Raw genomic sequence first — 55,866 nt, forward strand, 5'->3', positions numbered from 1 at the left:
TGGTGCGCCCGCGTAGCGCCGGCGGCACCACGGTCATCAGCGTGGTCATCAGGAGCGGCATCATCATCGCGGTACCGCTGGCCTGGACGACGCGGCCCATGATCAGAAGCCCGAAGGTCGGCGAGATGGCAGCGATCAGGGTGCCCGCACTGAACAGAGTCATCGCGGCCAGGAAGATCGGGCGCGTGTTGAACCGCTGCATCAGATAGCCGGTGATCGGGATGACGACGGCCATGGTGAGCAGGAACGAGGTCGACAGCCACTGGCCGGTCGAGGCCTCGATGTGCAGATCCTCCATGATGTTCGGGATCGCCACCGACATGATCGTCTCGTTCAGGATGACGACGAACGAGGAGACGAGCAGCAGCGTGATCACCAGGCGGGTGGATGGTGCGAGCCGTTCCGGTGCCCCGGGCGGAGCGTGCAGTGGGGGAGTCTGGGCAGTTTCAGGCATGGCGAATCCAGTCGATCGACGTGTCCGGGGCGGGAGTTGAGTCTGCGTCATCAACACCGCTCAATCCAAGAACATTTCCGGACCGATGAACTTTATTTTCGGACCTCGACCGCTCCCGCCGGACGCCGACACCCGACCTTCGGACGGTGACTTTGGTCCGGTACGAACAACAGACGCAACCGTGCCCGGGCTGCAGTCAACGAAGGTGCTCGTCGGGTCTTCCGTCGGGACCGACGGCGAAGGTCAGCGACACCGTGGCCGGGCGCAACCATGGGTCATTGGTTCCGGCGGACTCGCGCGCGCCACGGACATTCTCGGCGCGATGGTGCAACAATCCGGACACCGGAGGGAGGACCGGATGCCGGAGGCACGCGACAGGGCCCAGGAGCCGTTGCAGGCGGATGCGTACGAGCTGTACGGCCTCCTGCCGGGCGAGTTCACGGCAGCGCGCAACACGCTCGCGGCCACGCTCAAGGCAGACGGCGACACGGCTCGCGCGGCTGCGGTCAAGGCGCTCCGTAAACCCGGGATGGCGGCGTGGGTCGTGAACACCATGGTGCGGAGCATGGACGAACGGCTCGGGCAGCTCTTCGACCTCGGCGCGCAGTTGCGGGAGGCCCAGGACGAGCTGGACGGCGCTCAGCTGCGAGCCTTGGCGACGAGTCGCCGCCGCCTCGTCGGGGCCGTGGTCCAGGAGGGCCGGTCGCTGTGCCGCTCGCTCGGTCAGCCGGTCAGCGAGGCGGTGGCCACCCAGGTCGAGAGCACGTTGCAGGCGGCCATGGCGGACGCGGACGCGGAGGCCGCCGTGCTCGGCGGGCTGCTCGTGGAGCCGCTGCTGGTGATCGGGATGGGCCCGGTGGACCTGTCCGGTGCCGTCGCCATCGAGGGCGCCGTGGGGACCCGGCGCGGCACGAAGCATCGCGCCGCGCCGCTGTCGGCCGTCGTCGAGCCCACGGGGTCAGCCGAGCAGGTCTCCGCCCGTCTGCTCGCCGAGGCACGGGAGGAGGCGGCCGAGGCCGAACGGAAACTGCGCCGGGCCACCGAGGCACACGCCAAGGCGAGCAAGCGCGCCGGCACGTTGCAGGCACAGGCCCTGCGGGTGCGCTCCCAGGTGGAGGAGCTCCGCCGGCAGGCGTTCGAGCTCGAGCACGACCTCGAACAGGTGGAGCGGGCGCTGGTCACCGCCGAGTCGGAGCAGGACGACGCGGAGGCCGAGCGGGAGCGGGCCGATGAGGAGGCGACAACGGCGCGCGCCGAAGTGGAGCGGTTGCGGCGTCAACGTCGGAACTGACGGCCCGACGATGCCGCCGGTGTGACCTGCGCGGCGGGGCACCGACTCGGTGCTGGTGACCTCCCGGACGGACACCGCCCACCAGGTTGCTCCCGCCTCGACGAGGGCTGAGTGCCGCCGTCCCCGCGAGCGGGCGAGAGAACGGCGGCGTCGCGCGGGGCAGATGTCCCCTGGGAGCACCCAGGCTCGCCCATTACCGTGGGGACAGCCGCCGGCGGCCGCGGCGGCAGCGGAGCGGACGGAGTGCAGCATGGGGATCCTCGACCGGTTGTTCGGGCGCGACGAGAACCCGCCCAGCCCGCCAACGCAGCCCGGCCCCATGGCGGCCGGCGGTCGCCAGTGGACCGTCCCTGTGTTCCGCAGTTCCAAGAACCCGGACAGCCGCCTCACCGATCCGCAGTACCAGCAGCCGGGCACCGGACAGCACAGCACCACCGGCAGCGCCGAGGACCGGCGCGCCATCGAGCGGTACGAGTACCTGCTCCGGACCGCGCCGCCCGGTCAGATCGAGCAGGCACACGCCGAGGCGTTCGCTTCGCTGACGCACTCGCAGCGGGAGGAGATCCAGGCGCGCCTGTTCGACGTGGCACCGGCCGCGGACCGGCCGGAGGACGGTTCGCCGGAGACGCTGGCGCGCTCGGCCACCCGCACGGAACTACGCCGGCCGGGTGCGCTGAGGCGCGCGTTCGACGACCGCGGCCAGGGCCACGGGTCATCGTTGCTGAGTTCGATCGCCGGTGCGTACGTCGGCACGGCGCTGGCGCAGGCCATGTTCGGTGTGGTGCTCGACGGCGGAACACCGGTAGGCGGTGACGGTCCGGGGGCGCATGGGCATGGCCCAGTGGGCGCGCATGAGCCCGATGGTGCCGACGACGGGTTCGAGGCCGGTCTGGTGAACACGGGTCCCGGTGGGGGCGAGGTCGGTGGCGAGGGCGCGAATCGCAATCCGGGCGTTGTGGACGACGAAGGCGCTGTCGGCGGCACACTCGACGACCAGGGCGTGGTCGGTCACGAGGGCGCGGTCGACGAAGCGACGCAGGAAGCCTTGGACACCGAGCCCGGGCCGGACCTCGGTCTTGGCGGCGGGTTGGACTTCGGGAGCGGCTCCTGAGGGGGGCGCCGACGCGCATTCCGATGCTGATCCGGGACTGATCGGCACTCCCGCTGCCCGGTCGCCGCGGCCTATGATCGCTGACGTGTCCACCGACGCTGCTGAGGCGGCACCCTCCGATCCACTGAACGATGCGCTCGACGTCTTCATGGCCGTCCGGCCACGGCTCTTCGGCATCGCCTACCGGATGCTCGGTAGCGCGAGCGAGGCCGAGGACATCGTCCAGGAGGCCTGGGTGCGCTGGCAGCGCTATGACCGGGACTCGGTGGAGAACCCGGCAGCGTTCCTCGCCACCACGACGACGCGCCTCGCGATCAACTCGGCCACCTCGGCCCACGCGCGCCGCGAGTCCTACATCGGACCGTGGCTGCCGGAGCCCGTGGACACCAGCGCGGACCCGGCCCTCGGTGCTGAGAAGGGGGAGGCACTGGAGTTCGCGATCCTGATGCTGATGGAGCGCCTGACTCCGATGGAGCGCGCCGCCTACGTGCTCCGGCAGGCGTTCGACTACCCGTACGAGACCATCGGAGGAATCCTCGAGCAGTCCCAGGCGAACGTCCGCCAACACGTCAGCCGGGCCCGCAAGCATCTCGCCGGCGAGCGGCGCGAGCGGGTCGACGCCGACGAGCAACGGCGACTCCTGGCGGCGTTCCTCGCCGCTGCACAGGCGGGGGAGATGACCGCGCTGGAGGAACTCTTCGCCGGAGAGGTGGTCAGCACCACCGACGGCAACGGCGTGAAGAACGCGGCGCGCAAGCTGGTGGCCGGACGCGAGTGGGTGGCGAAGTTCATCGCCGCGTTCGCGCATCACTTCTGGGTGGACACCGAGCAGGAGTGGGTCGAGGCCAACGGTGAGCCGGCGATCCTGGTCCGGCGCGACGGTGAGCCGTTGGTGCTCGTGTCGCTGAGCACCGGACCGGACGGCATCGAGCAGATCCGCTGGATGATGGCGCCCGCGAAGCTCGAGCGGATCGCCCAGGCAGGCTGAACTCGCTCCACCCACTGCCCGGTCTTCCGCTGCACTGTGCGCGACGTCACACCGCCGCGCACCTGAAACCCGTCACGCCAGGCAACGCTGCCCGGTCATAACTAGTGACACCCCGGGAGCGGCGGGCGATCGGCGTCCACCGGCGAGGGTGTGGGAGGCGCGAGAGACAGATGCGCAGAATCGTGATCGTCGGCGGCGGATACGCGGGCTTCTACACCGCGTGGACCTTGGAGCGCACGCTCCGCCCGGGCGAGGCCGAACTGACCGTGATCGACCCCCGGCCGTACATGACCTACCAACCGTTCCTGCCAGAGGTGGCGGCCGGCTCGATCGAGCCTCGGCACGCGGTGATCTCCGTCCGCAAGCGACTCCACCGCACGCGGGTGGTGGCCGGCAGCGTGACCCGGGTCGATCACGCGACCAGGACGGTGCAGGTGCACCCCGCCGCCGGTCCCGACCTGGAGCTCGGCTACGACGTCATCGCCATCACGGCCGGCGCCGTGACCCGGACGTTCCCGATCCCGGGCCTGGCCGAGCACGCCATCGGGCTCAAGCACGTCGAGGAGGCCATCGCCATCCGCGACCGACTGCTCGTCGCGTTCGACCAGGCGTCCGTGCTGCCACCGGGACCGGAACGCCGCGCCCTGCTCACCGTCGTATTCGTCGGCGCCGGCCTCGCCGGGGTGGAGGGCTTCGGCGAACTGCTCTCCCTGTCGACGGCGTTGCTCGCCGACTATCCCGAACTCACCGTCGCGGACCTGGACTTCCGCCTCGTCGAGGCGCAGGGCCGGATCCTGCCCGAGTTCACGGCCACGACCGCCGAGAAGGTGGCGCAGAGCCTGCGCGACCGCGGCGCGACGCTGCACCTGAACGCCCAGCTGACCTCCGCCGTCGACTCCCGTGTGGAACTGTCCGACGGCACGACCTTCGACGCGAACCTGATCGTATGGACCGCCGGCAACGGCGCGAACCCGGTCGTCGCGAACCACACCGACCTGCCCGTGGACGCCCGCGGCCGCCTCGTCGTCGGTGCCGATCTGCGCGTGGCAACGCCGGACGGCCCGGTCCCGGACGCCTGGGCGGCAGGTGACGCCGCGGCCGTGCCGGACCTCGCGGTCGACCGGCCGGACACCTACACCGTGCCGAACGCCCAGCACGCGGTCCGGCAGGGCCGGCGCCTCGGCCGCAACATCGCAGCGGTGCTGCGCGGACGAGCCCCCAAGGACTACGAACACCGCAGCCTCGGCGTGATCGCCACCCTCGGGATCGGGCGCGGGGTGTTCCAGTCCGGGCCGATCACGCTCACCGGATGGCCGGCCTGGCTCATCCACCGCGGCTACCACGTGCTCGCCGTGCCCACCTGGCACCGCAAGTTCCAGGTGCTCGCGATCTGGACCAGCGCGCACCTGTTCGGCCGGGACATCGTGTCCCTGCAGTCCGCCATGGATCCGCGGGCGGCGTTCGTCGGCGCGAGCGGTGGCTCCGGGAAGCGTACGGAGGGCGCCACCGTCGCCAGGATCGACCCGGAGGGCAAACCAAGGCAAGGAATGGCCGCCTGAGACCACCGAGGCGAGACTGACGGGACGGACGGATCCATCCCGTCAGTCCTCGCTTCGGAAAGGGCCAGCCGCCATGTCAGCTCCTCATCCCCAGCCCGCCCTCGGTTCTCGGTCGGCCCGGATCCTCGACGTCGACGGCCTCGAGTTCAAGGACTTGAACGGCAACGGCCGCCTCGACCCGTACGAGGACTGGCGCCTTCCCGTCGCGGACCGGATCGCGGATCTGATCGATCGGATGTCCACCGAGGACAAGGTCGCTCTGATGCTGATCACGTCCCACTACATGGGTGCCTCGAGGATCATCGCGGACCCGGAGCAGGGCCTGCTGAACACCCATGAGAAGTGGTCCGACACCAACTTCTGGGCGGCGGAGAGCTCCTCCACCTACCGCTTCGACCCGCCGGTCCTGGACTATGTGGGCTCGGCCAAGGCGATCACCGAGCTCGGGTTGCGGTACCTGATCATCCGGGACAACCCCACCTCCTACGACCTCGCCACCTGGGTGAACGCCCTCCAGGAACTCGCCGAGGGCACACCGCTCGGGATTCCCGTGGTCATGGTCTCCAACCCGCGCAACCACGTCTCGGACACCAAGCTGTTCGGGATCGTCGAGGCCAGTGACCAGATGTCGCAGTGGCCCGGGGAGCTGGGCCTGGCGGCCATCGGGGACCCGGACCTCGTCGAGGAGTTCGGGCGGCTCGCCGGCCGGCAGTGGCGTGCCGCGGGTATCACCAAGGGATACCAGTACATGGCCGACATCGTCACCGAGCCCCGCTGGTCCCGCGCCAGCGGCACGTTCGGGGAGAACCCGGAGCTGGCCGCGAAGCTGATCGCCGCCGTCACCCGCGGGTTCCAGGGCGCCGGCCTCGGTCCCGACTCGGTGTCGATGACCACGAAGCACTTCCCGGGCGGTGGCCCTCGCGACAAGGGCCACGACCCGCACTTCGAGCACGGGAGGTTCCAGCCGTACCCGACCGAGGGCAGTCTGTACCGCTATCACCTGCCGGTGTTCCGGGCCGCCATCGAGGCCGGGACCACGTCGATCATGCCGTACTACGCCAAGACCACGAACGCGATGTCCGCCCCGCAACTGCACGACGGCCGCTCGTTCGAGGAGGTCGGCTTCGCCTACGACAAGTACCTCATCACCGACGTGCTGCGCGGCGAGCTGGGCTTCACCGGGTACGTGAACTCCGACACCGGCATCTCCACGGGCATGCCCTGGGGGGTGGAGTCGCTGAGCCGCCCTGAGCGGTTCGCCAAGGCGATCGACGCGGGCGTCAACACATTCGCGGGTGACGGGAACCCGCAGCCGCTCCTGGACGCCGTCGCCCAGGGCCTGGTGACCACAGAGCAGCTGGACCACAACGTCGCGTATCTGCTCGACGAGATGTTCCGCCTCGGCCTGTTCGAGAACCCGTACGTGGACCCGGACGCGGCCCAGGCGATCGCCGAGGACCGGGAGATCCAGGCCCTCGCGGACTCCGCGCAGCGACGCTCCCTGGTGTTGCTGCGCAACGAGCAGGGCATGCTGCCCCTCACGCCCGACGGCGGCGCACCGGTCCGCCTCTACGTCGAGGTGTTCACCGGAACCGATCGCGCGGCCGAGCAGTCGCGCATCGCCGCCGAGGTGGCCGCCGCGGTGGGCGACGGCATCGAGGTGGTCGGTTCCCTCGAGGACGCCACGCATGCCCTCGCCTGGATCCGACCGGCGATGTCGCTGCTCAGCGACAAGCCGGACACCGAGCTCTCGATCGCGCTGGACGCCGAGACCGGCGTCGACGCCGACCGGGTTCTCGAGGTCGAGGCGACCGTGCCGACCATCCTGGCCGTCTCCTTCGCCAGCCCGTGGCTGCTCGACACGCTCGCCCCGGGCGCTGCCGCCGTCGTCGGGACGTTCGGCGTGCTCACCGACGCCCTGACCGACCTGCTCACCGGCGCCGTGACGCCGTCCGGGAGGCTTCCCTACACGATCCCGGCGAGCCGGGAGAAGGTCCTCGGCAAGGCCTCCGACATCCCCGGGGCGGACGAGCCGAACGGCTACGCCTATGTGGACGGAACCGGCGCGGAGTACGTGTTCGGATACGGGCGCACGTCCTTCTGACGGCGAATCGTCCCGGGCTGTCACACCGCGGGGCGCCGCTCGGTCCTAGTTGTCGACCGGGCGGGACGGCCCGCCCGGCGGACCCAGGAAGGCCTTCATCATGAAGATCGTCGTCATCGGCGGGACCGGACTCATCGGCTCCCAGGTGGTCACGCGCCTCACCGAGCACGGCCACGAGGCGGTGCCGGCAGCGCCGAACACGGGCGTCAACAGCATCACCGGCGAAGGCGTCAAGGAGGCCCTGGCGGGTGCGGACGTGGTGGTTGACGTGTCGAACTCGCCGTCGTTCGCCGACCAGGACGTGCTCGACTTCTTCACCACCTCGACCAACACCCTCATCGCCGCCGCCAAGGAGGCCGGGGTGGGCCACTACGTCGCGCTCTCGGTCGTGGGTGCCGACGAGCTGCCGGACAGCGGCTACCTGCGTGCGAAGGTGGCCCAGGAGTCACTCATCGAGAACTCCGGGCTGCCCTACTCGATCGTGCGGGCGACCCAGTTCTTCGAGTTCCTCGCGCGGATCACCGATGAGGCGACCGAGGGCAACCAGGTTCACCTGCCGACCGCCTACTTCCAGCCGATGGCGGCCGCGGACGTCGCCGCAGTCGTGGGCCGGACCGCGGCCGGCGCGCCGCTGAACGGGCGGCACGAGGTCGGTGGCCCGGAGCGGTTCCGGATGGCGGACCTGGTCCGCGGCGCCCTGGCCGCGAAGGACGACCCGCGCGAGGTGATCTCGGACCCGGAGGCGCAGTACTTCGGCACCGTGCTCGGCGAGAGCTCCCTGGCCGCGACCGCCGAGGACGCCGAGATCGCACCTACCCACCTGGCGGACTGGTCCGCGGCCCGAGCATCAGCGGGCGCCACGCCGCGCTGACGCCCTGCTCGCCAAGGCTGCCGGCACCGGAGCACGAGTGTTTCGGGGCCGACTCGCCCGTCCCGGCCGAGCACAGGCGATCGGAGGGGGTCGCCGACGTGGCAGGGCCTGGGGGTAGTGGCAGGTTCCGGGTCAGGTAGCGACGTCGGCCGTCCCGCTCGCTTCGCCGAGCCGGACGCGGGTGCCGAAGGGATCCGCAACGAGCGAGACCCGCTCGCCCCATGGTTGGTCCGCCGGAGGTTCCAGTACCGGGGCACCGCGGGCCGCCAGGGCCCCGGTCACTGCGTCGACATCGTCGACGTAGAACCAGAGCGCGAACGGTGCCTGCGCGGCGTGGCCGCGCGGACCGTCGGCGAGGCCGATCCCGAGTTCGGAGCGGCCGACCTGGAGGGACACATACACCGGCTCGCCCTGCCCCTCCGGCGGGAACCGGTAGGTGAGCCGGCCACCGAGCCCGTCGCGGTAGAAACCGAGCGCAACACCGATGTCCTCGACCTCGAGGATCGCGAACGCGGACTCGATCATGCGCGGGCTCCGATCGGTGAGAGGGCCGCCTCCGTCACGAGGTTACCGCCGTGAGCCGCACCCGGCGAGGGTGGCCGGCCCGTCACGGCCGGGTCGCAACTGTCCCGAGCGCCGGACCCGCCGGCCGTGCAGACGCGTCGACGATGCGGATGAACACCATGATCCAGCCGAAGATGATCACGAACGCGGTCAGCTCGAAGGCCGTGAACACGATGGTGCCGAGGAAGAAGGCCACCGCCGTCCCGGCGAGCACCGCGACCATCACGGCGGTCACGAGGAAGAACTGGGTCGGCAGCCCGCGAAGCAGGATCGGGGACCCGAGCAGCAGCACCCCGAACGCGAGCACCAGGCCCCAGGCGAAGACGTCGTGCAGGTCCTGGCTCACCGGGATCGACACGATCCCGACGCAGGACAGCATCAAGCCCATCACGACGAAGGCCGCCGCGATCACCCGTGGCGCGAACGCGTAGACGAGCACCCCCGCGCGGCACAGCGCCCGCAGGTTCCGGTGCAGCGACAGCGCGAAGCTCGTGACCAGCAGCCCGGCGATCGCCAGGGTCATGTTGAACAGCCCGCTGGAACCGTCGCCGAAGCTGCCGAGCTGACTGAAGTGGTACTCCCACCAGCGCGGATCCTGCGCGGTCGCCATCGAGGTGAAGGTCCCGATCGTCAGGAACATCACGAGCAGGCTCGCCAGGCGCACGGTCGAGGTGGACAGCACCGACAGGTACACCCAGTACGCGACCAGCCCGGCCGCCAGCGCGAGCGCGCCGGCCGCAAGGACGGAACCGAGCGCGAGCCCGCGGAAGCTCTGCTGCAGCAGTGCGAACGCGCCGATGGTGAGCAGGCCGGCGATCGCCGTGTGCACCAGCACCACGCCGAGCACGTCGAGGACCTTCAACCACGGCCGCAGGGTGTGCCGCCACTGCCGCCCGGGTAGGTTCCAGGAGCGCAGGTACCCGGTGACACCCGCGGCGGCGGCCACGAATGCGCACACCGCCAGCGCGACGATGCCGATCGAGAACTCGCCCCAGAGCGGCGTCGCCCTGCCGTGGAAGACGATCAGCCCGGCTATCGCCGCGACCGCAGCGGCGACGACCGCCGCGATCAGGGCCTCGGTCTCGCCCCGTACGTACCGGACGTGGTCGGGGTCGATGCCCGACGGCGTCGGCTCGCTCGCCGGGGTCGACTCGTCGTGCGACGGCCGTCCGGGCGCGGAGGTGCTCACCCGAGCATCATGTCAAACGCCTCCGACGGGACGCGGACCCGGTCAGTCCCGGCGGAGCTCGACCAGGACCTCGTAGTGGTCGGTCTGCGGGAACATGTCGAGCAGTCGCGCACGCCGCGGGCGAAGCGAGGGCATCGCGGCGAGGTCACGGGCGAGGGACTCGGCACGACAGCTCGAATAGAGCACGCTCCGGACTCCTGACGACTCGAGCCAGCCGGCAAGCTCGGGTCCGATCCCGCGGCGGGGCGGGTTCACCACGACCAGATCGGGGACCCCACGAGTGGAGTCGGCGGACCCTTGCCCGAACGCGAACTCGCCGGCGTCCCCGACGACGAACTCCACGCCGGTCAGACCCGCCTCGGCCGCGCTACGCCGGGCGCTGGCGACGGCCTCCGCGGAGGTCTCCACCCCGATCACGGACCGACCGGGACCGGCGGCGTGCAGGGCGAAGCCACCGACGCCGCAGTACAGGTCCCACACCGACTCCGGCGCGATCTGCTCCAGCCACTGCGTGGCCTGGCGATACAGCGCGGCGGCCACATCGGTGTTCGTCTGGAAGAAGCTGCGCGGGCGCAGGTGCAGCCCGAACCCGTTGACGACCATCGGCAGGGACTCCTGCTCGGTCAGGATGATCTCCTCGGCGCCCTCGAGCACGGCCTTGTGCTCGGGGTGGATGTTCGCCGACACCACCGCCAGTGTCGGCAGCTGCTCCTGCAACCAAGGCAGTTGGGCGCGGATGCGCCGAAGTACCTCAGCGGTGCGGACCACGAAGCGGACCATGAGTTCGCCGTCGGGCGAGGCGGTGACGATCACGTACTTGAGCTGGCCGCGCCGGTGCGGCACGTCGTACGGCTCCAGCGCGGCCCGGGTGATGAACCCCGCGAGCGGCGCGAACGTGGCGGCCAGGTTAGCCGGATAGAGGCCGCAGTCCGAGAGGTCAACGCCGTGCCCGGCGCGGTCCAGGATGCCCAGCGTCGGCGCCGCGACGGTGCCGCCGACCACCATCTTCGCCTTGTTCCGGAAGCCCGACTCGGCGCTTCGCACAGGATCGGTCCAGGCCATCGGGAAGTCCGCGAGCACGTCCCGGCAGTGGGCCTGCTTGTCCGCGAGCTGGGTGCCGTAGTCCTGGCCCATGAGGGTGCAGGAGCGGCACCGGCCGGCGTCGAAGTAGGAGCACTGCATCAGGTGGTCAAGCGTACGGCCGCGCGGACCTGTGCCGCGCAATGCCGCCGGAACTAGGCGAGCCCGCCCACGTACACCCCGGCGGCGCGCAGCTCGGCGATCCCGGGCAGGCTCGGCCCCGCGCCCGTCACGTCGACGCCGGTCAGCACCGGGAGGGTGGTCAGCGGCCCGACGTCCGTGAGCGGGTTCTCGCCCAGCCACAGCTCGGTCAGGGTCGGGAACACGGGGATCGACGTCAGGTCCGCGATCTGGTTCCCGGAAACGTCCAGCGTCCACAGCTGGGGGAGCGGTCCCAACGCTCCGAGGTCCGTGACCGCGTTCCCGGACAGGTCGACGTTGGTGAGGTGATCGTGACCCGCGAGCGGGCCGACGTCGGTGATCGCGTTGTCGCCGAGGTCCACCTCGTTCAGGTTGCCCATCGACGCGAGCGGCCCGATGTCGTTGATGCCGGTGCCGCGCAGGCCGAGGTAGGCGAGCGTGTTCTGCCCCGCCAGCGGTGAGAGGTCGACCACTCGGGTCCCGGAGGCGCCGAGGTTCGTCAAAGTCGCAAGTGCCGCCAGCGGCGAGAGGTCACTGACCGGGTTGTCGGTGATCACGACGCCCCAGAGGTCCAGACCCGCCAGCGGGGTCAGGTCCGTGACGGCGTTGCCGGTGACGTCCAGGCTGGACAGCTCGGTCAGCCTGTCGAGCCCGGACAGGTCGCTGATCGCGGCCGGGGCCGAGGTCGCGTCCGGCGTCGCGGTGTCTGGCGCGGTGGGATCTGCCGTCGTGGTGTCTGGCCCGGCGGAACCGGGGAGCCCGGGTCCGGGGCATTCCAGCGAGAGGACGTCGGCCAGGTCCGCGGCACTGACTTTGGCGCCGGTGTCGCTCACTCCCATGGTCTGCGCCACGCATCCCGCCAGCGCCGGGTCGGGGAACACCTCGGCGACGACGAGCCGGTCCCCGCGGTCGGTCCAGAGCGCGACGGCGCCCCCGACGACGAGCACGACGGCCACCCCGGCGGCGACGATCCGCGCGCGCGGATGCGGCTGCGTATCGACCCAGCCGGACTCCGCGACAGGTTCGACAGGTCCCGGTTCGTCGACGTCGGCACCGGTGACCGGTGCCTGGGCACCACTGGTCCCTGTGACCCCCGCCACCCAGGGCACGCCGAGCGCGAGCAACCCGGCGACGGCGATCACGACCGCCGTGACCAGGCCGGTGGCGTCCGTGAGCCATGCGGTGCCGGCCCTGACCCGCCAGATCGATGCCGCGGCGAAGGAGGCGGCGAACCACAGCGTGGTCAGCGCCAGCACCCCGGTGGACGAGCGCACCCAGACCCGTTCCCGGCGGGCCACACCAACCGCCGTGACCGCCCACGCCGCGGCCACCCCGACCAGGCCGAGGGGCGCCGTCGCCGTCGTGGCCCGGGCCAACTGCCGCCAGTCCCCGGATGCGAGCCGGAGCCCGAGGAATCCGTCCGTCGCCGCGAACAGCAGCCCGGTCCCGGCCAGCACGATGCCGGCCGCGAGAAGCAGCGACGTCGAAGCGCCCGGCGCCCGCCCGCGTGACACGGTGCGTGCCGCGATCGCCAGGACGAGCGGGGACAGGCCGACCGCGGCGATCAGGAGCAACTCGGGGAGGCCGGCGGCGATCGGCGCGATGGCGGCGAGGCGGAGCACGGACAGGATCACGGCGAGAGCGGCCACCAGGCCGGCTGCCACCCACCAGATGGTCTTCAGGGGCACGCCGACACGCTAGCCGTTGGATGTGGTGGTCCGGTGTGCGGCCGGGCACGGACCCGGGAGTGTTCCGGAGCATTCAGGAAGGGTTCGGACGATGGTCCTATGGCGTTCCGGGTGCAGCCTGGGAAACTGGCCCAGGAACGGTTGCGGCCCGAGCGAGGGGAAACACCATGCAGGCGGAGCGTCCGAGCCAGGCCGACGCGGGGCGAGCGACTGGTCCGGGGCAGCGGGTTCCCGGCCCGGATCCGACGGTCACCGATGCGGTCGCGGTCGCTGCGACGCTGGACGTGGACCCCGCCCTCGGGCTCACCAGCGCCGAAGCCGCACGCCGGCTCGCGGCGGACGGGCCGAACGAACTGCGATCGGCGCCGGCTGTCCCGTTGTGGCGGAAGATCCTGGCCCAGTTCCAGGACCCGCTGATCTACCTGCTGCTCGTCGCGGTCGTCATCTCGCTGGTGGCGTGGCTGGTGGAGGGCGCTCACGGCCTGCCGATCGACTCGATCGTGATCACCGCCGTCGTGGCCCTGAACGCGGTCCTCGGCTTCGTCCAGGAGAACAAGGCCGAGAACGCCGTCGCCGCCCTGGCGCAGATGACCGCGGTGGCCTCGACCGTGCTCCGGGACGGGGAGCTCAAGTCCGTGCCGTCCGCCGATCTGGTCCGCGGGGACGTGCTTGTGCTCGGCGAGGGCGACGCCGTCGGCGCCGACGCCAGACTGCTCCGGGCCAGCGCGCTGCGGATCGCGGAGGCGTCGCTGACCGGGGAGAGCGAGGCGGTCCTGAAGGATCCGGCCGTGCTCGCGGAGCCCGCGCCGCTCGGGGACCGGCTGAACATGGTGTTCAAGGGCACGGCCGTCGCTCAGGGGACCGGCCGTGCCATCGTGACCGGAACCGCGATGGACACCGAGATGGGCTCCATCGCGGACATGCTCGACGCGACGGTCGAGGAGGACAGCCCGCTCGAGAAGGACCTGGACGGGGTGTCCCGGCTGCTCGGTCTCACGGTGATCATCATCGCGATCGTGGTCATGGTGGTCACGGCCCTCGTGAACCAGGTCAGCACCCCCAGCGAGTTCGTGACCGTGCTGCTGCTCGGTGTCTCGCTGGCAGTGGCCGCCGTTCCCGAAGGACTACCGGCGATCCTGTCCGTGGTGCTCGCCATCGGCGTGCAGCGGATGGCGCGAGAGAACGCCGTCGTGAAGCGGCTGCACTCGGTGGAGACCCTGGGATCCGCCTCCGTGATCGCCTCGGACAAGACCGGCACGCTCACGAAGAACGAGATGACGGTCGAGCGGGTGGTCACCGCCTCGGGTCGGGTCGAACTGACCGGCGTGGGCTACGCGCCCGACGGCGAGGCCCTCACCGAGGGCCTGCCGGTCACCGACACCGCGCTGCTGCACGAGGCGCGCATGGTGCTGGGCGGCGGGTCGCTGTCGAACGACGCGCAGCTGACCGAGACCGGTGGCACCTGGCAGATCCAGGGCGATCCGACCGAGGCCGCGTTCCTCGTGGCCGCCTACAAGCTCGAGGGCACCAGGGACGCCGTCGCCGAGTTCCAGCGCGAGGCCGAGGTGCCGTTCACCTCCGAGCGCAAGCGGATGACCACCCAACAGTTCCGTGCCTCGGAGGACGCGCACGGCATCGTCACCAAGGGAGCCCCGGACGTGCTCCTGGGCCTGTGCAACCGGGTCCAGGTGGGCGAGGAGGTCGTCGAACTGACGGCGCAGCGCCGGGCCCAGGCCCTTGCCGACGTCGAGGACCTCTCCGCCGCGGCCCTGCGCACCCTGGGTGTCGCCTACCGGCGGCTCGACGAGAAGGACGACGACGTCCTCGACGAGAGCGACGAGCGGGACCTGATCTACCTCGGCGTGGTCGGCATCATCGACCCACCGCGACCGGAGGCCGCGGTGGCGGTGCGCGAGGCGCAGCGCGCCGGGATCCGGACGATCATGATCACCGGGGACCACCCGAGCACCGCGGCCCGGATCGCCGCGGACCTCGGCATCGTGGAGAGCGGTGCGCGCGCCGTCACCGGGGCCGAGCTGGACGAGCTCGACGGCGAAGGACTGCGGGACGTCACCCGCGAGGTCAGCGTGTACGCGCGGGTCGCGCCGAAGAACAAGAACGACATCGTCGACGCGCTCCAGGCCGACGGCCAGGTGGTCGCCATGACCGGCGACGGGGTCAACGACGCGCCCGCTCTGAAGTCCGCGGACATCGGCGTCGCCATGGGGATCACCGGGACGGAGGTCACCAAGGAGGCGAGCAAGATGATCCTCGGCGACGACAACTTCGCCACGATCGTCTCCGCGGTGCGCCAGGGCCGGGTCATCTTCGAGAACATCAAGAAGTTCCTGCGCTACCTGCTCTCGTCCAACATGGGGGAGGTCTTCACCGTCTTCCTCGGCGTGGTGTTCGCCGGTGCCATCGGTCTGACGGACGCCTCCACCGACGCCGTCGTGGTGCCGCTGCTCGCCACCCAGATCCTTTGGATCAACCTGGTCACCGACTCCGGGCCGGCGCTGGCGATGGGGGTGGATCCCGAGGTGGACGACGTGATGGCGCGGCGGCCCCGGCCGCTCACCGAGAAGATCATCGACTCGCGGATGTGGATCGGCATCCTCAGCGTCGGGCTCGTGATGGGTCTGATCACGCTGCTCACGATCGACATCTTCCTGCCCGGGGGTTTGATCGCGGGCGGCGACGATACGCTCGACGTGGCCAGGACCGCCGGGTTCACCACGCTGGTGCTCGCCCAGTTGTTCAACGCGTTCAACTCCCGGTCGGAGACCACGAGCGCGTTCTCCCACGCGTTCACGAACAAGTGGCTGTGGGGGGCGGTCGCGTTGGCGTTCGTGCTGCAGCTGGCGATCGTGGAGATCCCGTTCCTGCAGGTGGCCTTCGGGACCGCGTCGCTCGACCTCGCGCACTGGTTGGTCTGCCTCGCGATGGCCTCGTCGGTGCTCTGGTTCGACGAGATCCGCAAGGTGGTGCTGCGGGCGAAGGACGCACGCAAGGGCTGACGCGGTCGACGGCGGACGGCTGGGTACCGCGGACGGCGGTGGGCGGTCGTGGGTTGCGCGGTCCCGGCTGGCAGACTGCGGGACGTGCCCCCCGAACCGATCGCCCGGCTGCTGGCCACGCCACCGGACTACCCGGTCGTGGCCGGGCTGCCCGACGTCGTCGCTGCCGCCCGCCACCGAGGCGTCGCCGTCGTGCAGGCGCCGCCCGGGACGGGCAAGACCACGCTCGTGCCGCCCGCGTTGGCGGCAGCCGTCCCGGGCCGGATCGTGGTCACCCAGCCCCGTCGGATCGCGGCGCGGGCGGCGGCGCGACGGTTGGCCGGGCTGCTCGGCGAGGGTCTCGGCCAGACCGTCGGGTACAGCGTGCGGGGCGATCGGCACGTCGGCCCAGGCACCCGGATCGAGTTCGTCACCACCGGTCTGCTGTTGCGCCGCCTGCAGGCCGACCCCGACCTACCAGGCGTCGGCGCCGTCATCCTCGACGAGGTTCACGAACGGCAGCTCGACGCGGACCTGACCCTGGCCCTGTGCGTGGACGTGCGCACGAACCTGCGCGAGGACCTGCCCGTGATCGCCATGTCCGCCACGGTGGCCGCCGAACTGACGGCGCAAGCCCTCGGCGGGACCGACCCCGCCGGCCCGGCGCCCGTGATCACCGTGCCCGGCATCCTGCACCCGGTCAGGGAGCACTGGAAGCCGCCACCCACCCGGGTGGCCCGCACGGACGAGCGGGGCATCACCAGGCCCTTCCTCGAGCATGTGGCCGCCACCGCCCGCATGGCACTGGCGGACACCGACGGCGACATCCTGGTGTTCGTCCCCGGCGCCTACGAAGTGGACACGGTCTGCCGGTCGCTCGCCGGTGCCGGCGGCGTCGGAGCCGACGTGCGGCCGCTGCACGGCCGCCTCTCGGGCGAGCAGCAGGACCTCGCCCTCAACCCGGGTCCGCGGCGGCGGGTCGTCGTGTCGACGGCGGTGGCCGAGTCCTCGTTGACCGTGCCCGGGGTGCGGGTGGTCGTCGACGCGGGCTTCGCCCGCCGGCCGCGCACCGATCACCGGCGCGGCCTGGCTGGGCTGGTCACCACCTGGGCGAGCCGTGCGGAGACCGAGCAGCGCGCCGGCCGCGCCGGGCGGGAGGGACCGGGGGCGGTCTACCGGTGCTGGTCCCAGGGCGATCACGCCCGGCTGGATGCGCACCCGGTGCCGGAGATCCAGACCGCCGACCTGACCGCGTTCGCCCTGGAGCTCGCCTGCTGGGGCAGCCCCGACGGCGCGGGCCTGGCCCTCCTCGACGAACCACCGCCGACGGCGCTGGCGGCCGCCCGCGAGACGCTCACCGGACTCGGCGCGCTCGACACCGACGGGCGGCTCACCGAGCGCGGGCGGGCCATCTCGGCGGTCGGCACCGATCCACGGCTGGCGCGGGCGCTCCTCGATGCGAGTGCCGCTGTCGGCGCTCGGCGCGCTGCGGAGGTGGTGGCCATGCTGGCCGAGGACACCCGCGCCCCCGGCGGTGACCTCGTCGCCGCGCTACGTGCCCTTCGGCGCGGCGGTCCCGCCACGCGTGCCTGGCGGGACCAGGCAGACCGGTTGGCGCGGCGGGTCGGAAGGCGGCCGGGCAAGCCAGCCCTGCGGTCGACCGCGGCCGGCGAGACGCATGAGCCCACTGCCCGCGAGGCGCGTGAGCCCGCTGCGGCCGGCGAGACGCATGAGCCCGCCGCGGCCGGCGAGACCTCCAAGGCGGCTGGCCGCGGCTCCCCGGGTGCACGCGCAACCACGACCGGGGCCGCGCAGTCGGCCGGCCTCGGTGGCACGGGTGCGGGCGACAGGCGAGGTAGCGGCGTCGAGCCGCCCGGGCTCGCCTTCGGTGGTGACCTCGCCCTCGGTGACGACCTCGCCGTCGGGCTCGTGGTCGCCTTGGCCCACCCCGACCGGATCGCCCGACGTCGCCCGAACTCGACCGCCTACCTGATGGCGTCCGGCACCGGCGCGAGCCTCCCGGACGGTGCCCTGGCCGGCCTCGAGTGGCTGGCGGTGGCCGACGCGGACCGGACACCCGGGCGACGGGACGCGACCATCCGATCCGCAGCGCCGCTGGACGCGGACCTGGCTCGCCTGGCGGCGCCGGCGCTGCTCCGGTCGCAGACGCGGGTGACCTGGGAGCGCGGCCGCGTCGTCGCCCGGCGCGGTGAGTGGCTCGGCGCCATCGAGCTCTCCTCGGCCCCGGTGCCCGACCCTGCCCCCGAGCTCGTACGCGCCGCCGTGCGGGAGGGCATCGCGGCCGAAGGGCTCGGCGTGCTGCGCTGGACGGACGCGGGCCGCGCCCTGCGGGCAAGACTCCGGTTCCTCCGTGCCGCGATGGGGGAGCCGTGGCCGGACGTCTCCGACGAGGCACTGCTGCGTGGCCTGGACTCCTGGCTGGGCCCCGACCTGGCCCGGGTCCGTGGCACCGGTGCACTGGCCCGGATCGACACCCTCGCCGCGCTGCGGCGGCTGCTCCCGTGGCCGGAGGCGACGCACCTTGAGGAGTGGGCGCCCGAGCGGGTCAAGGTACCGAGCGGCTCATCGATCCGGGTCGACTACTCGGCCGATCAACCGGTCGTCGCGGTGAAGCTGCAGGAGGCCTTCGGCTGGCACCCGCCGCTGCTCGCCCGCGGACGGGTCGGACTCCTGGTGCACCTGCTTTCGCCGGCCGGCCGGCCGGCCGCCATCACCGGGGACCTGGACTCGTTCTGGGACACGGGGTACCCGCAGGTGCGCGCGGACCTGCGCGGCCGCTACCCCAAGCACGCGTGGCCCGAGGACCCGCGTACGGCAACGGCACACCGGGGCACCTCCCGGCGGTCCTAGCGGCGCGGATGCCGGCACCGGCACCGGCAGCGGCAGCGGCGCCGGCATCCGTCCGGGCGGCCCAGTGGACGATCGGTACGGCAGTCGTCATCCGGAGGATGAACGGACGGCGTCGGCGGCCCCTGGCCCGGGGTCCTGTCCACGATCCGGACGAAATGGTCGCGCGCGCTCGTGCGCCGGCGCGCCGTCCTACGCTCGACGGCGTGAGTGAGGACCTGCTGCTACGTGCCGCCGCCATCGTGGTGCTTCTGGCGGTCGCGAGCGTCGGCTGGCGGCTCGCGACCCGCAGGCGCGGCGAGCTGCGCCCGACTCACGCGAACCGTACCGCCACGCGCGGCAGGAGAGACCGGCGCAGCCGCGGCACGACCGAGGGATCGCAGACGCTGGAGCGGGTACGCGAGGTCGTCGCTGTGACGCCTGGCACCGGTGCCACGGTGGTGCAGGTCTCCTCCGAGTACTGCAGCCCGTGCCGTCGCAGCGCCGGGCTGTGGTCCGAGCTGGCCGCCTCGGAGCCCGCGCTGTCCTTCGTCGAGGTCGACGGCGGCGCGCACCTCGACCTGACCCGGCGGTTCGCGGTCCTGAGCACGCCGACGTCGCTGCTGTTCGACTCGACCGGCGCGTTCGTCGGCCGGATCGGTGGCGCGCCCACTCGCGCTCAGGCGGCCCGCGCACTCCAGAGCCTCATCGAGGGCAACCCTGGCGCCGGCGCACTCATCGACGCCCGTCCGAGACCAGGCACCGCATCCCGCACCGCCACTGATCAGATCGGAGCACCTCGATGACGACTGCCCCCGACGACACCGAACGAGCCGCGGGTATCGACCCACGCGGACCCAGGTTCGGCGCCGCCCTCACGGCCATCCTGCTGATCGCCACGATCCTGGCCGGCGACTCGCAGGCGGGACTGATCCTGCTCGCCGTCGTGGTCGCATCGTTCGCGCTCGGCGTCGCCCGGGGGATCCAGGGCACGTGGCAGGGCCTGCTGTACGCGTCGCTGCTACGTCCCCGCTTGGCCCCGCCGACCGAGCGTGAGGACCCCGCGCCACCACGCTTCGCCCAGCTCGTCGGCCTCATCATCACCGGTGTCGGCCTCGTCCTCGGGCTGCTCGGCGTCGGGTGGGCGGTGACCGTGTTCGCGGCCGTGGCGCTCGTCGCAGCGTTCCTGAACGCGGCCTTCGGGCTGTGCCTCGGATGCGAGATGTACCTCCTCGGGCGGCGACTGCGCCCGAGCCGGGTGGCCTGAGTCATGCCTCACGGCTCACGGTGCCGCGCGGCGACCCGGCCGCACCACCACGGGCGCCGGTTGCGCACCCAGCGGGTCCGCTCGGGGCTCAGGACCCCTGCAACACCCCCTCCAGCGTGCGCCATGCGCGCACGTCGAGTTCCTCGAACGCACCGTTGACCATCTTGCGCATGTTGGACTGCAGCCGATCCGCCCCGGGTGCGAGTGCGCGCACATGGTGCTCGTGGGTGTTCACCGCCGCAACCACGGCGTGCGCCGTGCCTCGCCACGGCGCGGCACGTTCGTCGGTTCGGTACAGGTCCTCCAGCTCGCTGCGGCGCCGGTCGACGACGGCCTTGCGTGGCCCGGTCAGCTTGTCGCCGCTCTGCGGGTCGGTGGCGGGCACCCACACGTCCAGGAAGCCGGACCACTGCGCCTCGGACACGGGCACCGCGCACAGGCGAGCGACCTCGGCGGCGAACGCATCCGCCGTCGTGTAGACCACCTCGAGCGCCTGCCGGGCGCTCAACAGGCCGAGCTTCTCGTGGCGGGAGTGCCGGAACTTCGCCTGCGGTCCGCGCTCGGCCAGCGCGACGTTGCGGGTGTTGTCGCAGACCACGTCGGTGACCGTGCGCTTGTAGGTGGTGGCGAGCGTCCCGTCGAGGGTGGTGGTGGCGAGCAGGTTCGGCCGGAACTGCACGCCCTCCGGTGTCCGTAGGGCATCCGGCACGGAGACCTCCACCCACGCGACGGCGCCCTCCCGCAGGACACCCGCGGACGCGATCGAGAGGTCGTCGTCGAGGATGTGCTCGACGTTCTCGAGCAGCCACTCCCCGTACTGGTGGGGGACGTAGTCGGCGGAGAACACCCCGAACACGGTGCCCTCGTGGTCCTCCTCGCGGACGATCGCGCGCCGCCGCGGGTCGACGACCCACCGGACCGGGTTGCCGGCCGCGTCCAGGTGGGTGGCTTCCGCCTCGGTCGCCGGGCGTTCCACCGCGACCGGCCGGGCCGCGGCACGCCAGTTGAACAAGCGCTCACGGACGTCGGCGACCGGGATCGCGCCGGGATAGTGGTTCGGACGCTCGCCCTGAAACTCGGACTTGTAGTGCCACGCTCGACCGCGTCGATCGGTGTGACCGATCAGGGTGTTCGTGTTGAGGGTGGCCAGGGACTCCTTGGACATGATGTGCCTCCTTCGGGCTGTGGAGTCCTAGATAACCCCGGACCTCGGACACCCCGTCAGGACCCTGTGGACAACGCCTGCGGCCCCGTCAGGAGGCGCTCGAACCGGCGCACCGGTGCCCAGCCACTGGACGCCCCGAAGTCGGTGATGCCCCGTTCGGTGAAGCCGTGCTCGCGGTAGTAGCGGCGCAGTCGGGGATTGGTGGCCACACAGTCCAGACGGGCCGCCGGCAACCCGTGCGACGCGCTCATCCGGCAGAACCAGTCGAGGATCTGCCCGCCGAGGCCATCACCCGCTGCGGTGCGCGCGACCATCAGCCCGTGCAGGTACCCCGCGGATCCCTCGCCACCGAGCTCGGGTCCCCAGGTGTGCTCGTCGCGGGTCAGCAGCCGCGCGGTCGCGACGAGGCTCCCACCGCGGCGCAGCAGGTACCACTCTCCGCCCGCGACCTGGCGCCCCACCACGAGCGGGCTGACCTCGCCGACGCGCCACTGGGTCACCCCGATGGACTCCTGCCAGGCGGCGAGCTCGTCACGCAGCGCGACGATGTCGGAGGCGTCGGTGGAGTCCCGGGCGAGCGTCATCTCCTCAAGCACGCCGCTGAGATTAGCGGCATCGAAGGGGCAGGCGCCGGACGGACCGATGAGGTGCGCTCGGCCGGAGACCCCGCTCAGGAGGCGCCGGTCCCGCCGTCCGACTCGCGTCGGGACGGCTCGTCAGCCTCGCGCGCGCCCTCCACCTCCGCGTCCGAAGCAGGCTCGGGTGCGGCCGGCTCGGCCCGGGACGAGTACCACGACGTTCCCGGCGCGGGGGAGGGTGGGTAGTGGGCACCCACACCGTGGGCCGGGGTCGGCTCGCGTGCGTAGTCCGGTGGCCGGTAGGCGGGGTCGGCCAGGGTGTGGTCGGGCGCGTCGGCCTCCGGATTGACGGGGTAGGGGCTGGTCGCGTAGTCCGTCCAGGGCGACGATCCCGATGCGGGCCGGCCCTCCCGCTCCGGCGCGTCGCTGTGTTCGGCCGGGGCCGGGTGCACGCCCGACGGCGGCGGGCTGGCCGGGTAGGCGGTGCCGACCTCGCCGTCGGTGGCGTCGTGCCCTTCGGCCGAGTCGTCCGGTCGGCCGTCGGGGCGGTGGCGGCGATCGCGATCGGTCACGGGTTACCTCCGAGGTGGGACGGCTACGGCCTGTCCAGCGTGGGACGTCGCCGCCGGTGAGTCAAGCACCGGCGGACGACGACCGCGCAACCTCACTTCCGCCGTCGACCGTTCCACCAGGCGGCCACGAACGGCCAGGAGAACGCGATCGCCGCGCACATCGCGATGCTGCCGCCCCAGCCGAGGCCGAGCCGGCGAGCCACCACGTTCAGCACGATGATGATGACCACCGTGACGATCATCTGCTGCATGCCCAGGTGCCAGAGTTTGCGCGAGCGCGCCATCCGTGGCGGCGCGACGGTGGGGCGGGGGGGACCGGGTGTGCTCACGCGTCGTCGCTCCTGGCGGCGTCGGCCACTTCTTCCTCGGGGCGAGGCGGGATGGTCTCGTCCTCCTCGAGAAGGTGGATCTCGTGGGCGCCGACCGGGGCGTCGTCACCCTCGGCTGGTGTGACAGACATGGTGTCCTCCTTCGGATCACGCTTCTGACAGGGTCAGGACAGGTGCGGAATGACTTCGCGCTCGAACAGCTCGATACCGGAACGATCGTATGCCGCCTCCGGGAAGTAGAAGATCGCATACGTGAGCCCGGCGGCCTTCATGGCCGTGAGCCGCTCGACGATCTGCTCCGGTGTGCCCACCGCGAGCGAGGCATCGTTGCGGTAGCCGCCGACCATGTTCTCGGTGCGCTCGGCGCCCAGATGGGGAAGGGATCGCTCGGCCAGGATCCGCAGACGCTCGTCCACCTCGGCCTGCGTGCTCCCGATCGCGACGTTGTAGTCGGCGGAGCGGGTGATCGCACCGAAGTCGGTGCCGACGTCGGCGCAGTGCTCGGCCAGCACCCGGCTCTTGTGCGCGAAACCGTCCGGGCTGCCGTCGAAGTTCGTGTGCGTGGCGTACTTCGCGGCGATCCGCAGGGTGACCTTCTCCCCGCCGCCTGCGATCCAGAGCGGCAGGCCACCCGCCTGCAGTGGCAGCGGACGCACGATCGCGCCGTCCACCTGGTAGTGCTTGCCGTCGAGGGTCGCGACGCCCTCGGTCCAGGCCTGCCGCATGATCTGGACACCCTCGTCCAGCATTCCCAGGCGCACCCCCGGGCGCGGGAATCCGTGCCCGTAGGCGCGCCACTCGTGCTCGTACCAGCCGCCGCCGATGCCCATCTGAGCGCGACCACCGGAGATGACGTCCACGGTCGCCGCCACCTTGGCCAGGTGCGCGGGGTTGCGGTAGGCCATGCAGGTGCACATCTGACCAAGCTTCACGCGGGACGTGCTCGCCGCGAACGCCGCCATCAGCGTCCAGGCCTCATGGGTGGCCTCAGTGCTCGGGACCGGGGTGGTGTGGTAGTGGTCGTAGACCCACAGGGAGTCCCAGGCGCCGGCGTCCGCGTGCTGCGCGAGACCGTTCATGACTGCCCAGTGTTCGCTCGGTTCGATGTCGGTGAGGTCGAAGCGCCAGCCCTGCGGGATGAAGAGTCCGAATTTCATGTGCTCAAACTACGGCGTCGGCGGCGTTGCGAACGCATCCGCATCACCACGACCACCAGCACCGCGATGAAGACGAGCACGAGTACCGGGACCAGGATGGCCAGAATGGTCAGCGTCACCGACGAGACGTCCTCCACGGTGGACGCGACCGGGGCTCCGACGCCGGCCGTGGACAGGTTGACCACCGACCGGGCACCGGCCTTCGCGACGTGCGTGGTGAGCGCGAGGAACAAGCCGATGATGAAGGCGATCCCTGCCTCGCTCGTGAAGAACGAGCCCGGGTCGGTGACCGCGGGAGTGACGGAACCGGTGCCGGCTGCGAAGACGATGCCACCCGCCGTCGGGCGGACGAAGGTCTGCAGCACGTCGTTGACATGATCGACGGCGGGGATCTTGTCCGCGACCACCTCGATGGCCAGGAGGACACCGAGGATGATCAGGACCCAGTCGCTGCCCAGCCACGCCCAGGTCGCGGGCAGTTCGAGGATGCTCGTGAACCGGGCCAGCAGGCCCATCACGAGGAGCGGGATGTAGGCGTTCAGGCCGGCGGCGAACGCCAGCCCGCTCCCCGTGAGGACCTCGAGCACGGCGTCAGGCCTCGGGCTCGGACCGGCGCCGCAGGTGCTCGTCGACCCGGTCCACCTTCCCGGTGAGCTCGCCGGTGTGGCCCGGGCGGATGTCCGCCTTCATGACCAGCGAGATCCGGTTGCCGTGGGCAGCGACGGCCTCGGTGGCGCGCCTGACGACGTCGAACACCTCGTCCCAGTCGCCCTCGATCGTGGTGAACATCGCGTCGGTCCGGTGGGGCAGCCCGGAGGCGCGGACCACGGCAACCGCGTCGGCGACGGCGGCCGTGACGGACTCCCCGGAACCGAGCGGAGCAACAGAGAAGGCGAGCAGCATGGCTGAAGTGTCCCACCAGGGAAGACCTGGACGGCAGCGACCGGCCGCGGATCGTCTAACCTCGGATCGTGAGCACAGGCCCCGAGCACACCGGCGAGACGGACACCGATCGGGTCCTCACCGTGCCGAACATCATCTCGATGATCCGGCTTCTCCTCGTGCCCGTGGTCGGCTACCTGATCCTGTCCGGACACTTCGTCGCGGCGTTCGTGGTGCTGGTCGTCGCGGGGTTCAGCGACTGGCTCGATGGCGTCATCGCGCGCCGGTTCCACCAGACCTCCAAACTCGGCAGGGCGCTGGATCCGGCGGCGGACCGGCTGTTCATCTTCGTCACCCTGGTCGGCCTGTGCGTGCAGGGGATCGTGCCGTGGTGGCTCCTGATCGCGATCGCCGCCAAGGACCTGCTCGTCACCGCGTGCCTGCCGTTCATGTTCCGGCGCGGCTACCCCGGCTTTCCCGTGCACGTCGTGGGCAAGTCCGGCACCTTCGCCCTGATGTACGCGTTCCCGCTGCTACTCCTCGCCCAGATCCCCGGCGCCCCCGGCGAGATCGCCTACGTACTCGGCTGGTCGGCGGCGTTGTGGGGCGTGTTCCTGTACTGGTGCGCGGGCGCCATCTACCTGCTCCAGTTCCGTCAGGTGATCACCGGCGCCGCCGGCACGGACCGCACCGGCACCGCACCGCCGAACCCACCGGTTGCGGCATGAGCACGCCCCGCCCCGGTGGCAGCAGGATCCCGGTCGGGCGTCGGCCCGACGCCTCGATGACGCTCCTGAACGAGGTCACCGAGCGCCCGCTGGACCCCGGCTACGCAGCCGCGGCGCAGGCCCGGGCGGCGGGTACCGCGCCCCGGTACGGCCCCGTGTCCCGCGCCCTGGTCCTGCTCGCGGCGGCGGCCCTCGGCCTCGGTGGGGTCTGGGCGGCGAAGGCGCTGCGCGCCCCGCTGCCGTCGGGCGAGAGCGCCCGCGCGGTGCTGATCGAGCAGATCCGGGAGCGGATCGCCACTTCCGAGGAACTGACCGCACAGAACGACGGCGTCCGTACCGAGATCAACGACCTTCAGATCACCGCGCTCGGCTCGGGCGACGCACAGGTTCTCGACGAGTCGTCCGATCTCGCGGTGTGGGCCGGGAGCACGGCGGTGCACGGCCCCGGCGTGGTGGTCACCTTGGAGGACTCCCAGCGTGCCCAGAACAACGAACCGGGTACCCAGGAGCAGCGGGTCCAGGACTTCGACCTGCAGGTCGTGGTGAACGGGCTCTGGGCGAGCGGGGCCGAGGCGATAGCGATCAACGGGCACCGGCTGACCGCGGCCACCGCGATCCGGACCGCGGGGGAGGCAGTCCTCGTGGACCTGCAGCCGCTCGTGACCCCATACGTGGTCGAGGCGATCGGGGACCCGCTCCAGATGCGGACATCGTTCGCGCGTACGAGTGCGGCGACCCACCTGAACACCCTTTCCTCGCAGTTCTCGATCCCTTCGTCGGTCTCGCCGGCGGATGACCTGGTGCTGCCGGCCGGGACCACCTCGGGTCTGGTGAATGTGACGGAATCGTCATAGACACGTTCTGCCGCGACGGCGCGGTGCATGTCAGACTGACTCGACCCGGGGAGGGGAGGAACGCGTGATCGCTGTGGTGGGCCTGGTCATCGGCGTGGTCATCGGCCTCATCGTCCAGCCGAGTGTCCCCGTGGAGTTGCAGCCCTACCTGCCGATCGCGGTGGTGGCCGCCCTGGACGCGCTGTTCGGCGCCGTGCGTGCTCGCCTGGAGCACGTGTTCGACGAGCGCGTGTTCGTGACGTCGTTCCTGTTCAATGTGCTGATCGCGGCCTTCCTGGTGTTCCTCGGCGATCAGCTCGGTGTCGGTTCGCAGCTGAGCACTGCCGTCGTGGTGGTGCTCGGGATCCGGATCTTCTCCAATGCCGCCTCGATCCGACGCCACATCTTCAAGGCCTAGCCGATGGCGACCGACGAGGAGAAGCCGACGGCCGATGTCGACGCGGCCTCCGGCGACACGGCCACGACGCCGAAGGACGGCCGTGGGCAGAGCCTGCGCGCCCGGGTCCTGATCGCCGTCATGTGCGTGCTGCTCGGTATCGCGATCGTCGCCCAGGTCCGCCAGACCCAGGGCGACGAGTTCAGCTCGCTCCGACAGGACGACCTGGTCCGCCTCCTCGACGAGGTCACCCAGCGCAACGAGCAGCTGACCGCCGAGGGCGAGGAGCTGCGGACCCAGCGGTCGTCGCTGCAGTCGGGCTCGAACGCGCGCCAGTTCGCCGAGGACTACCTGACCCTGCAGTCCATCCTCGCCGGCACGGTCCCGGTCGAGGGTCCCGGCGTCGTGGTCGAGGTCGATGACCCCGACGGCGAGGTCTCGGCGCAGACGATGGTGCACATGCTCGAGGAGCTCCGTAACGCCGGTGCGGAGGCCGTGGAGGTCTCGGGTGTGCGCCTGACCGCGACGGCCTCGTTCACGGACGGGCCCGACGGCGTGATCGCCAACGGCGAGCCACTGACGTCACCGTACGAGTGGCGCGCGATCGGCAATCCGCAGACCATCTCCGTGGCACTCGACATCCCGGGCGGTGCACTCGCGGGGTTCCGTAACGCCGACGCCACGGTGGACATGGTCGAGCGGGACCTGGTGCAGATCACCGCCGTCGTGCAGGTCGTCGAGCCCGAGTACGCGGTGCCGGTCGAGGACGAGGACTGACCTTCCCGAATCGATCGGCGGTACCCCTGTCCACAGGGCGCGCCCTCGACCTAAGGTTGAGGGTAAAGTTCACGGTCTAGGTTCAATCACGAGAACGAGCCGTGAGCGGTTCCACGAAGTCAGCCGGCCAGGGAGGCAACGCATCAATGGCACCCGAGAACGAGGGCGCGGGCAGCGAGTCCGGTCCACCGCCGGTCCACACCACAGCGGCCCTCGGCCGCGTCGTACCAACCGACTATGAGGAGTTCGCGCCGGGCGCGATCGACGCCAGTGACCGAGAGGCCGTGGAGGCGCTGCCCCCGCGTTCGGCGCTGCTGATCGTGCAGCACGGCCCGAACGCCGGAGCGCGGTTCCTGCTCGACGACGATCGGGTCAGCGCTGGTCGGGACACGGCCGCGGACATCTTCCTCGACGATGTGACGGTCTCTCGTCGGCACGCGGAGTTCCTCGCCACCGAGGACGGCTTCGCGGTCCGTGACGTCGGCAGCCTGAACGGCACGTACGTCAACCGCACCCGGATCGACCAGAGCGAGCTCCAGGCTGGCGATGAGGTGCAGATCGGCAAGTACCGCCTCACGTTCCACCCGAGCCCGCGCCGCGCGAAGACCACCGAGGACGTCGTCGACGGCGGGACCGGCGGCGACGGCGACGGCGAGCCGCGTTCGGACGCGCCGGGGCAGTGAGCACGTCCTCGGCGTCGGCCCGACCCTCCGACGAGCCCGAGCGCTGGCCGGCCGGCGTGTCCCGGACCCCGACGATGAACATCGGGGCGGCGCTGTCGATCCTGCAGCGCGAGTTCCCGGCCGTGAGCGTCTCGAAGATCCGGTTCCTCGAGGACCAGGGTCTGGTGACGCCGCACCGGACCCCGGCCGGGTACCGGACCTACAGCCAGGCAGACGTCGAACGCCTACGGTTCGCGCTGACCGCACAGCGGGACTCGTTCCTGCCGCTGAAGGTGATCCGCGAACGCCTCGCGGACCTCGATGCCGGTGCCGGATCCGCTCAGGCACCCGCCCCGGGCGCCCGGGTGGTGACCGAGGACGGCGAGCTGGTCGGAGCTCAGGGCCGGACCCGGATGACGGCTGCCCAGCTCGCCGAGGCGGCGGACTGCCCGACGGAACAGGTCGAGGTGCTCGCCGCTGCCGGCCTGATCACCGCCGACGCAGGATCGAAGTACCCGGCCGGTGCCATCGAGATCGTGCGTCTGGCCGGGCAGCTCGCCGAGCACGGGATCGAGGCACGGCACCTGCGCTCGGTCCGCACGGCCGCCGAGCGCGAGCTCGACCTGATCGACCAGCTTGTGGCGCCGGCCCGATCGGTCCGTAGCGGCCCGTCGTCCGCGGCCTCCCGGGCCAAGGCACACTCGCTGGCCTCCGACCTCGCCGAGACGTTCAACGCGCTTCACACGGCGTTGATCCGGGCCGGTATCGACCGGCTCCAGTAGCGCCATCGGACCCCGATCGGGTGTCCGTGAAAAATCACCCGGGTTGATTGCGCGCGCTCATGGGCAGCGCGGCGTAGCGTGTAGGGGTGCGAAAGATGGGTGTCCTCGGTGTCCGCGTTCGGGTCCACGCCCCCGAACACGACGTGCTGGTCGTGTTGTCCGAGGCGGAGGGGCCGTTGTCGTTGCCGATCGTGATCGGTCCGCACGAGGGTGTGGCGATCGCGACGGCGCAGGCTGGAATGCAATCCCCGCGCCCCGGCCCGCATGACCTGTTGCTCAGCGTGCTCGAGGCGTCCGAGGTCGGTCTCGACCGGGTGAACATCATCGAGGTGCGTGACGGCACCTTCATCGCCGAACTGGTCCTGACCAACGGGCGACGGGTCGATTCGCGAGCGTCCGACGCGATCGCGCTCGCGCTCCGGGCCCACGTGGAGGTCTGGTGTGCCGAGGCCGTCCTTGACGTCGCTGCCGTCGTCCTGGACGTGGACGAGGACGAGCACGAGCACGTCCATCTGGGGGCGCCGCTGCAGGGCCAGGAGGCCGACGAGGAGGTCGCCGAGTTCCGGGAGTTCCTCGACTCCGTGGCACCGGAGGACTTCGACGACACGGACGCTTGAGCCGGGAGTGTCGGGCTTTCACGACTGTGATGCCCACCACTGTCGAGTCCGCGATCGGCGCGATTCCGGGCGAACCCTCAACTTCAGGTTGAGAGTAAGACTCACCGGACGCGACACGCCGAGAGCCGTTCGCGGCCCGCCTCGTTGATCCGGACCCCACGTGCCTCTAGTTTGGGAACATCACGGGCGCCGGACGGGGCTCGCAGCACACCACGCGATAGAGTGGTGAAGATCAGTGCGATGAATGGAGTAGGCGTGAGCGGCATCGATGCGACAGCAGGCGCCCCCGGCTCGACCCCGCAGCGAGCTCAGGGCATGCTCTTCGGTGACACGCTGCCGGATCTGGACACCGCCACCGGCTACCGCGGGCCGACCGCCTGCCGTGCTGCCGGCATCACCTACCGGCAACTCGACTACTGGGCGCGGACCGGGCTCGTCGAGCCGAGCATCCGACCCGCCACCGGCTCGGGCACCCAGCGTCTCTACAGCTTCCGGGACGTACTCGTCCTCAAGGTCGTCAAGCGACTGCTCGACACCGGCGTCTCGCTCCAGCAGATTCGGACCGCCGTCGACCACCTGCGCGAGCGCGGCGTGGACGACCTCGCGCAGATCACACTGATGAGCGATGGCGCCAGCGTCTACGAGTGCACGTCCGCCGACGAGGTCTTCGACCTCGTCCAGGGTGGACAGGGGGTGTTCGGCATCGCCGTCGGCCGCGTCTGGCGCGAGGTCGAAGGCAGCCTGGCCGAGTTCCCGACGGAGCGCGCAGAGGATGAGTCCCCGGCCGTCACCAAGGGTGATGAGCTCGCCAGCCGCCGCGCGGCTCGCAAGGGCGCCTGAGCACACAGCTCGCGTCCCATCCCCAGGAGTGACCCGGATCGGGCGCCCGCTCTCGCCCGCGTCGTGAGTTCTGAACGGGACCGGACGCTTTCGGCTGCCGGCTCGGTCCTGCTGCTGGACAGCGTCCGGCCGGCTGGGCCGATCGCGGTAGCGTGCTGGTGCGCACACCCCGCACACCCCTGGGAGCCTGCATGTTCTCGACCGTCCTCGTTGCCAACCGAGCCGAGATCGCCGTCCGTGCCTTCCGCGCCGCATACGAGCTCGGCGCCCGCACGGTGGCCGTCTTTCCCTACGAGGACCGGGCCTCCGAGCACCGGCTGAAGGCAGACGAGGCCTACCTCATCGGCGAGGAGGACCACCCGGTCCGGGCCTACCTCGACATCGACGAGATCATCCGGGTCGCGAAGGAGTCCAAGGCGGACGCCATCTACCCCGGGTACGGGTTCCTCTCCGAGAACCCCGAGCTGGCGCGCGCTGCCGCGGCGGCCGGGATCAGCTTTGTGGGGCCACCGGCCGAGGTCCTCGAGATGGCAGGGAACAAGGTGACGGCGCTGCGCGCAGCGCGTGCGGCCGGGATCCCCGTGCTGCCCTCGAGTGAGCCCTCGGCGGATGCCGACGCACTGCTCGCCGCGGCGGACGAGGTCGGTTTCCCGGTGTTCGTCAAGGCGGTCGCGGGAGGCGGCGGCCGGGGGATGCGCCGGGTCGAGACCTCCGCCGACCTGCCGGAGGCGCTCGCTGCGGCGATGCGCGAGGCGGACGCCGCCTTCGGGGACCCCACCGTCTTCCTCGAGCGCGCGGTCCTGCGACCCCGGCACATCGAGGTGCAGATCCTCGCGGACGGAACCGGGGAGGTGGTGCACCTCTTCGAGCGGGACTGCTCGGTGCAGCGCCGCCACCAGAAGGTCATCGAGATGGCCCCCGCCCCGAACCTCGACCCCGAGATCCGCGCACGGCTGTGCGCGGACGCCGTGGCGTTCGCGAAGGCGATCGGGTACGTCAACGCCGGCACCGTCGAGTTCCTGCTGGACACCGAGGGGGAGCGGGCCGGGGAGCACGTGTTCATCGAGATGAACCCGCGGATCCAGGTCGAGCACACCGTGACCGAGGAGGTCACGGACATCGACCTGGTGTCCGCGCAGATGCGGATCGCGGCGGGGGAGACGCTCGCCGACCTGGGCATCACCCAGGACGAGGTCCGCGTGAACGGCTTCGCCCTGCAGTGCCGGATCACCACCGAGGATCCGGGCAACGGGTTCCGCCCGGACACCGGCCGGATGACCGCGTACCGGTCGCCCGGTGGCGCGGGGGTCCGGCTGGACGGGGCGACGGCGCACGCAGGCGCGGAGATCACCGGCCACTTCGACTCGATGCTGGTGAAGCTGACCTGTCGTGGCGCGAGCTTCGCGGTCGCCACCCGCCGGGCCCGTCGGGCGCTGGCCGAGTTCCGCATCCGGGGTGTCCGCACGAACATCCCGTTCCTGCAGGCCGTCCTCAACGACCCGGACTTCATCGAGGGACGCGTGGACACCTCGTTCATCGGGGAGCGACCAGAGCTGCTGACCCCGCGCGTCAGCGGTGACCGCGGGTCCAAGCTGCTCACCTTCCTGGCCCACGTGACCGTGAACCGGCCCTACGGCCCCAGGCCGGAGGCACTTGGTGAACCGGCTGCGAAACTCCCGCACACCGACCTCGGCGAGGCGCCGCCGTCGGGCTCTCGTCAACAGCTCACCGAACTCGGACCCGACGCCTTCGCCCGTGCCCTACGGGCGCAGACCGCGGTCGCGGTCACGGACACCACGTTCCGGGACGCGCACCAGTCACTGCTGGCGACGCGGGTGCGCACCATCGACCTGCTCGCGGTCGCACCGCACGTGGCCAGGACCACCCCCGGTCTGCTCTCGATCGAGGCGTGGGGCGGCGCCACCTACGACGTCGCCCTCCGGTTCCTCGGTGAGGACCCGTGGGAGCGGCTCGCCGCGCTGAGCGAGGCCGCGCCGAACATCAACCTGCAGATGCTCCTGCGGGGACGCAACACGGTCGGCTACACCCCATACCCGACCGAGGTCACCGACGCGTTCGTGCGGGAGGCGGCCGACACCGGCATCTCGATCTTCCGGATCTTCGACGCGCTCAACGACGTGACGCAGATGACGCCCGCGATCGCTGCGGTGCGCCAGACCCCGGCGATCGCCGAGGTGGCCCTCTGCTACACGGGGAACCTCACCGACCCGGGCGAGCCGCTCTACACCCTCGACTACTACCTGCGCCTGGCCGAGCGGATCGTGGCTGCCGGGGCGCACGTGCTCGCGATCAAGGACATGGCCGGCCTGCTCCGTCCGGCCGCGGCCGCGACGCTCGTCGGTGCCCTGCGGGAGCGCTTCGACCTGCCCGTGCACCTGCACACCCATGACACCGCGGGGGGCCAGCTCGCTACCCTGATGGCCGCGATCGGGGCCGGGGTCGACGCCGTCGACGTGGCCAGCGCCCCGATGGCCGGCACCACCAGCCAGGTGCCCGCATCGGCGCTGGTGGCCGCGCTCGAGCACACCGAGCGAGCCCCGGAGCTGGACCTGCGCGCGGTCACCGACCTGGAGCCGTACTGGGAGGCGGTCCGACGCCTGTACGCACCGTTCGAGTCCGGCCTGCGCGCGCCGACCGGTCGCGTGTACGAGCACGAGATCCCCGGCGGCCAGCTGTCCAACCTGCGCCAGCAGGCCATCGCGCTCGGGCTCGGCGACCGGTTCGAACAGATCGAGGCCATGTACGCGGCCGCGGACCGCATCCTCGGGCACCTCGTGAAGGTCACCCCGTCCTCGAAGGTCGTCGGCGACCTCGCGCTTCAGCTCGTCGCCACCGGCGCGGACCCGCAGGCCTTCGAGGCCGAGCCGGGCCGGTTCGACCTTCCGGACTCGGTGGTCGCGTTCCTGCACGGCGAGCTTGGCGACCCGCCCGGCGGCTGGCCCGAACCGTTCCGCACGAAGGCCCTCGCCGGACGCGGACCCAAGCGCGAGCTGACCCCGCTGACCGAGTCCGACCGCACCGAGCTCGCCGCCGACTCCGCGCGCCGGCGCACCCGCCTGAGCGAGCTGCTGTTCCCTGGGCCGGCGAAGGACTTCGCGAAGAGCCGGTCCGAGTTCGGGGACATCTCCGTGATCCGCACCTCGGACTACCTCTACGGCCTGGACTCGGCGAGCGAGTTCGAGGTCACGATGGAGCGAGGAGTCCGACTGCTCGTCGGCCTGGAGGCCGTGTCCGAGCCGGACGAGCGCGGCATCCGCACCGTGATGACCACGTTGAACAACCACCTGCGGCCCGTGCAGGTGCGCGACGAGGCCGCCGAGGTCACCGCGATCTCGGCGGAGAAGGCCGACCCGAACGCCCCCGGGCACGTCGCAGCCCCGTTCGCGGGGTCCGTCACGCCCATCGTGGCCGAGGGGGACGCGGTGGAGATCGGGCAGACGGTCGCGACCATCGAGGCCATGAAGATGGAGGCCGCCATCACCGCGGCGGTCGCCGGGACCGTGCGCCGGGTGCCGAGCCCCACCGCGCGTCAGGTGGACGGTGGCGACCTCGTGATGGTCATCGCCTGAGTCCCTCGCGCGGCCGCCGGCCCTGAGGCGGCTCCTCGCCGGGGCTCAGTCCGTCCGTTCGGGCTTGCGTGCCTCGATCAGGAACCGGGTCGGGTGGCAGACGAAGGAGCCGGTCGCCAGGATCCGGTCGTGGACGGCGCGCAGCTGCGGCCGGAACCGCTCCACGCTGAAGTCCGGAACGGTCCAGACGACCTTGCGCAGGAACACGACCACGGCCGCCACATCGAAGAACGCCATGGTCAGCGACGCCTCGCGCAGATCGACGACGTCCAGGCCGGCCGCCTCGGCGGCCGCGACCGCGTCGGCGGGGAACCGGCCGCTGGGCTGCAGGTGTTCGCCGAGCATGGCCCGGGACATCTCGATGTTCGAGCCCGGTCCGACCTCCTGGGCGAGGAACGTCCCGGCCGGGGCGAGCACCCGGCCGATCTCCGGCCAGGGCGTGACCACCGGCAGCCGCGCCGTGACCAGGTCGAAGGAGGCGTCGGCGAAGGGCAGTGGGCCGGCATCAGGCGCTTCGAGTACCTCCGCCCCGAGTGGCCCGAGTACGCGCCTCGCGATCGGAAGGTTCGGCGCCCAGGACTCCGTCGCCCTCAGCACCGGCGGCGGGCTCGTGATCGTGGCGAGCACCTCACCGCCCCCGGTCTGCAGATCCAGGGCGGCGTGCGAGTGTGCCATCCGCTCCGAGAGCAGCCGGGCGTACCCCCATGGCGGGCGCTCCTCGGTGGCCCGCCCGGCGAACCAGGAGAAGTCCCACCCGGCGACGTCGACGGACTCGCCCTCGGCGAGGAGTTCTTCGAAGGACGGCGGGGTGGTGGTCATGCAGGCCAGCCTGCCCAGGGCGCCGCCCGCCCGACAAGGGCTTTAACCCACACCCTGGGGTGCGGTGCCGACCGGCCGAGTGGTGCGACCGGGCCGTGCCGGCCCGCGGCGACGGTGGCTCAGCACAGGATGACGGCGATGCCGGCCGCCTCGAACGCGGCGACCAGCCCGGGGTCCGCGTCGGTGTCGGTGATCAGGGTGTGCACCGCGGTCGTCGGCAGGATCCGGGCGAACGCGCTCCGCCCGAGTTTCGTGGAGTCGGCCACGACCAGGACCCGGTCGGCCCGCTCGGCGAGGGCGGCGTTCGTGCTCGCCTCGCCCTCGTCGGTAGCGCTGGCACCGCCCTCGGGGTCGAAGGCGTCCACCCCGAGGAAGAGCAGGTCGAGGCTCACCTGCCCGAGGAGCAGTCCTGCCAGCGGTCCGGTCAGTTCGTAGCTGTGCGGGCGGACCACGCCCCCGGTGACCACCACCCGCAGGTGGGAGCGGACGGCCAGCTCGTTGGCGATGTTGACGGCGTTCGTCACGATGACCAGGGGATTGGTGCCGCCGCCCTGCAGACCCGGCTGCACCGCGATCTCCCGGGCCACCTCCGTCGTCGTGGTACCGCCGTTGAGCCCGACGACCTGACCGGCAACCACGAGCTCCGCAGCCGCCCGGGCGATACGTTCCTTCTGGTCGCCCTGCCTGGCGGCGCGGTAGCGCAGCGGCAGGTCGGCCGATCCCGGAGCGACGGCGGCGCCACCCCGGGTCCGGGTGATCAGCTGTTGCTGGGCGAGTGCGTCGAGATCGCGGCGGGCCGTCGCGGGCGAGATCTCCAGTTCCCGGGTGATGTCCTCGATGCGTACGTGCCCGCGCTGTACGACCAGCTCGAGCAGTGAGCCGAGCCGTTGGTGTCGATCCATGCGCGCGTCCTCCGTCGGTTCGAGGCTCGGTGCCGAGCACCCTGCTCGGAACATGGCCCAATCATGTCAGCCGTCTGACGGTTCGTGAGTGGTCAGCCCGTATAGTCGTCACATTACGTCATCCCAACTTCGAGCAGAGGACCACACATGAACCGCACGGCGATCGAGGTAGCGTCCCAACCCGGCACCTGGCGCGAAGCACTGGCGTTGCACGCTTCCGGGCTTCGCGGCCTTCCTGCGGCGGGGGAGCGGGTCGCCGTGATCGGCTGCGGGACGTCGTGGTTCATGGCCCAGTCCTATGCGGTGCTGCGCGAGCAGGCCGGCCAGGGTGAGACCGACGCGTTCACCGCCACCGAGTTCCCGGCCGGACGTGCCTACGACCGGATCGTCACGATCTCCAGGTCCGGCACCACGACCGAGATCGTCGACCTGCTCGCCGGCTCCGCCGGGCCGTCGGTCCTCATCACCGCGGTGGCCGGCGGCCCTGCCGCGGCCAACGCCGACCACGAGATCGTGCTCGACTTCGCCGATGAGGAGTCGGTGGTGCAGACGCGCTTCGCCACGACCGCCCTGCTGCTGCTGCGGGCGAGCGTCGTCGGTACCGGTGCACTCGACACGGTGCCCGAGGCCGCGGATGCCGCCCTTGCCCAGGACCTCCCGCAGGCCTGGGTCGACGCGGACCAGGTCACGTTCCTCGGCACCGGCTGGACCATCGGGCTCGCCCATGAGGCGGCGCTGAAGATGCGCGAGTCGAGCCAGTTCTGGACCGAGTCCTACCCGGCCATGGAGTACCGGCACGGCCCGATCGCGATCGCGCAGCCCGGGCGGCTGGTCTGGGTGTTCGGGCCGACCCCGGCCGGCCTGGCCGACGATGTCGCCGCCACCGGCGCGACCCTCGTCTCCAGCGACCTCGACCCGCTCGCGCAGCTGGTCGTGTTGCACCGCCTCGCCGTCGCCCGTGCCGAGGCCCGGGGCCTCGACGCGGACACGCCGCGCAACCTGACCCGCTCGGTGATCCTCGACCCCGGTGCCCACTGAGCATGCCCGCGCATGCCGTCGGAGTGGACGTCGGCGGGACCACCATCAAGGCGGGACGGGTCGACGCCGCGGGAAGGCTCACCGACCCGCGGCGGGTGCCGACCCCCCGCGACGTGACCCGGCTGGTCGAGGTGATCGCCGCCCAGGTGCGTGAGCTCGCCCAGCCGGGCGACGCCGTCGGCGTGGTCGTGCCCGGCATCGTCGATGAGGCGAGCGGCACGGCGGTCCTCTCGGTGAACCTGGGCTGGCGCGACGTCCCGCTGCGAGAGCTGCTCGTCAACGCGCTCGGCCGCGATGTGGCCTTCGGCCACGACGTGCGGGCCGGCGCCCTGGCCGCGTCCGTGTGGGACGCGGGTGGGGACCTCCTCTTCGTACCGGTGGGCACCGGCATCGCGGCCGCGCTGGTGCTCGATGGCCGGGTCCGCGGCACCGGATGGGCGGGTGAGATCGGCATGCTGACCGTCTCCGACCCCGACGGCGGCGCTCCGGTCGTGTTGGAGGCCGTCGCCTCCGCGTCCGCGATCGCGAGGCGGTACGCGGCGCGCACCGGCGTCGCCGTGACCGGCGCGGACGCGGTGGTCGAGGCGGCGGTGGCGGGCGATGCCGACGCGGCCGCCGTCATCGCCGAGGGCATGGATGCCCTGGGCCTGGCGCTGGCCGATTCCGTCGCGCTGCTCGGGCCGGTCCGGGTCGTCCTCGGCGGCGGCCTGGCCGGCGGCGGCGAGGCGGTCCTCGGGCCGTTGCGCACCTCGATGGCGCGAAGACTCGGTGAGCGTCCCGCGCCGGAGGTTTTTGCGGCTACGCTCGGACCTTGGGCAGGGTGTCTCGGGGCAGGGGCACTCGCCATGGGCCTGTCGACGACGGGGGCCGAGAAGGGAGTGGGGTCATGATCCTGACTGTCACTGCCAACCCTGCGCTCGACGTCACCTACCGCACACCGGCGCTGCGGCCCGGCGAGAGCCATCGCGTCGGCGTCGTGGGCCGGTCCGCCGGTGGCAAGGGCATCAACGTCGCACGGGTGCTGCACGCCCTCGGAGAGGACCCCGTCTGCCTCGGCTTCCTCGGCGGGACCACCGGCGCGGTGATCAGTGACCTGCTCGCCCGCGCCGGCATCCGGCAGGAGTTCCTGCCGGTCGAGGGACTGACCCGGACCACGGTGACGGTCGTCGACGACGCCGGCGCCACCGTGCTGAACGAGCCCGGACCGGAGGTCTCCGCGGCCGACTGGCGGGCCCTGGCGGACGTGGCCCTCACGCTGCTGAGCCCAGGCGACGTACTCGTGATCAGCGGTTCGACCCCGCCCGGCACCCCGCCGGACGCCGTGCCATCCCTGGTGCGGGACGCCGTCGGGCAGGACGTCCGGGTCGTGGTCGACACCTCCGGGCCGACGCTGCTCGCCGCCGCCGAGGCCGGTGCACATGTGCTCAAGCCGAACGCAGAGGAGCTTCGTGCCGCGACCCGGATCGCCGACGTGCACGACGCCGCCGATGCTCTGCTGGACCGCGGCGCAGGCCTCGTGGTGGTCTCGCTCGGCGAACACGGCGTCCTCGCCGTCGGCGGAGCCGGGCAGGAGCGGCGGACCTGGACCGCCGCGGCCCCCGAGGTCCTGACCGGCAATCCGACCGGCGCCGGGGATGCGGCCGTGGCCGCGATCGCCCGGGCACTCGACACAGGTCTCCCGGGCACCGGCAGCGAGGCGGCCCTCGTCGCCCGTAGACTGCACGACGTCGTCGCGCTCTCCGGGGCCGCAGTCGTCGCCCCGGTGGCCGGTGACTTCGACGTTCCCACCTATCAGCGCTTGCTTGCTCGGACCGAAGTGAAGGAAAGCCATGCCACTCGTTGATCTGGTCAGCGTCGCAGATCTCTGCCGTGTGGAACGCTCAGGACTTGGAGCGTTCAATGTTGTGCATCTGGACCATGCCGAGGCCTTTGTGGAGGCTGCTGCGGGCGCGGGCCGGCCGATCGTTCTCCAGATCAGCCAGAACGCGGTGAAGTACCACGGCGCGCTCGCCCCCATCGGGGCCGGCGTGCTCGCGGTGGCCCGGGCTGCCGACGTTCCGGTGGTCGTGCACCTCGATCACGCGGAGGACGTGGCCCTGGTCCAGGACGCGATCAACCTCGGCTTCACCTCGGTGATGTATGACGGGTCGAAGCTGCCGGACGACCTGAACCGGGCCACCACCCGCGCGGTGGTGGAGCACGCGCACGCCCGTGGGGTCTCCGTGGAGGCCGAGCTCGGTGAGGTCGGCGGCAAGAACGGCGTCCACGACCCGTCCGCACGCACAGACCCCGACGAGGCCGCGGAGTTCGTGGCGGCGACCGGCGTGGACCTGCTCGCCGTGGCCGTCGGGTCCTCGCACGCGATGACCACCCGCGGCGCCCAGCTCGACCTCGACCTGATCGGGGCGATCGCGGCGCGCGTGTCCGTGCCCCTGGTGCTGCACGGCTCGTCCGGTGTGAGCGACGAGGGCATGCGGGATGCGATCGCGGCAGGTATGACCAAGATCAACGTGGCCACCCACCTGAACAAGATCTTCACCACGAGTGTGCGGGACTACCTGATCGAGAACATGGAGGTCGTGGACACCCGCAAATGGTTCCAGGCAGGCAACGACGCCATGGCCGCCGAGGTGACCCGGCTGCTCGAGTGGTACGCGGCCCCGGCCCCGGCGCCGGTGCGCCTCTGATCGGTCCCGACTAGGCTCGCTGGATGGCCAAGTACTTCGACGTCCACCCGGTCAACCCCCAGTCCCGGCTGATCCGGCAGGCCGTCGAGATCGTGCGTGAGGGCGGCCTGATCGCCTATCCGACGGACTCCTGCTACGCGCTCGGCGCCGCCCTGGGGAACCAGGCTGCGAAGGACCGGATCGTCGCGCTGCGGCACCTGGACGACAAGCACCACTTCACGTTGATGTGCGCGGACTTCGCCCAGCTCGGGCAGTTCGTCCACGTCGACAACGCGGTGTTCCGGGCTGTGAAGGCGAGCACGCCAGGGAGTTACACCTTCATCCTGCCGGCCACCAAGGAGGTGCCGCGGCGTCTCCTGCACCCGAAGAAGAAGACGGTGGGCGTTCGGATCCCGGACCACCCGGTGGCGCAAGCACTGCTCGCCGAGCTGGGCGAGCCGCTGCTGTCCTCCACGCTGCTGCTGCCCGGGCGGGACGAGCCGATGACAGACGGCTGGCAGATCAAGGACGAGCTCGACCATTCGCTCGACGCGGTGATCGACTCGGGGGAGTGCGGCGAGGTCCCCACCACCGTGGTGGACCTGTCCGAGGGGTACGCCGAGATCGCGCGCTACGGCGCCGGCGACCCCAGCCCGTTCGAGTGATATCCGGGCCGAAGACACGGATGTCGTAGGGTCCTGACACGCTCTCGAACATCGGTATCACAGGGTTCGGGAGGGTCGATGACGGCTCACGTGGAGCAGTTGGAGGGCGAGCTCGCCCGGTTGGCGCAGGAGCTGACGGCGGTGCGGCCGGGGGAGTGCGCACTGTGTTACGTGCAGCGGATGCTCACGACCTTCGACTGCGACGGGACTTCGCGGTGGGGTCGCCGGTGGGCCGTGGAGGTCGGGGCCGCGGCGTCGGCCGGTGCGGAAGTCTCGTGGGCCGCAGGGCCATCGGGGCACCGTGATGCCCGGTCGGTGCCGGGGTGCGACTGTGACCTGTTCTGGTCGCGCTGGGAGCCCGTGGTCGAGGCCCCGACGGGTCGCCCCGCCTGGCCCGATCCCGAGCTCGGGTGCCCGGAGAGCGACGCTCACGGCGGCGTGCCGGGAGCAGCGGGGGCGGGCCTCAGGTGCCGGATCTGGCAACCGCGCCGGGATGGTGCTTGACCTCAACCACGGTTCAGGCTTCAGCCTTGAGGTGAGCAATATTCGTCGGGCCCTCGATGGCCGCCGATGAGTTCGATGGGCCGTGCGGGTCTGTCGTGCTGTCGAGATTCACCACATCGGCACGTACGCGCCCCGTAACCCAGGTACGTCAACCCCGCTCACCGAGTCAGAGAGATATCCGAGATGTCGAAGGCACGCTCCGTCACCACCGGCACGCGACTGCCCCGTGCGCTGAGCCCGTTCCGGCACTCCGCGTACCGGCGGCTCGGCCTGGCACTGTTCTTCTCGCTGATCATGAGCGGGCTCTGGATGGTCGCGATGGTCTGGGAGGTCATCCGGATCGACGGCGGCGCCCGGGACCTGTCCTTGGTCACCATGTGCGCGGCGATCGGGACGATCGTGCCGGCCCTGGCCGCCGGGGTGGTCGCGGACCGGGTGCCACAGAAGGTCATCCTGCTCGGCGTCGAGGCGGCCCACGTGACCCTGTTCGCCACCGCGGCATTCCTTGGCATCACCGGGCAGACCCAGCTGTGGCACCTGGCCGTGATCGCCTTCCTCGGCGGAGCCGCGATGGCCTTCTACTACCCGGCCTACTCCGCCTGGCTACCCGCCCTGGTGCCGGCTGAGGAACTCCTCGCCGTGAACGGGTTCGAGGGCATGCTCCGCCCGTCGCTGCAACAGGCGGCCGGGCCCGCTCTGGCTGGCGTGGTGATCGGGGTCGCGTCCCCGGGGGCGGCGATGGCACTGGCCGCCCTGAGCGGCCTGATCGGGCTCGTGGCGCTCGGCACGGTGCCCCTGACACCCGTGCGCCGGGAGGGTGCCGAGGCCACCGACGCGCCCCGTGAGCACCCGATCCGAACCATGTTCACCGACATCGCCGAGGGCTTCCGTTACTTCCTGGTGACGCCTTGGCTGCTCGCCACGCTCCTGTTCGCCTCCCTGATGATCCTGGTGATGATGGGCCCGTTGGAGGTCCTGATCCCGTTCCTGATCAAGGACCGGCTCGGCGGCGGCGCCGGCGATCACGCCCTCGTGCTCGCCGCCTTCGGCATCGGTGGGGCGCTCGGCTCGCTGGTGATGGCGTCACGACGGCTGCCTCGCCGCTACCTCACGGTGATGATCCTGCTCTGGGGCTTCGGCAGTCTGCCATTCGTCGCGATGGCCTACGCGACCGCCGTCTGGCAGATCATCGCGGCCGCGACGGTGCTGGGTGCGCTGTTCTCGGCCCCGATGGTGATCTGGGGCACGCTGCTGCAGCGCCGGGTGCCGCCGCACCTCCTCGGACGGGTCTCGAGCCTGGACTTCTTCGTCTCGATCTCGCTGATGCCGGTCTCGATGGCGTTGGCGGGTCCGGTTGCGGACCTGATCGGGCTGCGCGCCACGTTCATCGCCGCCGGGGTGCTGCCCGCCGTCTTCGCGGTGGCCGCGATCCTGCTCGCCAAGTTGCCGCGCGACGAGCTGGCGAACCCCCTGGACATCACAGAGGCGGCCGCGGATGAAGCTGGATCCGACGATGACGAGGCGTCCGTGCAGTGCGCGGCGGACGCCCACTCCGAGGCAGGGCAGGAGTGCCTCGCGGGAGCGACGGACTCGTGACTCTCGGCCTGCGCCTCAGCGCCAGCGCGACGATGTCACCGTCATGCTGATCGTCACCACGTCGCCGTCGTCGAGTTCCTCGGCACGACGCACGGCGTCCTTGATCGGCACGATGTAGCCGCCGTTCTTCGGGAACAACGAGGTTGTGTACTGCGTATCGCCGATCCGTGCCTGCACCGGGATCATGCCCCAGCCGTACGTCACCTCACGCATGATCTCGCGCAGGAACTCGGCGCCCTCGTCATCGACCGTGACGAAGTGGAAGGGCGATGGACCCCGCCAGTACCAGATGTCGCCAGTCACCTCGAGATCCATGCCTGCGAGGATAGGCTGGATTCCGGATGAACCGCTTCCGGAACACAGGATCGGAAGCCGACACATATTCGCCAGCGACGAGGGAACCCCGGGTGAACGGTGACGTCGACAGCCCCACGGCGCGGGCGCTCCTGGCGCTGGAGCTGATCCAGGGCAACCCGGGAATCAGCGCGGACCGGTTGGGGGAGCGGCTCGGCGTCAGCGAGCGCGCCGCGCGCCGATACGTGTCGATCCTGCGCGATGCGGGAATCCCGATCGAGTCGAGTCGTGGCCCCTACGGCGGGTACCGGATGGGTCGTGGTGTCCGGCTGCCGCCGCTCACGTTCACGGCCACCGAGGTCCTCGCGCTCGTGATGGCGGTTCTCGACGGTCACCACGACGCCGGTGACCCGACCGCCCCGGTCGGCAGCGCCGTCGGGAAGATCATGCGCGCCCTGCCGGAGTCGGTGGCCGCCCAGGCCGAGGCGGTCCGGCGCAGCGCGGCGGCGGCCCCGGACCTGGCCGCCGCACGGCCCGACCCGGGGACCACCAGTGCGCTGGTGCAGGCGATCTCACAGCAGCGGCGGGTGCGGCTGGAGTACCGCTCGGAGTCCGGGTCGCAGTGGGTGGCCGAGGTGGATCCCTGGGCCGTGGTGGTGCGGCATGGGCGCTGGTACCTGCTCTGCCACTCCCATCCGGCCGACGCCCAGCGTGCCTATCGGATCGACCGGATCCTCGCCACCGAAGCCCTCGATGTCTCGTTCACACCGCCGGCCGACCTGGATCCCGTCGCGGCGCTCGAGGAGCACCTGGCCGTCGGCTGGGAGTATGAGGTCGAGGTGCTCATCGACGCCCCGATCGCAGCGGTGCGGCCGTGGATCCCACGTGCGCTCGGTCGCCTCGAGGAAGCGGGGGAACAGGCTACCCGCCTGGTCGGGAGCACCAGCGACCCGACCTGGTACGCCGCGCAACTGAGCGAACTGCCGATGACGTTCCGGGTCGCGCGAGGCACCGAGCTCAGCGAGGCCTGCCGGGCGATCGGCCGGCGACTGCTCGACGCAGCACGCTGACCGCCGGACCTGGCCGCACGAGCGAGCCACCGCCGTCGGGCAGTGCTCTTCGTCAGCCGGCGTGGCCGCTGACCGGTGTCCACCTGGCCGGCGGGTCCTCACCGACCCGGCCGTCGACCGCCTCGCGGATCAGGTCCGCGTGCCCGGTGTGTCGGCCGTACTCCTCGATGAGGTCGAACAGGAGCCGGCGCAGGGTGGCGTGGCCCTCCGCGCCGAAGTCGAGGGCGGTCGGCTGGTCCAGCCCGCCACGCTCGAGCGCTGCCGCGATGCGTGCGTCCGAACGGGCCACGGCACCGTCCCAGAGGGCGTAGAGCTCGTCCGGGGTGTGCCCGGTGGGGTCGAGCGTGAATGCGTGGTACTCAGCATCCTCGGGCCAGATCGACTCCCACGGTTCGCCGATCGACACGCCGGTCAGCTTCACCGTGAACATCGAGTCCTCGTCCGCGGCGAGGTGCTTGAGCAGCCCGCCGAGGGTGAGGGCCGAGGAGGGTATCCGGTGGGTGAGACCGGCCTCGTCGAGGTCGTCGGCCTTCCATCGGAACGTCGTGCGCAGGCGCTTCAGGGTACCGAGCAGGTGCTCGACCTCGGTGCCGGCGAGCGGCGGTTCCCAGGGGTAGTCAGCAGTGGTCATACCCGGCAGGCTAGGTGGGGATCCGGACGTTCGTCGTCCGCCACTGGCTCTATGGTCGGAACCGGTGACGGTGGGGTAACCGTCGAACACGGCGCGGGAGACAACCATGGCTCAGGTCGACACATCGGGGTTCCGTGACGCGGAGGGCACCCCGGACTGGCGGGTGGTCGACGGCCACCCGAGCACCTGGTTCGAGGCGCCGTCCCTGTCGGCAGGGGCGGAGCTGGTCGCGCGGATCGTGAGCGTGGCGGCGGGCGCCGCGGTGGCGATCGACCTGCGGGCCGGGGGAGTGCGCGTTCGCCTCGGGGGGCGGTCAGGGGCATTCACCGGCGAGGACGCCGAGGTTGCCCGGGCGGTCTCGGCGGCCGCTCGGGACCTCGCGCTGGTGGCCGACCCGGCGGCACTCCAAGCGGTTCGGCTCGTCATCGACGCGTCGGACCGCGCGACCGTGCTTCCGTTCTGGCGAACCGTGCTCGGCTACGGGGCCGATGGCGAGGACGCTCTGGCCGACCCGCTCGGGCGTTGGCCGGTCGTCTCGTTCGCACCGCAGGACCCGCTGCGGCCCTTGCGCAATCGCATGCACGTCGATGTCGTCCGCGTCGCCGAGTCGGTGACGGCCGCCCGCGAGGTGACCGGGCAGGTGCCCCACGGTCCCTTCGGCCTCGCGCTCGCCGACCCCGACGGCAACGTGGTCGACCTCGTTCCCGGCGGCAACCTCGGCGACCGACCCGAGACCTCCGACTGGCGGGCGATCTTCGGCGCGATGACGCACTACCGCACCGACTCGCTGGTACAGGGGAGCGCACTCGCCACGGCCGTCGCCACCCTCGCCGACGAGGCCGGCGAACCGCTGCTCGTGGACCTGCAGCCCGACGGTGTGACGATCGACAGCGGTAAGGACCAGTTCGAGGACGCCGACGGCGGGACTCGCGCCGCGTTCGTCGAACTCGCCGCCGCGATCCAGGCCGCGGCCCGTGACCTCGGGCTGACCGCCGCCCCCGACCAGGTGGGCTTCGTGCAGTACGGCATCGACGCCGTCGACATCCCCGCCACGCGGGCGTTCTGGACGGCCACGCTTGGCTACCGACCGGACCCACGTGCGCACCTCACCGACATCTACGACCCGCGCCGGCTCAACCCCGTCCTGTTCTTCCAGGATCTCGATCCCGCCGATGTGGAGCGTCGCCGTCAGCGCGACCGGCTCCACCTCGACGTGTTCGTGCCACGCGACCTGGCCGAGGCCCGGGTCGAGACCGCGGTCACCTCGGGCGGGCGAATCGTAGGGGAGCAGGACGGACGATGGACGGTTGCCGATCCGGAGGGGAACGAGCTCACCTTCCGCGCGGACGGGGCCTGATCACCGTTGTGACCAGAGGGTCGCTCAGGCTTCGATCTGCGCCTGGCGGGCCCGGACCAGCGCGCGGACTACGGCGTCGGGCAGCGGGTGCTCGGGCTGGTAGCGGATGGTTCCCTTGTCGAGCCCGATGCCGGGATGCTCCGCCAGGGCGTCCGCGACCGCGGACACCGCGGCCGGGCTGAACGGATAGACACCGATGTGCTTCTTCGCTCGCATCACCGACACCAAGGGCTTGCCCCGGTGGACGAGCGCGGGCATCCCGTAGCCGAGGCCCTGCTCGGCGTCCGGTACCTGCTCGCGCGCAATCTCGTAGATGCGTTCGACGGACGGACGGTCGCCGGGATCGAGCCCGGCCAGCAGGTCATCGACGGTGCCCATGTCTCATCCTGCCACCGTGACGAAGGAGGGCATCGTGCCGGAGGCGGCAGGTCCGTCCCATGGGAAGTGGCTGGCGCTAGGCTCCCACCGTGGCCGACGCCGATATCGAGTCCATCGACCTCATCGCACGGATTCCCGACTTCCTCCAGACGCTCGCGCGCCTCGACTCCTCGATGCCTGCCAGCATCGAGCAGGCCCTCGCAGACGCCGGTCTGGACGAGGTCGCGGACCGGGATCCGCGCCGTAATGCTGTGCGGCGACACCAGCACATCGGATTCGATCGGTCTGGGGACGACGATCCGGACGCCTTCCAGCGTCGTCTTCGCGGCGCGATCACACGCAAGGTCGGCAAGCCGTCCGGCACCGACAAGCGATGGGACGTGGGCGGTTGGGCGGTCCTGGCGTCCTGCCGCGCCAGGTCGGTCTCGCTGAGCCTGCACGCCCAGTTCTCCATGTCGGACCTGCGTCGAGCGGCCGGTGCCTGGCTGGCCGGTGCCGAGGTCGGGCAGTGGCTCGTCGAGCACGGGTTCGTCGACGCCGACGCGAGGCCGGACGACGAGGGTCGTTGGCCGCGCTCGGAGCACAGCCTGACCCGGGCGTTCGTCACGTCCCGCGCAACGGGGGAGACGCGGGTGCACTTCTTCATGGAGCCAGGCATCCGGCCACCGGGAGCGAAGTCGGCGAACGACGACGAACGGTTCCAGCAGACGTTGGAGTTCCTGGGCGAGATCCCCGGTGCGGCCTCCACGGGAGGCACCTGGCGCCGGAACAGCCGCTCCTTCTCGATCCGCCGGATGCGAAGCTACACGCGCTCGATCGACTTCGGCGACGCGCCCGAGGGGCGGGTCGTCGCACCGTTCGGGGGCACCACCGTGACGATCGATGCCACGCCCGAACCAGTGCCTCGCGAGGCTGCTTCGCTGTTGCGCCGGCTCTCGGACCTGCGTGGACTCCCGTTCGAGGAAGTCCGGAGCCGGTTGATCGCCGAGGGGGTGGTCACGCAGGCGCCGACACGGGAGCTGCCCGGGACCGTGGCCCTGCTGGACATGCTCGGACGGGATGTCGAGTTCGGCCTCGTCGACGGGCGCGTGGCCCGCTCGATCGTCCAGGTCGCACCGGAGTCGAAGGACGCCCGGGAGGCCATCTCGACGGCCTTCACCGAGGCGTTCGGAGAGCCGGCCGCCCTCTGGACCTGGGCCGTGGGACCGACGGTCACCTCGTTCGCGAACCTGAAGACGGGCCCGCCGGGCTTCGAACGCTACCGGGCGCAGGTGGCTGAGCCGACGAGCGCTCTGTTGGCCGCGGCTCGGTCGTGGCTGCTCGCGGATGAGGCACTCGGGCACCACGAGGTGCGCGACGACTGGCACGGCCGGTGTCTCGGCGCCGCCATCTCCGGCGAGGTGGTACCCGCCGTCGTCACCGGCCAGCCGATCTGGCGCGTGGACGACCGCCTGTTGTGGCTGGAGGCGAACCGGCTCGTCGGCGCGCTCAGGCCGAACTGGCCCAGCTGGGCCACCACCCTGACTGGTGGTGCGACGACGGCACCGATCTCCGGTGTGGACCTGGCTCGGTTCGCGCACCTCATGTCCGGCTGGCGTGCGCCGGGTACCGCGGAAGTCGTTGCCGCCGTCACCGAGCTCGGCTGGGCCACGGGCGATCCCGACACTCTCACACGGTCCCGCAACGGAGCCCTCACCGTTGGGTTGCGGCGGCCGGCGGAGGGCAGCATCTTCCTGGCACCGCGCGAGGTCGGGGGGCCACTCAGGGCGTGGACGCTCACGGTGGCGCGAAACTCGGACGCGGCCTCGACGACCGCGGCACGCGACGACCTGCACCGAGCGCTGGCTCCGTATCGGGACACCGGGCGGCCGAAGGGCTGGCGGATCGGCGCGTTCCTCGTGGTCTGTGAGGAACACCGCTACCGGCATCTGCCGGCGCTGAGCCTGAGGGGGAGCGTCTCCCTACCTCGATGAGTGCAGGACCGGGGTCGACGGCGTCCGTCCGGTCTCGCTTCGCCGCTCAGTCGGTGCCGGTCCGATCCGGCACCACCGCGGACACCGCTAGCATCGTGGGGATCGTGGCGAACCAGCGCTCGTAGGCGCTCCATTGGTCGTCGGAGCGTGCGTGACGAGGCAGGGTGGGCGGCTCGACGAGCCGGCGCACCAGGAGTCCGTGCCGTGAGAGCACCTCGACGTAATCCTCGAGCGGCCGGTGATAGTGCTGGTGGCCGCCGAACGACTCGACCCACCATTGTGCCGGTTCGCGGTATCCGGTGACCGTGCGTGACCACGGGGGAGGACTGTCGCTGGGAGAGGGGGCCTGGTTGTAGAAGGCCGGGTGCAGGATCGTGAACACGAACCGCCCCCCAGGTCGCAGCGCCTTCGCCACGGCGGTGATGATGGGATCCAGGACCGGGAGGTCCATCAGGACCATGTGGCAGACGACAGCGTCGTAGGCGCTGTCCTCCACCGGCACCTCGGCGGCGAGGTCGCGAACCTCGAACCCGACGTCCGGGTGGTTCCGCCGGGCGGTCTCGATCAGGGCGGCACTGCCGTCCACGCCATCGACGGCCGCGCCGTTGTCGTTGAGCAGGCCGGCGAGCCAGCCGTGCCCGCAGCCGAGGTCCCAGATCCGCTTGCCGGTCACGTCGCCGATCTCCTCGGCAAGGAACGGGGCGAGCCGGCGGTAGAAGGAGTCCGCGTGACCACCGATCGTCGCTGCGTACGCGGCGGCTATCGCATCCCATCGGACACGGTCGGCGTGGGAGTCGGCTGCCATCGCCACGAGGCTACTCCCGGGCTGGACCTCGCTGCCGCCCGATCCCCTCCGAAAGTAGGTAGCGAGGGCGAGGACGGCCTGCGCACCCTGGACGGGCAGGACCGGGTGGTCGCGCAGAAGGGGATCACCGGGAACATCCGAACATCGGAGGGAGCGAACCATGCGAAAGACGACACACAGAGCAGCAACGGGAACGATCGCAGCGGCAGGCCTGGCAGCGGTGGCGGCCTTCACGGCCGCACCGGCGAGCGCGGCGGACTACTGCCTCGAGGTCGAAGCGGCCACGGCCTGCTTCGAGAGCGACGGGGACATCTTCGCGCTCTCCGACACCCAGGTGGACGGGCTGACCCCGATCCTGCAGTGGGAGACCGAGTACGGACGGGCCGGCGAGGTCGTGTTCTCCGGCAGCAGCACCTGGGAGGTACGCAACTACAACTTCGCCGAGCAGCACGACGTGTACTTCCGGATCGTGTTGATCGATGGCACCGGGGACGTCGTGGACGGCACGTCATGGGAGGGGGCACCGATCGGCGCCTGACCCGTTCGCTACGGACCTGCCGGGGTGTCGCTCGGATGTCGAGAGTGCGACGCTGTCTCCGTCCCAGGTACACCAGCGGCCATGAACGGGCCGCCCGACGACGGAGGAGGACCACCATGACGAGTCCACGGATCATGCAACCGAACGAGATCACCGAGGTGCTGGACCGACCGATCAGTCAGGAGCTGCTGGCCCGCGACCTGACCCGCCTGGCGTACGTCGCGAAGGACGGTACACCCCGCAATGTCCCGATCGCGTTCACCTGGAACGGCGCGGAGATCGTCATCTGCACGACGAAGAACGCACCGAAGATCCCGGCCCTGCGCAACAACCCGGCGGTGGCCCTGACGATCGACACCGAGGTGCACCCACCGAAGATCCTGCTCATCCGCGGGCTCGCCGAGCTGGACTTCGTCGATGGCATCCCGGACGAGTACCTGCGGGCGACCAGCACCTACGAGATGACCGCCGAGCAACGGGTCGAGTGGGAGGCGGAGGTACGTTCGCTCTATCGCGACGGCATGGTCCGGATCGTCGTGACCCCGAACTGGGTGAAGCTGATCGACTTCGAGACGACGCTGCCGAGCGCGGTCGAGGAACTGGTCCGACAGCGCGCGGAACGTCAGGCGGAGGACGCCTGAGGGCCCGCTCCACAGCGGTGGCGACTGCGGCTCGCCGTTGGTGTTTCGGCATCCCAGGCCATCCCGACGATCTCCGGTCGAGCCGAGCGACGAAGGCCAGGTGCGTGTCCTGATGAACGGTACACCAGATCGCGAGTTCCGCCGTGAACTCCTCAGCCGACGGCTATGTTCTGTGTCGTGGCTGCGTCAGATGGACCTCAGCACCCGACGAGTCCTCACCGGGCACGTGGTGCGGACTCGGGCCAGGCATGGCTGGAGCTCGCGCCGGACTACGAACGGGCCCGAACAAAGGAGGATTCGCTGGATCGGTTGGTCGAGTGGCCAGCGCAGCGAGACATTCTGGGCGATGTCACCGGGCGGTCGGTGCTCGATCTCGGTTGCGGCAACGGCGGCAAGCTCTCCGAGTTGGTTCGAGACGGTGCAACCGACTCGGTCGGTGTCGACATCAGTGGCAACTTCCTCAGCGCCCAGCTTCCTGGTCTGGAACTCATTCAAGGCGATCTCTCCGAGTTGGATTCTGTGCCCGGGCTTGCCGGCCGCACGTTCGAGCGGATCCTGTTCCTGCAGTCCTTCGGCTACGCCAAGGATCCAGTTCGCACCCTGCAGGTAGCGCGGGGGATGTTGGCTGACGACGGATTCATCCTGCTGACGAGGACGCAACCGATCCGATACGCCCTCGAACGGGCGGCGAAGAACGGGACCTCATTGGGGGAGGAGTACTTCTCGACCGCCCAGTTCTCCTACGTCAGCGGCTGGAACGACGAGATCGCCCTCACCAAGCGGCCCTACACGATCTCCGATCTGATCAATGTGTTCAGTGCGGCAGGGCTGTGGATCGAGTCCGCGACCGAGCCTCAACTCTCCGAGGACGCCCGACGCCGCTATCCGCACAAGCAGGCGTGGATGAACAAGAACCTCGGCATCCTGATCTTCAAGCTCCGGCCGCATCCCGGCCCGTAGCCGCATCTTGAGCGCCCGCTAGCGGAGTGCAGGATCGCAGTGAGGCGCCGATCGGTCGGTCGGCGGGGAGGGGCGCCCGAAGGAGGGACCTTTCGTGATCTGGCCAGCCGGCGCTCTCGCGGCCGGTCGACCGGCAGCCTGATGATTGATGTCGTTGCGGTCATCGGAGATGCCGCCGGCAGATTCTGGGGGTTTGTGCCAAGCGGCTGTCGTGGATCGCGCCCACCGCTCGACGTCTCCGGAGAGCAGTCGGTCGGTCAGCCAGCCGACCGCGATGAACACGCCGATCGCAGACACCGAGATGAGTACCTGGAGCACCATGCCTCTCAGTGTCAAGAGACCCGCCCCGGCGCACCAGTGGCAGCAATGTCACTATTCGATAGATTATTGCCATGGGTGAATCTGGCTCACGTCGACATCGTGTCGCAGTCCTGGCTTTCGACCGGGTGCACAGCTTCGACCTGGCGATGCCGCTCCAGGTGTTCACCACGGCCCACGGAGCCAAGAAGGCACCTGGTGAACTCTTCGGCGACCGGCTCTACGACGTGATGGTCTGCGGCGACGGTGAAGGGCTCGCCATCACCGGTGTCGGCGACATCGAGATGTACCGCTACACGCCCGCTCGGCCGTTGGCCGATGCGCTGGATGCCGACACGATCGTGGTGATCGGCAGGCCGCGCCTGCAGGACCCGCCGGAGTCGGTGCTCGCGCTACTCAGGGAGGCGCACCGACGAGAGATCAGGATCGCCTCGATCAGCGCCGGCGGCGGCCAGGTCATGGCTGCTGCCGGACTGCTCGATGGACGTCGGATCGCCACCCACTGGTCCCGCGCCGACGTGTTCGCCGCGCAGTTTCCCGAGGTCGTGGTCGACGTCGACGTGCTGTACGTCGACCACGGCGACGTCCTCACGTGCGCGGGGGGAGCCAGCGGCATCGACCTCTGCCTGCACATGATCCGTGAGGACTTCGGTGCGGCAGCCGCGGCCGAGGTGGCCCGCCACATGGTGGTGCCGCCGCAACGGAGCGGTGGGCAGAAGCCGTACGTCGTGCACCCCGAACCAGAGGACGATCGCGGCGTGCTGGAGCCGACCCTGCGGTGGCTACGGGGTCGTCTGGACCAACCGGTGACGTTGACGCAGATCGCCGCCCGGATAGGCGCCAGCCCGCGGACAGCGAATCGGATGTTCAAGGAACAGACCGGCACGACGCCGGTGCAGTGGCTGCTGCGCCAGCGCGTGACTCACGCGCAAGAACTGTTGGAGACCACGGACCTGCCGATCGAGTCGATCGCCTCGCATTGTGGATTCGGTACGGCGATATCGATGCGACAGCATTTCGCCCGCCACGCCGGGACCTCACCAATGGCGTACCGACGCACCTTTCGGGCCCCTGACTCGGCGTCGTGACGGGTTTGCGGATCAGGTTCAGTCATTGCGGTTGGGCAAGGTCAGGCCGGCTGGACCGTCCGACGCATGACCGTGTTCTTCAACCCCTTGGCGCGGACGAACTCGAAGCCGGCTTGCTCGTACATCGCGCGTGTTCCGTTGTAGACGAACGAGTTGCTCATCCTCTTCTCACCGATCTCGTGCGGGTAACCCTCGACCACACCGCCACCCTGCGCTGCGATCAGATCGAGCGCACCGGCCAGAGCCTCCTTGGCGTAGCCCAGCCTGCGGTAACGCTTGTCGACGAATATGCAGGTGATGCGGTAGTCGGGAATGACGTCGGCCTCGGCAAGGTACTGCTTGCGGTGATGGATGTTCGGCAACTCATCCGGAGTGCCGTACTCGGCCCAGGCGACCGCCTCATCGTCGACCATCACCAGCGCAGCATGGGCCTGGTCGGTTTCGACGAGCCGCTTCTTCAGCTTGCGGCTGCCCTCGTAGCCTGGCTCCCGCTCGGAACAGTCGGGGTGGAAGTAGGTGCACCAGCAGCCGCCGAAGATCCCGTTGTGACGCTCCACCAGGGCAGCGAACGCGTTCCACGTGTGAACAGTCAAGGGCTCGATCGTGTACTCATCCATCACCATGCCGCCAATCGAAGCACGTTGGACGGACGATCTACGTCCGCATCGTCGGCGCGCGCCGACTCGCTGCATGCTTGAACAGGTCAGATGCCCGCCGACGCCGGGAGATAGAGGGGGAGGGGTCCCAAGGCGGAGCCTCTGATGTCCTGTCGCATGGAGGATGGCATCTGCTAACTGCGGGATGCCAAATGTCTGCGATTAGTAGGCGGCAGGGCCGTCTCATGCGCCTTGGCATCTCCGTACGCGGGCGTGCCCCAAGGCGGAGGCGCAGCCTCCCCCGGCAGCTGCTCCGATAGCAACGGGGGAGTGGCTTACTACAAAGCTGGTCGATATGCGCGCGAGCCGTTGTGTGACGCCATGGGGGTCGCAGCAAGCGGCGGCGGTAGCCTTTGCGGCGTCAGATGCGGCCGGTCTCGTGGGCCCACATGGCGACCTCGACACGGTTTCGGGCGCCGACCTTTCGCATGAGGCTGGCGAGGTGGGCTTTGACGGTGCTTGGGGTGATGTAGAGCGCGCTAGCGATCTCATTGTTGGTGCGGCCTTGGGCTACCGGCACGAGGACTTCCTCTTCGCGGGCGGTGAGCGGTTCTATCGGCTGCCTCGGTGGCGAGGTCTGTGCGTGGGCGAACGCTGCGAGCAGTCGGACAGTCACGCTGGGTGCGATCAGTGCGTCTCCGTCGGCGGCGGCGTGGATGGCCTGCGTCAGCAGGGCGGGTCCGGCGTCCTTGAGCAGGAACCCACGGGCGCCGGCTTTGAGCGCCCCGTGGACATACTCGTCGAGGTCGAAGGTGGTGATGACCACGATCGGCAGGGGGTCGGTGACGTCGGGGCCGGCGAGGCGTCGGGTGGCTTCGATGCCGTCCATCAGCGGCATTCGGATGTCGAACAAGCCGACGTCGGGGCGCAGCTGGTGCGCCAGGCGGACTGCCTCGCGCCCGTCGGCGGCCGCACCGACCACTTCGATGTCGGGTTGGGCGTCGAGCAGCATCGTCAGCCCGGTGCGCACGATGGGCTGGTCGTCGGCGATGAGTACCCTGATGCTCATCGTGACGTCCCGGTTCGGGGCAGGACCGCCTCTACCCGCCAGCCACGCTCGGCGGCGGGACCCGCGTGGAAGGTGCCGCCGAGTAGTGAAGCGCGCTCCTGCATGCCCACGAGGCCGTAGCCTGCTGGGGCGCGGCCGCCTGCGGGGGAGCCGTCGTCGTGGATGGTCAGCCGTACCCGGTCGTCGTCACCTGTGACGGCGACGGTGACCTGGGTCGCGTGGCGGGCGTGCCGTCGAGCGTTGGTGATGGACTCCTGGGCCAGGCGGTAGATCGCGGCCCCGACCGCCGGGCTGAGGTCGTCGAGCTCACCGGAGAGCGTCACCTCGACGCAGGGACGCGTCTGGCCATCGGTGGCGAGCTGTTCGACCTCGGCCACGCCGGGCTGCGGCGCGAATTCGGTGTCCTGCGTGGCGCGGAGCACGCCGACGATGGCGCGTAGCTCGGTGAGGGTGCGGGTCGCCGCGTCCTCGATGATGGTCAGGGCCTCGATGGCACGCTCGGGGTGGGAGGCCGCGATGGCACGTCCTGCTTGGGCCTGGATTGCGATGCCCGAGACGTGGTGGGCGACGGTGTCGTGGAGTTCACGAGCGAGTTGTTCCCGTTCGCGGGCCTTGGCCTGGTCGATGTCGCGGATACGGATCTTCGCGCGATAGCGGATCGCGGCGCCGAGCGCGGCCGCGAACAGGAAGAACGCGTACCCTGCGACCGCCTCCGCCAAGCTGGTGGGGTCGGCGCCGTGGGTGGTGATGGCCAGCCAGACCAGAATGACGCCGAGTCCGCTTGCGGCTTCCCGACCGGAGCCCCACCGGAACAGGGCGTAGGCCAGGATCAGCACCGCCAAGATGCTGTCCAGCAGGGGGCCTTGCGCCCCGGTGAGAACTCTGACGACGTCGACGATCGTCAACGTGCCGAAGGAGACCGCAACCGCGACGAGCGGGTGCGTGCGTCGCCACAGCAGGGGGCCGAGGACCGCGAGCGCCGCAAGCAGCAGCAGCGGGCGCGGCGCCAGGTCCTCGCGAAGAACCACTTCCACCACGGACCAGCAGACCAGTACTGCCACCAAAGCCCAGTCCCGCGGCCCCCGGGCCTGGGCATTCGTGGGTCGCGGTTCGGCCCACAGCGAACGGAGTGCGTTGGTGGCCATCTGATCAGCCTAGGCAGCCCCGCGTCTCGGCGTATCCGCCGAAAGTACAAGAGCTCGGCTGTGCCAACGGCCAGGTCGCATCAGGCTCCGGGGCTGATGTACCCGCCGCCGGCATCCGTGAGGGTGGAAGCGCCCACCCGAACAAGCCAAGGAGCATGGTGATGAGAACACCTCGATCCCACACAGCACCAGAGAATCCGCCGTCTCAGAGCACGCTGAAAGATCTGCGCATGCCCGTGCAGGCCAAACTCGCAGCAGCATGGACCAGTTTCATGTTCCTCTACATCTACGTCGACTACCTCGCGCTGTACAAGCCCGGCGCCGTCGACGACATCCTGGCCGGCATCGTCCACGAGTTCGACCTCGGCCCAACCTTTGTCGCCAGTGCGCTCACGCTCATGGCCATCCCGATCCTCATGATCCTGCTCTCCACGACGCTGCCCGCCCGTGTCAACCGCACCATCAACCTCGTCGTAGCAGCGCTCTACATCCCCGTCTCGATTTACAACGCGGTAGGGGAGTCCTGGACCTACTTGTACTTCTACGGCCTCTCCATCGGACTCGAGGTGCTGCTCCTGGCCTTCATCCTGCGCTGCGCCTGGACCTGGCCACTCCGCACTGAACTGACATAATGTACATTATCGGCGTAGCCCGAGTGGACCAGAAGTGGATGCAAGCTGCAACGCTCGCTCGTGCCGATGAGCTGGCTGGTCAAGTCCCGAGTGGGCCAGGCGATCACGCAGAACAGGTTGCC

At 70.7% G+C, this 55,866-nt stretch carries 55 protein-coding genes and 1 pseudogene (2 of these 56 running past the window's edge); 33 read left to right on the forward strand and 23 right to left on the reverse strand.

What is annotated here, in order from left to right:
* On the reverse strand, nt 1-454 hold the beginning of the coding sequence (locus KCQ71_RS02650) for an MDR family MFS transporter (protein WP_223402550.1). 1,046 nt of this gene lie to the left of the window's left edge; only the first 454 of its 1,500 coding nucleotides appear in the window; it begins with the start codon at nt 452-454; the stop codon falls past the left edge of the window.
* A 358-nt stretch (nt 455-812) separates the two neighbouring features.
* On the opposite strand from KCQ71_RS02650, the gene KCQ71_RS02655 reads away from it, so the two are divergent.
* The 6 genes from KCQ71_RS02655 (at nt 813) to KCQ71_RS02680 (ending at nt 8,378) form a co-directional block, all read left to right on the forward strand.
* Nucleotides 813-1,745 (forward strand): hypothetical protein, encoded by a 933-nt coding sequence (locus tag KCQ71_RS02655; RefSeq protein WP_223402552.1) that lies wholly within the window; start codon nt 813-815, stop codon nt 1,743-1,745.
* Between the two features lie 250 nt (nt 1,746-1,995).
* Nucleotides 1,996-2,856 (forward strand): hypothetical protein, encoded by an 861-nt coding sequence (locus tag KCQ71_RS02660; protein WP_223402554.1) that lies wholly within the window; start codon nt 1,996-1,998, stop codon nt 2,854-2,856.
* An 85-nt stretch (nt 2,857-2,941) separates the two neighbouring features.
* A complete protein-coding gene (locus KCQ71_RS02665) occupies nt 2,942-3,844 on the forward strand; it encodes a sigma-70 family RNA polymerase sigma factor (protein WP_223402556.1) in 903 nt (300 codons plus the stop codon).
* Between the two features lie 170 nt (nt 3,845-4,014).
* Nucleotides 4,015-5,403: an NAD(P)/FAD-dependent oxidoreductase gene (locus KCQ71_RS02670; protein ID WP_223402558.1), complete on the forward strand. Its 1,389-nt coding sequence runs from the start codon at nt 4,015-4,017 to the stop codon at nt 5,401-5,403.
* A 73-nt stretch (nt 5,404-5,476) separates the two neighbouring features.
* A complete protein-coding gene (locus KCQ71_RS02675; RefSeq protein ID WP_223402559.1) occupies nt 5,477-7,507 on the forward strand; it encodes a glycoside hydrolase family 3 protein in 2,031 nt (676 codons plus the stop codon).
* Between the two features lie 100 nt (nt 7,508-7,607).
* Nucleotides 7,608-8,378: an SDR family oxidoreductase gene (locus KCQ71_RS02680; protein ID WP_223402561.1), complete on the forward strand. Its 771-nt coding sequence runs from the start codon at nt 7,608-7,610 to the stop codon at nt 8,376-8,378.
* 132 nt (nt 8,379-8,510) lie between these two features.
* Here KCQ71_RS02680 and KCQ71_RS02685 read toward each other — a convergent pair whose 3' ends face one another.
* From KCQ71_RS02685 to KCQ71_RS02700, 4 genes are all read right to left on the reverse strand, one after another.
* Nucleotides 8,511-8,903 carry a VOC family protein gene (locus KCQ71_RS02685; protein WP_223402563.1) on the reverse strand — a complete coding sequence of 131 codons (393 nt, stop codon included), beginning with the start codon at nt 8,901-8,903 and terminating at the stop codon, nt 8,511-8,513.
* Nucleotides 8,904-8,985: 82 nt separating this feature from the next.
* Complete coding sequence (locus tag KCQ71_RS02690) at nt 8,986-10,131, reverse strand: hypothetical protein (RefSeq protein ID WP_223402565.1); 1,146 nt, start codon at nt 10,129-10,131, stop codon at nt 8,986-8,988.
* 42 nt (nt 10,132-10,173) lie between these two features.
* The gene (rlmC, locus tag KCQ71_RS02695; protein ID WP_223402567.1) at nt 10,174-11,313 is read right to left on the reverse strand and encodes a 23S rRNA (uracil(747)-C(5))-methyltransferase RlmC; all 1,140 of its coding nucleotides are present in this window, start codon (nt 11,311-11,313) and stop codon (nt 10,174-10,176) included.
* Between the two features lie 53 nt (nt 11,314-11,366).
* Nucleotides 11,367-13,040: a leucine-rich repeat domain-containing protein gene (locus KCQ71_RS02700; protein WP_223402569.1), complete on the reverse strand. Its 1,674-nt coding sequence runs from the start codon at nt 13,038-13,040 to the stop codon at nt 11,367-11,369.
* Between the two features lie 167 nt (nt 13,041-13,207).
* Here KCQ71_RS02700 and KCQ71_RS02705 point away from each other — a divergent pair, with 167 nt between their 5' ends.
* From KCQ71_RS02705 to KCQ71_RS02720, 4 genes are all read left to right on the forward strand, one after another.
* Nucleotides 13,208-16,057: a cation-translocating P-type ATPase gene (locus KCQ71_RS02705; RefSeq protein WP_223402571.1), complete on the forward strand. Its 2,850-nt coding sequence runs from the start codon at nt 13,208-13,210 to the stop codon at nt 16,055-16,057.
* A gap of 84 nt (nt 16,058-16,141) precedes the next feature.
* A complete protein-coding gene (locus KCQ71_RS02710) occupies nt 16,142-18,907 on the forward strand; it encodes an ATP-dependent RNA helicase (protein ID WP_223402573.1) in 2,766 nt (921 codons plus the stop codon).
* Nucleotides 18,908-19,110: 203 nt separating this feature from the next.
* Entirely contained in the window at nt 19,111-19,689 is a 579-nt protein-coding gene (locus tag KCQ71_RS02715; protein WP_223402575.1) for a thioredoxin family protein, read from the forward strand.
* Nucleotides 19,686-20,150, forward strand: coding sequence for a DUF4395 domain-containing protein (locus KCQ71_RS02720; RefSeq protein ID WP_223402577.1), 465 nt, complete (start codon nt 19,686-19,688; stop codon nt 20,148-20,150). The genes KCQ71_RS02715 and KCQ71_RS02720 overlap by 4 nt, the downstream gene beginning before the upstream one ends.
* A gap of 88 nt (nt 20,151-20,238) precedes the next feature.
* Here the strand turns inward: KCQ71_RS02720 and KCQ71_RS02725 are convergent, their stop codons facing one another.
* The 8 genes from KCQ71_RS02725 to KCQ71_RS02755 form a co-directional block, all read right to left on the reverse strand.
* On the reverse strand, nt 20,239-21,315 hold the full coding sequence (locus KCQ71_RS02725) for a DUF932 domain-containing protein (RefSeq protein ID WP_223402579.1): 1,077 nt from the start codon (nt 21,313-21,315) through the stop codon (nt 20,239-20,241).
* 56 nt (nt 21,316-21,371) lie between these two features.
* Entirely contained in the window at nt 21,372-21,911 is a 540-nt protein-coding gene (locus tag KCQ71_RS02730) for a GNAT family N-acetyltransferase (RefSeq protein WP_223402581.1), read from the reverse strand.
* Nucleotides 21,912-21,985: 74 nt separating this feature from the next.
* Complete coding sequence (locus KCQ71_RS02735) at nt 21,986-22,465, reverse strand: hypothetical protein (protein WP_223402583.1); 480 nt, start codon at nt 22,463-22,465, stop codon at nt 21,986-21,988.
* 92 nt (nt 22,466-22,557) lie between these two features.
* Complete coding sequence (locus KCQ71_RS02740) at nt 22,558-22,794, reverse strand: hypothetical protein (protein ID WP_223402584.1); 237 nt, start codon at nt 22,792-22,794, stop codon at nt 22,558-22,560.
* Nucleotides 22,791-22,925, reverse strand: coding sequence for a hypothetical protein (locus KCQ71_RS27190; RefSeq protein ID WP_283248569.1), 135 nt, complete (start codon nt 22,923-22,925; stop codon nt 22,791-22,793). The genes KCQ71_RS02740 and KCQ71_RS27190 overlap by 4 nt, the downstream gene beginning before the upstream one ends.
* 33 nt (nt 22,926-22,958) lie before the next feature.
* Complete coding sequence (locus KCQ71_RS02745; protein ID WP_223402586.1) at nt 22,959-23,951, reverse strand: LLM class F420-dependent oxidoreductase; 993 nt, start codon at nt 23,949-23,951, stop codon at nt 22,959-22,961.
* Entirely contained in the window at nt 23,948-24,538 is a 591-nt protein-coding gene (locus KCQ71_RS02750) for a DUF4126 domain-containing protein (protein WP_223402588.1), read from the reverse strand. The genes KCQ71_RS02745 and KCQ71_RS02750 overlap by 4 nt, the downstream gene beginning before the upstream one ends.
* Before the next feature lie 4 nt (nt 24,539-24,542).
* On the reverse strand, nt 24,543-24,854 hold the full coding sequence (locus KCQ71_RS02755) for an MTH1187 family thiamine-binding protein (protein WP_223402590.1): 312 nt from the start codon (nt 24,852-24,854) through the stop codon (nt 24,543-24,545).
* A gap of 68 nt (nt 24,855-24,922) precedes the next feature.
* Between KCQ71_RS02755 and KCQ71_RS02760 the strand changes: the two genes are divergently transcribed.
* The 9 genes from KCQ71_RS02760 (at nt 24,923) to KCQ71_RS02800 (ending at nt 34,059) form a co-directional block, all read left to right on the forward strand.
* On the forward strand, nt 24,923-25,561 hold the full coding sequence (locus tag KCQ71_RS02760; protein WP_223402592.1) for a CDP-alcohol phosphatidyltransferase family protein: 639 nt from the start codon (nt 24,923-24,925) through the stop codon (nt 25,559-25,561).
* Complete coding sequence (locus KCQ71_RS02765; protein ID WP_223402594.1) at nt 25,558-26,415, forward strand: DUF881 domain-containing protein; 858 nt, start codon at nt 25,558-25,560, stop codon at nt 26,413-26,415. The genes KCQ71_RS02760 and KCQ71_RS02765 overlap by 4 nt, the downstream gene beginning before the upstream one ends.
* 64 nt (nt 26,416-26,479) lie before the next feature.
* Nucleotides 26,480-26,812: a small basic family protein gene (locus KCQ71_RS02770; RefSeq protein WP_223402596.1), complete on the forward strand. Its 333-nt coding sequence runs from the start codon at nt 26,480-26,482 to the stop codon at nt 26,810-26,812.
* 3 nt (nt 26,813-26,815) lie between these two features.
* Nucleotides 26,816-27,568 (forward strand): DUF881 domain-containing protein, encoded by a 753-nt coding sequence (locus KCQ71_RS02775; protein WP_223402598.1) that lies wholly within the window; start codon nt 26,816-26,818, stop codon nt 27,566-27,568.
* A gap of 146 nt (nt 27,569-27,714) precedes the next feature.
* Complete coding sequence (locus tag KCQ71_RS02780) at nt 27,715-28,251, forward strand: FHA domain-containing protein (protein ID WP_223402600.1); 537 nt, start codon at nt 27,715-27,717, stop codon at nt 28,249-28,251.
* Entirely contained in the window at nt 28,248-29,012 is a 765-nt protein-coding gene (gene ftsR / locus KCQ71_RS02785; RefSeq protein ID WP_223402602.1) for a transcriptional regulator FtsR, read from the forward strand. The genes KCQ71_RS02780 and ftsR overlap by 4 nt, the downstream gene beginning before the upstream one ends.
* Before the next feature lie 95 nt (nt 29,013-29,107).
* Nucleotides 29,108-29,629: a bifunctional nuclease family protein gene (locus tag KCQ71_RS02790; protein WP_223402805.1), complete on the forward strand. Its 522-nt coding sequence runs from the start codon at nt 29,108-29,110 to the stop codon at nt 29,627-29,629.
* A gap of 315 nt (nt 29,630-29,944) precedes the next feature.
* Nucleotides 29,945-30,469, forward strand: coding sequence for a MerR family transcriptional regulator (locus KCQ71_RS02795; RefSeq protein ID WP_223402807.1), 525 nt, complete (start codon nt 29,945-29,947; stop codon nt 30,467-30,469).
* Between the two features lie 191 nt (nt 30,470-30,660).
* Nucleotides 30,661-34,059, forward strand: a complete 3,399-nt coding sequence (locus tag KCQ71_RS02800; protein ID WP_223402604.1) for a pyruvate carboxylase — start codon at nt 30,661-30,663, stop codon at nt 34,057-34,059.
* Nucleotides 34,060-34,104: 45 nt separating this feature from the next.
* On the opposite strand, the gene KCQ71_RS02805 is transcribed toward KCQ71_RS02800, so the two are convergent.
* Entirely contained in the window at nt 34,105-34,878 is a 774-nt protein-coding gene (locus tag KCQ71_RS02805) for a class I SAM-dependent methyltransferase (RefSeq protein WP_223402606.1), read from the reverse strand.
* 119 nt (nt 34,879-34,997) lie between these two features.
* Nucleotides 34,998-35,780, reverse strand: a complete 783-nt coding sequence (locus tag KCQ71_RS02810; RefSeq protein WP_223402607.1) for a DeoR/GlpR family DNA-binding transcription regulator — start codon at nt 35,778-35,780, stop codon at nt 34,998-35,000.
* A gap of 147 nt (nt 35,781-35,927) precedes the next feature.
* Here KCQ71_RS02810 and KCQ71_RS02815 point away from each other — a divergent pair, with 147 nt between their 5' ends.
* The 6 genes from KCQ71_RS02815 (at nt 35,928) to KCQ71_RS02840 (ending at nt 42,249) form a co-directional block, all read left to right on the forward strand.
* A complete protein-coding gene (locus KCQ71_RS02815) occupies nt 35,928-36,818 on the forward strand; it encodes an SIS domain-containing protein (RefSeq protein ID WP_223402610.1) in 891 nt (296 codons plus the stop codon).
* A 2-nt stretch (nt 36,819-36,820) separates the two neighbouring features.
* A complete protein-coding gene (locus tag KCQ71_RS02820) occupies nt 36,821-37,708 on the forward strand; it encodes an ROK family protein (protein ID WP_223402612.1) in 888 nt (295 codons plus the stop codon).
* Entirely contained in the window at nt 37,705-38,661 is a 957-nt protein-coding gene (locus KCQ71_RS02825) for a 1-phosphofructokinase family hexose kinase (RefSeq protein WP_223402614.1), read from the forward strand. Before KCQ71_RS02820 ends, KCQ71_RS02825 begins: the two co-directional genes overlap by 4 nt.
* On the forward strand, nt 38,648-39,505 hold the full coding sequence (locus KCQ71_RS02830; RefSeq protein WP_223402616.1) for a class II fructose-bisphosphate aldolase: 858 nt from the start codon (nt 38,648-38,650) through the stop codon (nt 39,503-39,505). The genes KCQ71_RS02825 and KCQ71_RS02830 overlap by 14 nt, the downstream gene beginning before the upstream one ends.
* A gap of 23 nt (nt 39,506-39,528) precedes the next feature.
* Nucleotides 39,529-40,149, forward strand: coding sequence for an L-threonylcarbamoyladenylate synthase (locus tag KCQ71_RS02835; RefSeq protein WP_223402618.1), 621 nt, complete (start codon nt 39,529-39,531; stop codon nt 40,147-40,149).
* 687 nt (nt 40,150-40,836) lie between these two features.
* On the forward strand, nt 40,837-42,249 hold the full coding sequence (locus KCQ71_RS02840) for an MFS transporter (RefSeq protein WP_223402620.1): 1,413 nt from the start codon (nt 40,837-40,839) through the stop codon (nt 42,247-42,249).
* Nucleotides 42,250-42,264: 15 nt separating this feature from the next.
* Here the strand turns inward: KCQ71_RS02840 and KCQ71_RS02845 are convergent, their stop codons facing one another.
* Nucleotides 42,265-42,564 carry a DUF1905 domain-containing protein gene (locus tag KCQ71_RS02845; protein WP_223402622.1) on the reverse strand — a complete coding sequence of 100 codons (300 nt, stop codon included), beginning with the start codon at nt 42,562-42,564 and terminating at the stop codon, nt 42,265-42,267.
* A gap of 92 nt (nt 42,565-42,656) precedes the next feature.
* Here KCQ71_RS02845 and KCQ71_RS02850 point away from each other — a divergent pair, with 92 nt between their 5' ends.
* Entirely contained in the window at nt 42,657-43,613 is a 957-nt protein-coding gene (locus KCQ71_RS02850; protein ID WP_223402624.1) for a helix-turn-helix transcriptional regulator, read from the forward strand.
* A 52-nt stretch (nt 43,614-43,665) separates the two neighbouring features.
* Here the strand turns inward: KCQ71_RS02850 and KCQ71_RS02855 are convergent, their stop codons facing one another.
* Nucleotides 43,666-44,244: a mycothiol transferase gene (locus tag KCQ71_RS02855; protein ID WP_223402626.1), complete on the reverse strand. Its 579-nt coding sequence runs from the start codon at nt 44,242-44,244 to the stop codon at nt 43,666-43,668.
* Between the two features lie 106 nt (nt 44,245-44,350).
* Between KCQ71_RS02855 and KCQ71_RS02860 the strand changes: the two genes are divergently transcribed.
* Entirely contained in the window at nt 44,351-45,601 is a 1,251-nt protein-coding gene (locus tag KCQ71_RS02860) for a VOC family protein (protein ID WP_223402628.1), read from the forward strand.
* A 24-nt stretch (nt 45,602-45,625) separates the two neighbouring features.
* Here KCQ71_RS02860 and KCQ71_RS02865 read toward each other — a convergent pair whose 3' ends face one another.
* Entirely contained in the window at nt 45,626-45,979 is a 354-nt protein-coding gene (locus KCQ71_RS02865; RefSeq protein ID WP_223402630.1) for an iron chaperone, read from the reverse strand.
* Nucleotides 45,980-46,068: 89 nt separating this feature from the next.
* Between KCQ71_RS02865 and KCQ71_RS02870 the strand changes: the two genes are divergently transcribed.
* A complete protein-coding gene (locus KCQ71_RS02870; protein ID WP_223402631.1) occupies nt 46,069-47,952 on the forward strand; it encodes a hypothetical protein in 1,884 nt (627 codons plus the stop codon).
* 46 nt (nt 47,953-47,998) lie between these two features.
* Here the strand turns inward: KCQ71_RS02870 and KCQ71_RS02875 are convergent, their stop codons facing one another.
* Nucleotides 47,999-48,757 (reverse strand): class I SAM-dependent methyltransferase, encoded by a 759-nt coding sequence (locus tag KCQ71_RS02875; protein ID WP_223402633.1) that lies wholly within the window; start codon nt 48,755-48,757, stop codon nt 47,999-48,001.
* Between the two features lie 160 nt (nt 48,758-48,917).
* On the opposite strand from KCQ71_RS02875, the gene KCQ71_RS02880 reads away from it, so the two are divergent.
* The 4 genes from KCQ71_RS02880 to KCQ71_RS02895 all read left to right on the forward strand — a co-directional run bounded on the left by KCQ71_RS02880 (nt 48,918) and on the right by KCQ71_RS02895 (nt 52,302).
* Entirely contained in the window at nt 48,918-49,295 is a 378-nt protein-coding gene (locus KCQ71_RS02880) for a hypothetical protein (RefSeq protein ID WP_223402634.1), read from the forward strand.
* Between the two features lie 116 nt (nt 49,296-49,411).
* The gene (locus KCQ71_RS02885; RefSeq protein ID WP_223402636.1) at nt 49,412-49,936 is read left to right on the forward strand and encodes a pyridoxamine 5'-phosphate oxidase family protein; all 525 of its coding nucleotides are present in this window, start codon (nt 49,412-49,414) and stop codon (nt 49,934-49,936) included.
* 165 nt (nt 49,937-50,101) lie between these two features.
* The gene (locus tag KCQ71_RS02890) at nt 50,102-50,896 is read left to right on the forward strand and encodes a class I SAM-dependent methyltransferase (RefSeq protein ID WP_223402638.1); all 795 of its coding nucleotides are present in this window, start codon (nt 50,102-50,104) and stop codon (nt 50,894-50,896) included.
* 392 nt (nt 50,897-51,288) lie between these two features.
* The gene (locus tag KCQ71_RS02895) at nt 51,289-52,302 is read left to right on the forward strand and encodes a GlxA family transcriptional regulator (protein ID WP_223402640.1); all 1,014 of its coding nucleotides are present in this window, start codon (nt 51,289-51,291) and stop codon (nt 52,300-52,302) included.
* 41 nt (nt 52,303-52,343) lie between these two features.
* Here the strand turns inward: KCQ71_RS02895 and KCQ71_RS02900 are convergent, their stop codons facing one another.
* From KCQ71_RS02900 to KCQ71_RS02910, 3 genes are all read right to left on the reverse strand, one after another.
* Nucleotides 52,344-52,925, reverse strand: coding sequence for a GNAT family N-acetyltransferase (locus tag KCQ71_RS02900; protein WP_308116595.1), 582 nt, complete (start codon nt 52,923-52,925; stop codon nt 52,344-52,346).
* A gap of 394 nt (nt 52,926-53,319) precedes the next feature.
* A complete protein-coding gene (locus tag KCQ71_RS02905) occupies nt 53,320-53,967 on the reverse strand; it encodes a response regulator (RefSeq protein ID WP_223402642.1) in 648 nt (215 codons plus the stop codon).
* Complete coding sequence (locus KCQ71_RS02910) at nt 53,964-55,112, reverse strand: sensor histidine kinase (protein WP_223402644.1); 1,149 nt, start codon at nt 55,110-55,112, stop codon at nt 53,964-53,966. The genes KCQ71_RS02905 and KCQ71_RS02910 overlap by 4 nt, the downstream gene beginning before the upstream one ends.
* Nucleotides 55,113-55,342: 230 nt before the next feature.
* Here KCQ71_RS02910 and KCQ71_RS02915 point away from each other — a divergent pair, with 230 nt between their 5' ends.
* Nucleotides 55,343-55,744, forward strand: coding sequence for a DUF6326 family protein (locus KCQ71_RS02915; protein ID WP_223402646.1), 402 nt, complete (start codon nt 55,343-55,345; stop codon nt 55,742-55,744).
* A 101-nt stretch (nt 55,745-55,845) separates the two neighbouring features.
* On the opposite strand, the pseudogene KCQ71_RS27850 reads toward KCQ71_RS02915, so the two are convergent.
* Nucleotides 55,846-55,866: pseudogene (locus tag KCQ71_RS27850) on the reverse strand (VOC family protein) (its annotated part continues 297 nt past the right edge of the window); the annotation flags it as partial.

Source organism: Occultella gossypii (assembly GCF_019947135.1).
GTDB lineage: Bacteria > Actinomycetota > Actinomycetes > Actinomycetales > Beutenbergiaceae > Occultella > Occultella gossypii.

What these genes read in the sequence shown, in the direction of transcription:
- KCQ71_RS02655 (WP_223402552.1), top strand. Translation starts at nt 813, where the DNA reads ATGCCGGAGGCACGCGACAGGGCCCAGGAGCCGTTGCAGGCGGATGCG.
- KCQ71_RS02660 (WP_223402554.1), top strand. Translation starts at nt 1,996, where the DNA reads ATGGGGATCCTCGACCGGTTGTTCGGGCGCGACGAGAACCCGCCCAGC.
- KCQ71_RS02670 (WP_223402558.1), top strand. Translation starts at nt 4,015, where the DNA reads ATGCGCAGAATCGTGATCGTCGGCGGCGGATACGCGGGCTTCTACACC.
- KCQ71_RS02675 (WP_223402559.1), top strand. Translation starts at nt 5,477, where the DNA reads ATGTCAGCTCCTCATCCCCAGCCCGCCCTCGGTTCTCGGTCGGCCCGG.
- KCQ71_RS02680 (WP_223402561.1), top strand. Translation starts at nt 7,608, where the DNA reads ATGAAGATCGTCGTCATCGGCGGGACCGGACTCATCGGCTCCCAGGTG.
- KCQ71_RS02685 (WP_223402563.1), bottom strand. Translation starts at nt 8,903, where the DNA reads ATGATCGAGTCCGCGTTCGCGATCCTCGAGGTCGAGGACATCGGTGTT.
- rlmC (WP_223402567.1), bottom strand. Translation starts at nt 11,313, where the DNA reads ATGCAGTGCTCCTACTTCGACGCCGGCCGGTGCCGCTCCTGCACCCTC.
- KCQ71_RS02705 (WP_223402571.1), top strand. Translation starts at nt 13,208, where the DNA reads ATGCAGGCGGAGCGTCCGAGCCAGGCCGACGCGGGGCGAGCGACTGGT.
- KCQ71_RS02720 (WP_223402577.1), top strand. Translation starts at nt 19,686, where the DNA reads ATGACGACTGCCCCCGACGACACCGAACGAGCCGCGGGTATCGACCCA.
- KCQ71_RS02725 (WP_223402579.1), bottom strand. Translation starts at nt 21,315, where the DNA reads ATGTCCAAGGAGTCCCTGGCCACCCTCAACACGAACACCCTGATCGGT.
- KCQ71_RS27190 (WP_283248569.1), bottom strand. Translation starts at nt 22,925, where the DNA reads ATGTCTGTCACACCAGCCGAGGGTGACGACGCCCCGGTCGGCGCCCAC.
- KCQ71_RS02745 (WP_223402586.1), bottom strand. Translation starts at nt 23,951, where the DNA reads ATGAAATTCGGACTCTTCATCCCGCAGGGCTGGCGCTTCGACCTCACC.
- KCQ71_RS02755 (WP_223402590.1), bottom strand. Translation starts at nt 24,854, where the DNA reads ATGCTGCTCGCCTTCTCTGTTGCTCCGCTCGGTTCCGGGGAGTCCGTC.
- KCQ71_RS02765 (WP_223402594.1), top strand. Translation starts at nt 25,558, where the DNA reads ATGAGCACGCCCCGCCCCGGTGGCAGCAGGATCCCGGTCGGGCGTCGG.
- KCQ71_RS02775 (WP_223402598.1), top strand. Translation starts at nt 26,816, where the DNA reads ATGGCGACCGACGAGGAGAAGCCGACGGCCGATGTCGACGCGGCCTCC.
- KCQ71_RS02780 (WP_223402600.1), top strand. Translation starts at nt 27,715, where the DNA reads ATGGCACCCGAGAACGAGGGCGCGGGCAGCGAGTCCGGTCCACCGCCG.
- KCQ71_RS02790 (WP_223402805.1), top strand. Translation starts at nt 29,108, where the DNA reads ATGGGTGTCCTCGGTGTCCGCGTTCGGGTCCACGCCCCCGAACACGAC.
- KCQ71_RS02795 (WP_223402807.1), top strand. Translation starts at nt 29,945, where the DNA reads ATGCTCTTCGGTGACACGCTGCCGGATCTGGACACCGCCACCGGCTAC.
- KCQ71_RS02800 (WP_223402604.1), top strand. Translation starts at nt 30,661, where the DNA reads ATGTTCTCGACCGTCCTCGTTGCCAACCGAGCCGAGATCGCCGTCCGT.
- KCQ71_RS02805 (WP_223402606.1), bottom strand. Translation starts at nt 34,878, where the DNA reads ATGACCACCACCCCGCCGTCCTTCGAAGAACTCCTCGCCGAGGGCGAG.
- KCQ71_RS02810 (WP_223402607.1), bottom strand. Translation starts at nt 35,780, where the DNA reads ATGGATCGACACCAACGGCTCGGCTCACTGCTCGAGCTGGTCGTACAG.
- KCQ71_RS02815 (WP_223402610.1), top strand. Translation starts at nt 35,928, where the DNA reads ATGAACCGCACGGCGATCGAGGTAGCGTCCCAACCCGGCACCTGGCGC.
- KCQ71_RS02820 (WP_223402612.1), top strand. Translation starts at nt 36,821, where the DNA reads ATGCCCGCGCATGCCGTCGGAGTGGACGTCGGCGGGACCACCATCAAG.
- KCQ71_RS02825 (WP_223402614.1), top strand. Translation starts at nt 37,705, where the DNA reads ATGATCCTGACTGTCACTGCCAACCCTGCGCTCGACGTCACCTACCGC.
- KCQ71_RS02830 (WP_223402616.1), top strand. Translation starts at nt 38,648, where the DNA reads ATGCCACTCGTTGATCTGGTCAGCGTCGCAGATCTCTGCCGTGTGGAA.
- KCQ71_RS02835 (WP_223402618.1), top strand. Translation starts at nt 39,529, where the DNA reads ATGGCCAAGTACTTCGACGTCCACCCGGTCAACCCCCAGTCCCGGCTG.
- KCQ71_RS02840 (WP_223402620.1), top strand. Translation starts at nt 40,837, where the DNA reads ATGTCGAAGGCACGCTCCGTCACCACCGGCACGCGACTGCCCCGTGCG.
- KCQ71_RS02845 (WP_223402622.1), bottom strand. Translation starts at nt 42,564, where the DNA reads ATGGATCTCGAGGTGACTGGCGACATCTGGTACTGGCGGGGTCCATCG.
- KCQ71_RS02855 (WP_223402626.1), bottom strand. Translation starts at nt 44,244, where the DNA reads ATGACCACTGCTGACTACCCCTGGGAACCGCCGCTCGCCGGCACCGAG.
- KCQ71_RS02860 (WP_223402628.1), top strand. Translation starts at nt 44,351, where the DNA reads ATGGCTCAGGTCGACACATCGGGGTTCCGTGACGCGGAGGGCACCCCG.
- KCQ71_RS02865 (WP_223402630.1), bottom strand. Translation starts at nt 45,979, where the DNA reads ATGGGCACCGTCGATGACCTGCTGGCCGGGCTCGATCCCGGCGACCGT.
- KCQ71_RS02875 (WP_223402633.1), bottom strand. Translation starts at nt 48,757, where the DNA reads ATGGCAGCCGACTCCCACGCCGACCGTGTCCGATGGGATGCGATAGCC.
- KCQ71_RS02880 (WP_223402634.1), top strand. Translation starts at nt 48,918, where the DNA reads ATGCGAAAGACGACACACAGAGCAGCAACGGGAACGATCGCAGCGGCA.
- KCQ71_RS02885 (WP_223402636.1), top strand. Translation starts at nt 49,412, where the DNA reads ATGACGAGTCCACGGATCATGCAACCGAACGAGATCACCGAGGTGCTG.
- KCQ71_RS02890 (WP_223402638.1), top strand. Translation starts at nt 50,102, where the DNA reads ATGTTCTGTGTCGTGGCTGCGTCAGATGGACCTCAGCACCCGACGAGT.
- KCQ71_RS02895 (WP_223402640.1), top strand. Translation starts at nt 51,289, where the DNA reads ATGGGTGAATCTGGCTCACGTCGACATCGTGTCGCAGTCCTGGCTTTC.
- KCQ71_RS02900 (WP_308116595.1), bottom strand. Translation starts at nt 52,925, where the DNA reads ATGGTGATGGATGAGTACACGATCGAGCCCTTGACTGTTCACACGTGG.
- KCQ71_RS02905 (WP_223402642.1), bottom strand. Translation starts at nt 53,967, where the DNA reads ATGAGCATCAGGGTACTCATCGCCGACGACCAGCCCATCGTGCGCACC.
- KCQ71_RS02910 (WP_223402644.1), bottom strand. Translation starts at nt 55,112, where the DNA reads ATGGCCACCAACGCACTCCGTTCGCTGTGGGCCGAACCGCGACCCACG.
- KCQ71_RS02915 (WP_223402646.1), top strand. Translation starts at nt 55,343, where the DNA reads ATGCCCGTGCAGGCCAAACTCGCAGCAGCATGGACCAGTTTCATGTTC.